Consider the following 57,671-nt stretch of genomic DNA (forward strand, 5'->3'; position numbering starts at 1 on the left):
GAAGGAAGTCCTGTACATCATCATCAGCAAACAAGAGGTATCCACGCTTAAAAAAATTGTCAGATCCATCGACAAAGCCGCGTTTCTCACCATCCACGACGTGAGGGATGTGTTTGGCGAGGGGTTTTTGGATATTTCGAAGTGAGCCAATATAGCATCCTGGGCTAATGCGCGGCTTGTTAAAGCTCCAGGCTCTCTGGACATATGATGATGTACACCGCGAGCTGAACGTGAAAGCCGCATAGATAGCAAGAGGTATCCCCCAAGCCATTTGTCGTTATATTCCATGGGTAGCCCGGGAGAAGCCGGCGCATCGCCCCTGGCTGGCGATGGGGCTGTCCATTCTGTTCACCGGATTAGGGCAGTTGTACAACCGCAGTTATATCAAAGGGATCATTCTGATTATTTTAGAGCTTGCGTTTATCATCACCTTCGCGGATTTTATCGGACTAGGTCTGATCTGTACCACTCCCCGCCGCGCCATCTGGTCGATTGGGTAGGGTTTTACAACTTTATCCAACTTGTAACGGTGCCGATCTGGAATCAGTCGTTCATGAACGTACTGTCCTGGACTCTGGTCTGGACAGTGGTAGCGACGACGCTGCAAATTGGCTTGGGGTTATTGCTGGCGGTGCTGGTGAACGACAAGCGCATTCGCTTCAAGCGGCTGATCCGCACGATCCTGATATTGCCGTGGGCAATTCCGAACTTTGTGACGATCATGATTTTTTCCGCGTTGTTCAACGATCGGTTCGGGGCGATCAACCGCATGCTGCGGGATTGGTTCCAGCTGGCGCCGATCCCGTGGCTGATCGATCCGCTGTTTACGAAGATCGCGCTGATCGGCATTCAGGTATGGCTGGGCTTTCCGTTTATGTTCGCCCTGTTCACCGGCGTACTGCAAAGCATCTCCCATGATGCCTATGAAGCGGCCGATGTGGACGGCGGGACGCGCTGGCAGAAATTCCGCTATATTACGCTGCCGCATGTGCTGTTTGCCACCGCGCCGTTGCTCATAATTCAATATACGGCCAACTTTAACAATTTTAATATCATTTATTTGTTCAATGGCGGCGACCATTTCCTTGATAATCGGAGTCATTGTGATCGCTTTCGCCTTTTTTCAATTCATACGGACCAAATCGTTCAAAGAGGAGCGTGATCATTAAATGGTCCTTGCCGTAAACCAGCTTATCATTAATAACGCTTATATAATATGCCCCTAATTTCACCCCCGCTTGTAATAAACATAGGAAAAGGGCTTGTTCAGGTCGGTTTTTATTGCGACATCGAGGATTTCAATGTGTTCTTTTTCACTTAGCTGTTTAATATGAAGATCGGAAATTTTACTATAAGAGTCTTTTTGAGAGAGGTGAATCAGGGCAGAAAGCGAGAAAAGCAGAAGGAGGGCCAATCCTTGAAGGAACCATTTATTTTTCAGCACCGGCGTCAAACAAATCCTCCCTATTCATTACAGTTCTAAGTACGGTTAAATTATACTATTAAAACTGGAGAAGTGTATAGCTAAGCGACTGGCTTGTTGGGATTGCTTTTTATTATAATGAAGCCGTATATTGGTGAATTATGACAAATCTTGCGGTAAAATAGAACTAGGTTGTATGCTGATCGTAATATTTCCATCCTCTTCTTGACACAAAGCGGGAGATTCTTGGCAAGAGTGATCGGTGAAAGCCGGGGGAAATGTCGTTTTGCGAAAGATGCAGCCGAATTTCTGATAATGAAGAGGAAGCAACGAAAATCTATAACCACAAATCTTATTACTGGCCCGTTTCTTGCGCGGCGATTTAGATGAGTACCCGCCATTTTTATGGCAGTAGGTGAGTCGGGATGCTTGTACTCATTACTTATGATGTTCAAACATCAGGCGTGGGAGGTGCCGCGCGGCTCCGGAAAGTGGCTAAGGCATGTCAGAACTACGGGCAGCGGGTGCAGAATTCCGTGTTTGAGTGCATTGTGGATGCAGCCCAGTTCACTGCTCTGAAATTGGAGTTAACCCAGTTAATTGATGAAGAAAAAGATAGCTTGCGATTTTATCGGTTGGGCAATAACTACAAAACCAAAGTAGAGCATATTGGGGCCAAGCCATCGATAGATTTAGAGGAGCCGCTTATCTTCTAGCGGTGCGAACCCCAAGCGCACATAAAATCCCTGGGAGGTTCGCACCCCGCGTCATTAAAGGGTTTGTAGAGATTTTGGTTAAAATTAATGGAAAAATTTCGTGCTCGCAAAATGGGTTCGCACTTTTGGGCTTACGAGGCCTTGTGCCACAAGGATTCGCATGGCTCGCTGTCGCACTCCAAGTGAGTGCGTGGATTGAAAGTTATGCGACGCTCACGGCGGAATACCCGGACATAGTCGCACCAGCAAAATGAGCTTTTTCTTGAACAAGCGGTCAAACGATTGAGAAATATTCAGTCCTTAAATAGCCGGGGATAGAGAGGAAAAGTACGGGCGGGGGAATGATGGAGGAAACGGAGGTCCTATACATCGTTATCAGCAAACAAGAGGTGTCCACGCTTAATAAGATTGTCAAATCCATCGACAAATCCGCCTTTATCACCATTCACGACGAGCGGGGTGTGTTTGGCGAGGGGTTTTTGGATATTTCGAAGTGAGTGACAAAAAACTGCAACCTTATTTGGTTGTGTTTTTTTGTTTTTCTCAATAAGTAAGTTGGCAAGACGCTGATAGCACTGTGTGCTTAAGTTCGACCTGGTATAATTTGTTTATGGAGTAACAAGGAGATGGTTACTATTAAGAGTTTTGTGAAAATCAATATAATGAGTTTTGGATACGCGGTAATGTTATCTTTTCCTATACAACTGCTAGCAAATATCTATCGAATGGGTAGAGTGTTTGGTTGGGACTTGTCTTTAGTTAACCAAGTTGTTTATTCTCTCATTTTAATCATGTTTATTTTATTTACGATTGTATTCGTTATTTGGACCAGAAAATACTTTGCTGAAAATACCACAAAACTAAGGTTTATTTCGATGATTCTGTGGTTTCCGTATTTTGTATTGATAAATTTCGCATTTAGTTCTCTGTTTCCTATAGTGGATCGCGGGGAGCTCCCAACTCCCGTTGTCGGGCTGTTGAGCCTTGGTGCTATGATCGTCCACCCGATTTATATATTTGTAATAAATTTACTTGCGCCGCTGAAATTAGATAATGAAAAATCAAGTTAAGGACTTGAAATAAAGTTGAATCGTTTCAATATTATAATCACTAATTATTTTGTACGAACCTAGCTCCCTTTTCTTAGCATCGTATATTTCCATATAATCTTCTTCATAAAGGTATATTTTAAATCTATTATCTTGATTTGTTCTTATTGATAATTGATATGTTCTGTAAGGATTTACATCAACTGAGCTAACTTTTCTTAATTTTATTGTAGAGAAATCACTAATTATTTTATCGATGTTATCATCTTCCACTTTAATTTCTTCCTCTACATTTGATGATTCTCTAGAAAATTTAAGAATATCAATTGAAGTTATCTCAGAAACTTTAATATGATTTAAAACAAGGTCGTTAAATGAAGTGTTTTGAGGAATGGAATTAAAGACCCACATAATGCCTACAGCAAAAAGCACTACAATAAGTAATAGGGTATACTTTGTATATTTTTTCTTCAACATAAATTATTAGTAGCCCCCCCTAATTATTAATATTTCCTCGAAGTTGAGAGCCTTTGCTTTATAGATCACCTCGTACTATACAGAAAAAATACCCTAATCGCAAGGAAAAATGGGTATTACCCCCTTTGTATCAAATTTATAGTTGAAAATCCGATTTTGGTTTTCTCATTTTGATATTAGTGACCTGAAATAAAAGAGTGGTAAGTGAATTATTATAATGAAGGTAAAGGTGAGGGTGTATAGGGTGAAGAAACTGTTAATTGCAGGTATCGGTATCTTTTTATTATTCGTTGTGTCCGGCTGCGCTCTGTCTGAGAAAAAAGCAAATGAAGAATCGGTTGCAAGAACGAATATGGATCAGGTGCAAATACTGCCTTATGGAGAAGAGTCTGAGGAGCCGTACATTATTTACGATGACGGAAGCAAAGAGATGTTGAATCAAGGATATATTGGACTGTTTATAAATGGTTCGATTATTAAAAATGCAAATGTTACAGCGGTCAATGATCATATATTTGTTCCATTGGCGATTATCGCCGAACATTTAGGGGCTCAACTGGAGTGGAACGACGTAGAGGGGACAGCTACTCTCGAAGATGAAGAGAACAAGGTGGAAGTCATTGTTGGCAATAAGAGCGTGAAATTAAACGGAAAAGAGATACAACTGGATGCAGCTCCCGAACGACTGCATGAGGATCTCTTTGTTCCTGTCAGTTTTGTTGCTCAAGTATTGAAGGGAAATGTTCATTATTATGACGGAACCGATGCCGATGCATTACGCATCGTGGAAAGAATGCCACATGTAATGATCAGCCGTTATCCCGAGAATAGGGCAAAGTTGTCGCAAGAAGAAGCAGTGAATAAAGCGAGAGAGCAATTGATTGCTGCATTTGAGAAAAAATACGGGGCCTATACTCCCCTTGAAGAAAATGTGCAAGTTGAACAATATGATGATGAAGCTATGCTTCGGAAGACCATTGCCAATTTGACGGTTAAAATGGAGAATGATCGCTACTATGTGCTGCCGGTCGTATATGATTTTTGGGTGGATAAATATACCGGGGATGTATACACCTATTACAATGGTTTAGTCATGGATATAAGTGAATTTGATCCGAAAGATAAAAGTGCACTGGCTTTTCCAGGATAAGCGTGAGACCGTATTTACAAAAAAAGAGGATTACAGATGAGCATCTTGCATCCTCCCTGCTATAGTGTCAACAGACCTAAGCAATCTCAGCGAGCGTTTGACTTGTTGGGATTGCTTTTTGGTATGGAGAGGGGCGGTTTCCAAAACAATCTCACTCTGCAGAGCATAAACTATTGGTTAAATCGTGTTAGTTATGTTAACATCATACCAATAAAAACGGATTATTCGCCGTTTCACGATAGGCCACCTAGTTCGGAAGGGGGGTTCGCATGTTTCAAGCGTCCGAGGCGGCATTTGCCCAACTGCTCATCTCCGGCACGATCGTTCATGAAGCTGAATATGAAGACATGCGCCGCAGACTGCACATCGAAGCCGACCCGAATGTGGCCGTCGTCGTATCGGTCGACCGTTACCCGGAACTGGCCGCAGGCCAACCCGTCGAGTGGAGAATCAAGATCGGGCAGCGGTTGATGGCGGCGATTCGGGAGGCGGTCACCGTGCCGTTTCTGTGGGTGTGGATCGAGGAAGGCATCGTTGCCTTGCTGCTGGACCTGCGCTCATCCCCACCGCTGAACGAAGGGCGTGGCCGCCTGCTGCGCTTGGTCCGGAGCATTCAGAAAAACGTGGAAGGCCACGGTTTTTCCGTTTCCGCAGGCATCGGTTCTTTGTACGAGGACCCCTATTCCATACAGCGCTCGTATGAAGAGGCGAAGGCGTCGATGGTGGACCGTTTTTTCCAGGGCAACCATGTTATTTACCAATATGAAAAAGAGAAAAAAGGCGCCGGTGGCATGAACACACCGCTGGCCGCCGAGCATAAAGCGGAGTTGTACGCCCGTGTGCGAATGGGGGACGAGGCGGGAGCGGTACACGTTCTGAACACGATTCTGGAAGCGTTGGCGGACGCCTACCGGATGCATGTGGACATGTTCAAGTCGGAAGCGATCGAGCTGGCGATGGGACTGACGCGCACGGCGCTGGACATGGGCGGCGACGCGGCCGGGCTATTGTCGGAAAACGCGGCGGTCGTACAGGCGCTGATCGGAACCGTCCGCTACAATAATTTTGTGAAACGGATCGGCGATTACTGCCGGAAAATTACGAACCTGGTCGAGCGGCAGCAGCCTATCGAAGCTTCCCCCATGGTTTTGACGGCGATCAAATATATGAAGGAACATCACCGCCAAAAGCTGACATTGCAATCCATAGCAAAATCTTGCCATGTCAGCCCCTATTATCTTTCGCATGTATTTACGAAGGAAACCGGGGCGAGCTGCATCGATTATTTGACCCAAATCCGTCTGCAAAAGGCGGCTTTTCTGCTGGAAACCACGGAAATGACGATTCAGCAAATCGCGTCGCAGGTCGGCTTCCAGGATCCGAATTATTTCGCGCGCAAATTCAAAAAGTATGCGGGCTGCAGCCCAACGGCCTACCGAAGCGCAAGATCGTGCTAAAAGAGCGCAATTTTGCCCCATTTTTTGAAATCGCTTACAATGATACGATGGACTCATGCAATTTATCAACACATTAGATGTTTAGAAAGCTCACATATCTCGTGAGTCATATGGCCGATTGTAACTATTATTTTTGGGAGGGCGACAAGATGAGTGCAACAAAACATTCCATGGTTAAAGCCCCGAGAGGCAGAGAATTGCGCGCCAAAGGCTGGGTTCAGGAGGCTGCGCTCCGCATGCTGATGAACAACCTCGATCCGGAGGTGGCGGAGCATCCGGAAAAGCTGGTCGTATACGGCGGAATCGGCAAGGCGGCACGCAACTGGGAGGCATTTGAGCAAATCGTGGCTTCACTGGAGCGGTTGGAGGAAAATGAAACATTGCTGATCCAATCGGGCAAGCCGGTAGCCGTATTTACAACGCACAAGGATTCGCCGCGGGTGCTGTTGGCCAACTCCAATCTCGTTCCGGCCTGGGCGAACTGGGAAACCTTCCACGAGTTGGATCGAAAAGGGCTGATGATGTACGGCCAAATGACGGCGGGCAGTTGGATTTATATCGGCAGCCAGGGCATTGTGCAGGGAACTTATGAAACATTCGCGGAATGCGCGAGACAGCATTTCGGCGGCACGCTGGCGAATACGATCACCGTTACCGCCGGCCTTGGCGGCATGGGCGGAGCACAGCCGCTGGCGGTTACGATGAACGGGGGCGTAGTGATCGGGATTGAGGTCGACCGCTCCCGCATCGAGAAGCGCATTCAGACCGGTTATTGCGACCGGCTGACAGAGTCGCTGGATGAGGCGATCGCCGCGGCGCTGGAGGCGAAACAAGCCGGCAAGCCGCTGTCCGTCGGGCTGCTCGGCAATGCGGCGGAGATTCTTGAGGAGATGCTGGAGCGCGATTTTATTCCGGACATCGTCACGGACCAAACGTCGGCCCACGATCCGCTGAACGGTTATTTGCCGGCCGGCATGACGCTTGCGGAAGGCGAAAAGCTGCGGACGGAAGCGCCCGACACGCTTGTCCGGCTGGCGAAAGCAAGCATGGCGCGGCATGTCAAAGCGATGCTGGCGATGCAAGACCGCGGCGCGGTCGCGTTCGATTACGGCAACAATATCAGGCAGCGAGCGTACGATGAAGGTGTCAAGGAAGCGTTCAGCTTCCCCGGATTTGTGCCGGCCTTTATCCGGCCGCAGTTCTGCGAAGGCAAGGGACCGTTCCGCTGGGTGGCGCTTTCCGGCGATCCGGAGGATATCTACAAGACGGATGAAGTGATCCTGCGGGAGTTCGCCTATAATGAACCGCTGTGCCACTGGATTCGGATGGCCCGTGAAAAAATCGCTTTCCAGGGACTGCCGGCCCGCATCTGCTGGCTGGGTTACGGCGAACGCGCGCGGTTTGGCGCCATCATTAACGAGATGGTAGCTTCCGGGGAGCTGAAAGCACCGATCGTGATCGGCAGGGATCATCTCGACGCCGGTTCGGTCGCGTCGCCAAACCGCGAAACGGAGGCGATGAAGGACGGCAGCGACGCGGTCGCCGACTGGCCGATTCTTAACGCGCTCATCAACACGGCGGCGGGCGCGAGCTGGGTATCCGTCCATCATGGTGGCGGCGTCGGCATGGGGTACTCGCTGCATGCGGGTATGGTTGTGGTCGCCGACGGCAGCGCGGATGCGGCCCGGCGTCTGGAACGCGTGCTGACGACGGACCCCGGCATGGGCGTTGCACGCCACGCTGACGCCGGATACGAGTTGGCGGTGCAAACGGCGAAGGAAAAGGGCATTCAGATTCCGGGATTGATGTAGGAGGGGGCGGCTATATGACACCAATCACCTATATTAAACGCGCGGAACAGGTTGTAACGATGGGCGGAGCAAACACGGCCCCGAAAACGGGAGCCGGGATGGCGGATATCGGCGTGATTGAACGGGGGAGCGTCATCCTCGAAGGCGACAAAATCGCGTTCGTCGGCGCCGACCGGGAAGCGGCGGAATACGCCGCGAGGGCCGGCGGCGGGGTAAGCGTGATCGACGGGACGGGGAAGATCGCCGTTCCCGGCCTGGTCGATCCCCATACCCATCTGGTGTACGCCGGCAGCCGCGAGCGGGAATTCGAGCTGCGGCTGCAAGGCAAAAAGTATATCGACATTTTGCGGGAAGGCGGAGGCATTCTAAGCACGACAGCCGCCACGCGGGCGGCATCGCCGGAAGAGCTGGCCGAGCAATCCGCAAGCCGACTGCGGCGGCTTCTGCTGCACGGAGTGACCACGGCCGAGGTCAAAAGCGGGTATGGCTTGACGGTCGCCGACGAGCTCAAGCAGCTGCGGGTGGTTTCGCTGCTTGGGGCGAAGCAGCCCGTCGAACTGGTGCCGACGTTTATGGGCGCCCACGCCGTTCCGGCCGAATACAAGCATGATCCCGAAGCGTACGTCACGCTGGTGACGGAAGAGATGATTCCGCGGGTGGCGGCGGAGCGGCTGGCCGAATACTGCGATGTGTTCTGCGAAGAGGGCGTGTTCACGCCGGAGCAATCCGAACGCATTCTCGAAGCGGGCAAGCGGTACGGCCTGAAGCCGAAAATTCACGCGGATGAAATCGTGCCGCTCGGCGGCGCCGAGCTGGCGGCAAAGGTGGGCGCCGTCTCGGCCGAACACCTGCTGCAGACGAGCGGCAGGGGGATCGAAGCGCTGGCCGAAAGCGGAACGATCGCGGTGCTTCTGCCGACCACGGCCCTGTTCCTGATGGAGCGGCCGGCGCGGGCGAGAGCGATGATTGACGCCGGAGTCGCGGTCGCGCTGGCGACGGACTGCAACCCCGGCTCGTCGCCGACCCAGTCGCTGCCGTTCGTGATGAACGCGGCGTGCCTGACGATGCGGATGACGCCGGCGGAGGCGTTGACGGCGGCGACGATTAACGCGGCGCACGCGATCGGGCGGGCGCAGCTCGTCGGCAGCCTGGAAAAAGGCAAGCAGGCGGACGTGGTTTTATTCGATGCGCCGAATTACCAGACGCTGCAGTATCATTTTGCCGTAAACCTGGTCCATACCGTGATCAAAAAAGGAAAAATCGCAGTGAAAGGCGGTGTTGTGCTTGAAGGGGCATGAGCTGAGAATCGACGCGGCGCGCTTGTCGCGCAAGCTGGGCGTTTTGGCCGAGTTCGGCCTGAACGCCGGCGGAGGCATTGACCGGACCACCTTTACTCCGGCCGAATTGGCCGCAAGGGAGTGGCTGGTGCGTGAGCTGAAGGCTTTGTCGCTGGCCGTGCGCGTCGACCCCGCGGCCAACATCTGGGCCCGGAGGGAAGGCGAGGAGCCATCGCTGCCCGCCATCGCGTTCGGATCGCATATCGACGCCGTTCCGAACGGCGGGAAATACGACGGGGCGCTTGGCGTGCTCATCGCCTGCGAGATCATGGCCGTGCTGCGGGAGCGTGGCGTGGCGACGCGGCATCCGCTGGAGCTGGTCTCGTTCAGCGCCGAGGAGCCGAATCCGTTCGGCTTGTCCACCTTCGGCAGCCGGGCCGCCACCGGCAAGCTGAAACAGCGGCAGCTCGCCGGAGTCGCGGATGCTGCCGGGCTGCTGCTGACGGACGCGCTGCGCCGGGCCGGAGGAGATCCCGGCCGTTTTGACGAAGCCGCCCGCCGGCCGGGCGAACTGAGCGCTTTTTTGGAGGTGCACATTGAGCAGGGCAAACGGCTAATTAGCCGGAATATTCCCGTCGGCATCGTGACGGCGATTACCGGGATTTACCGGGAAGAGGTTACCGTGACCGGCGAAGCGAACCATGCGGGAACGACTTTGATGGAGGACCGCAAGGACGCGCTGACGGCTGCGTCCGAGATCGTGCTGGCCCTGGAGGAAACGTGCCGGAGACATCCGGCTAAGGAAGTGGTCGGGACGGTCGGGAAGCTGTCCGTCCGTCCGAACGCGGCCAACATTATTCCCGCGGAAGTTTCGTTCATCGCGGAGTTCCGGGGCAAAACGCGGGAGGAAATCAGGGAAGCGGTGGCGGAGTGGCAGCAGTCAATCGGTAAGGTCGAACAAACCAGAAAAGTGACGGTCAGCCGCAACGTGCTGCTCGACCAGGACCCGGCGCCGATGGACGAGATTATCATTGCCAGCGGCAGGAAATGGTCGGCGGCGCTGGGGTATCCGTATGAGCTGCTCGGCAGTATGGCCGGGCACGACGCGACCCATATGGCGTCCATTACCCGGAGCGGCATGCTGTTCGTTCCGAGCATCGGCGGCAAAAGCCACTGCCCCGAAGAAGAAAGCCGGATCGAAGACATTGAGAAAACGGCAAACGTGCTGCTTCGGATGATTTTGGAGCTGGACGAATGTCTGGATACGTAAAGGAGGGCGTCGGTATGCCTCGGTTGTATCGCGCGGATCAAATTTATTACAAAGGCAGCTTTCATAAAGACCTGGCCATTGTTGTGGAGGACGGCCTTATCCGGGAAATCGGCCCCTTCAAGGCGCTGGCGGAAGCCTACGCCGGCGTGGAAGTGACGGACTGGAGCGGCAAAGCGATCGTTCCCGGCACGGTCAACGCCCATAACCATTCGTTTCAGAGCCTGCTGCGCGGCATCGCCGCCGACCGGCCTTTTCTGGAATGGCGCGATCAGGCGCTGTACAAATATACGCCGCTGCTGGACGAAGAGGCGATCTATACCGGCGCGCTGTTTGCTTTTGGCGAGATGGCAAAATACGGCGTGACGACAGTGAGCGACTTTTTTTATGTGCACAATGGCGGGACCGCGACCGACGAGGCCGTGATTCGGGCGGCCCGCGATATCGGCATCCGTCTCGTGTTCGCCCGCACGATGTACGATTGGGACGGCGCGCCGCGCCAGTATCAGGAGACGGTGGAGGAGGCGGTTCGCCGGACACGCGAGCTGGCCGTAAAATACCAGGGCCAGCACATGGTCAGCGTGCATCCCGCGCCGCACAGTCCGCACGGCGCTTCGCCCGCGATGATTCAAGCTGGCCACCGCCTCGCCTTGGAGCTGGATACGCCGTTCCATATTCATGTGGCGGAAGAAACGTTTGAAGTCGAGGAAACGCTGGAGAAATACAAGCTGCGCCCTGTGCACTATTTGAATGAGCTTGGCGTCGTGGACGAGCACATGCTGGCAATCCATCTCGTCTGGCTGGACGACTCCGAAATCGAATTGTTGGGGGCGCGCGGCGTTTCCCTGGCTTATTGCCCTTCCAGCAATATGTTTTTGTCGGATGGCGTCACGAGAATCCCCGATCTTGCCCGGGTCGGTGTCCGCATCGCGCTTGGCTCCGACGGCGCTTGCAGCAACAACCGGATTAGCGTCTATGAAGAGATGCGCATGTGTTCGCTGCTGCAAAAAGTAATGCGCCTGGACGGAACCTGCGTCAATGCCCGGCAGGTGTTCGACATGGGCACCAAAACGGGAGGGGAGCTCCTGCGTTTGCCGGTTGGGCTGCTGGAGGAAGGATACCGGGCCGATTTCGTGTCGCTTGATCTGGACGATTTGTCGCTGGCACCCAAAACGGAGCTGTTCGCGAATATGGTGTATGCGATGCAGCCCACGGCGATTCGCGATGTCGTCGTAGACGGACGGCTGATCGCCGCCGGCGGGAAGCTGCTTACGGTCGCGGAGCAAGACATCGTCGCCAAGGTCAATGCTCTGTTCGACAAATGGAGGTAGCGGGAAGAAAGGCGGGCAGGCTATGCCAAATGGCATGAAACTTATCAAGAAGCTGGATGCTCCCGTCTCGGTTTGGTCCGGGGGTACGACGGTGCAAATGGCAATCTATCCGGAACGGGCTTCGTATGCGCGGCGGGATTTCGCCTGGCGCATCAGTCTCGCTGAAATGACGGAGCCGCGCACCGTGTTTACGTCCCTGCCCGGGTACAAGCGCAAGCTGCTGGCAACGGACGGGAGCTTTCGGCTGGAGCATGAAGGGCGGCGCACGGCGGAACTTCGGCCATACGAACAAGATTGCTTTGAAGGGGAGTGGACGACCCGCTGTACCGGTATGGGCAAGGATGTAAATCTCATGTTGGCTGGCGGATGGGACGGTCGATTGGATGTCCTGCGGGTTGAAGCAGGGGGCGCGGTAAAGGCGGAAGCCCCCTGTTTGCCTGCCGCGAACAAGTTTGAGTGTTTCTATTGTGAGAAGGGGCGTTTGGCGATCCGGACCGGTGAGCGATTATCCCTGGAGCTGGCAGAGGGGGAAATGTTGATCTGGAAACCCGGCTCGGAACAAGCGCGGCAGGATCTGCGGCTCGTACATGACGGGGGAGTGCCGGAGCCATGCGTTTTGATCCGGATCGCCGTTTGGGAGCAAACTTAAGCCGGGAACCGGCAGAGAGCTGTTCTTTGTGCGCTCATCCCCATCCCGGCAGCTTGCCTTGGGGGACGGACAGGATTGAGCGAGGAAATTATAATATGTCATATAAACTATCATAAGTAATCGTTTATTAGGTTTTTTATCCATTATATGATAGGTTTTGTAACATACATTGATATTTATAGTTGATTTAAGCGATTTTTTCTTTTCGATCTTAATATTTTATAATTTAATGTTATATTTATTGACAATATAAGTTTTAAATGATACCATGTCGATAGTTAGAAGTTCATGTCGAATTTTGCAATCTGATGTATCTCCGGCATAGTTAATAGTTAATAGAGTGGAGCAAGCATAAAGGAATCATTCCGATTTCTCTTTGCAAGCTTCATTTTTTTTAAGTAAGTGTTAGGTTAGATATCGTTCCATCAGTAGCCGGAAGTTTCGGACTAAGAGGAGAGGAGGTAAGGGACCGTTCCGCCATTTAACATCCTAAACCTGAATGAAAAGCGAGGATTGAGAAAATGAGAAAAAGTAATCGATCGATGTTGCTGATAGGGTGTGTCATGTTGCTTTTACTTTTGGCTGCTTGCGGTGGCAATAATGCCGCGCAAACGCCTGCCGCGTCCCCGGGAGCGGAAAATTCCGCCTCGAATAACGAAGAGCCGTCGGCCACAACCGATTTCAGCGGCGAGACGCTGGTCGTTCAGGTTTGGGGCGGCAAATACGAAGAGACGCTGCGGAACCACGTCATTCCGGCGTTTGAGGAAGCTACCGGGGCGAAGGTGGAGCTTGTGCTGGGCGACTCCCCCGTGGCCAAGCTCAAGGCGGAGGGAGACAACCCGTCGGTTGACGTGCTTCATCTCGACGCGGGTTCGGCCGCTTCGGCGATCGATATGGGCGTGCTCGCTCCGCTCGATTTTGACAATATGCCCAATGCAAAAGATCTTTACCCGGCGGCGAAGGAAACGGACTACACGGTGGCAACGAACTGGGGCAGCTTCGGCATCACCTATCGTACCGATTTGGTCAAGACCCCTCCCGCCAAATGGGAAGATCTCTGGAATCCCGAATTCGCCGGCAAAGTCGCAATCTGGCAAATTGAAAATGCCAGCACGATCGAAATGATGGATATGATCGCCCGCGGCATGGGCACCACTATCACCGACAAAAATTCCTGGGACGATGTCTTTGCCAAGATGAAAGAATTGAAACCGAGCATCGTCTCCTTCGTCAGCTCCCATGCCGATCTGGAGAATCTGCTCACCAGCGGGCAGGCAATCGTGGCGGTGCAGCCCAACGGCCGTGCGATCAATCTGATCAGATCGGGCGCGCCGGTCGAGTTCGTGGCTCCTTCCGACGGTTCGCCGACGGTGACCTCCCTCGTTGGCATCGCCGCCGGCACCAAGAAAAAAGAACTGGCGGAGCTGTTCGTGAACCAACTGCTTGGCACGGAAGCCCAGGAGGCGTACGCCGAAAATAACTTCTATGCGCCAACCAACAAGCTGGCCAAAGTGCCGGAGGATCTTCAGCCTTTGATGCCGTACGGCGAAGACAAAGTGAAAGCGTTGGTGACGATCGACCAGTCCCTGCTCACCCCCCTGAAGGCTGAGTTAATCGACCGCTGGAACCGGGAAATGAAATAATCATTCCAATTGAAGTAAGGAGAGCCGCTATGGGAACCCAAAAAATCGAAATCATGATCGATGAAGAACGTATCGTTGTTGAACTATATGTGGACAAAGCCCCAAAAATTTGCAATATGATCATGGACAACCTTCCGGTCGAAGGTATCATCCAGCATGCCAAACTTAACGGACAGTTGATCTTCGCAACCATTCCATTTTCCTGCGAATTCGAGAACAAGGTGCCGGGCGGAGCGCTGACGACGGGCGATGTGGCCTTCTACAATCCCCGCAATCAGCTATGCTTCCTGTACGGTCAGGGAACCGACGAGCCGCTCCCGATCAGCCATATCGGCCGTATCGTGGAAGGTATGGACCGTCTGGAAATTGTCGGCATGAAGAACTGGCTGAAACAAGGCAGCTTCATGAGCATCAAGCGAGTAATCGAATAGGAGGGCATGATCATGGACTGGAAAATAACGAAGGAAAAAATCAAAGCGGCCCGCCAGGCGATCTGGTTTGAGATGCCGGATGAAGTCAAGCGGATTTCCGTCGGGGATATTCCGCGCGGGACAAGCGTGTACGGCCAATATTTTACCGTGCTGATGTTTGCCGAATCTGAAATGCGCTCCCTGAGCGACGAAATTTTGTGGGGGCTGCGCGAAAGCTCCAGAAAAGACACGGTTGATCTCCAGGGCATCCTGACCGTCGGTAAAGAGATGCTCACCTATAAAATGGAGTTTCTCGATTTTGTCGGCCTGACGGACAGCTCGAATCTGATGAAGGAATTTATTACCGGACTGGATTCGCTAGGAACGAAAGAAGAGTTCCGCGAGTATACGGATGAGATGCTGATGTATATCAACCGGGCGCATATGTGGGTGGACATGATTTTCCCGTGGGGCGTTTCGATGGGCTTCCAGAAGAAAGCGAAGTAATCCCCGGCCGCCCGCATCCGGATGGGATGGAGGAATAATCGATGGAAAATACGACAGTCGCTGCGAGAGCCTCCCTCAAACGGCGTTCCGAGAAAAAATGGACTTACGTAAATAAATGGTTTATCGCGGTTCCGCTGCTGTTTTTAACGCTGTTTTTCCTGATTCCGTTGGTTAAGCTGCTTTATATGAGCCTGTTCGAGTCCGATACCTCGGGCTCGGCAGGCGAGCTTTCCTTGGCAAGCTACGCGCGTTTTCTGACCGATCCCTTTTATCTGAAAATATTGGGGCAAACGCTTGGACTGGGGCTGGTCTCCACGTTGATTTGCATTGTGATGGGTTATCCCGTCGCCTACAAGATTGCGAGAATGACGGGCAAAGCAAGGAGCTTCGCGACCGCGTGTGTCGTCTTCCCGCTCTGGGTATCGATCACGATCCGCATCTTCGGCTGGCTGACGATTTTGCAGCCGCTGTCGCTCGTCGGCAATTACGCGGGCGTACTGATCGGATTGGTGCATGTCGGCCTTCCGTTTATGATTATGACTTTAATCAGTCCCATTGAAAATGTCGACCGCAGCCTGGAAGACGCGTCCTATGTGTTTGGCGCGGGTTTCCTTGGAACCTTCTTCAAGGTGGTTTTTCCGCTCACCCTGCCCGGCGTTGTCTCCGGCGCTTTGCTGGTGTTTTCGCTGAATACCGCGGCGTTTATCGTACCGATGATGCTGGGCAGTGGCAAAATCCTCGTCATGACGACATTGATCTATCAACAGGCGCTGTTTGTATACGATTGGTCATTTGCCGCGGCGATCGCGGTCATTCTGCTGGCGGCCTCTTTGCTGATTGTCGTCGGAGTACGGAAATACTCCAAAGATACCAAACTAACGCAGTAGAGGTAGTTCAAACACGAACTATTAGGGGGTGCGGGATATGAAATTTTACGCGGTGGTCGGTACCCTTTTTCGCTCGTTCGTCTACATTTTCCTGATGCTGCCGCTCGCCATCGTCGTGATGACGTCGTTCAGCGACACCAATTACGTCGTTTTTCCGCCGCAGGGTTTTACGCTCAAGTGGTTTCCGGAAGCGCTGGGCAACGCCGATTTTTTTAAATCGATCAAGGTCAGCCTGCTGATCGGGGCGGTCAGCACTTGCATTTCCACCGTCATCGGCACGATGGCTAGCCTGTACTTCTGGAAGACGAGCGGCAGGGCGAAGGAGTGGATCGAGACGATTTTTCTATCGCCGGTTGTCGTTCCGACCGTGGTAAGCGCGGTGGCCTTCCTGCAGTTTTATTCGGGCATCGGTTCGATCAATACGCTCGCGGCGCTAATTTTGTCCTACAGCATCATTCAGGTTTCCTATGTCATCCGGACGGTATCCGCGTCGCTGTACGGTATGGACGCCAGCATCGAGGAAGCGGCGCTGGTGCTTGGCGCGACCCCGCTCCGCACCTTGTTCAAGGTGACCCTGTCCATGGCCAAACGGGGAATTATCGCCGGCGCGGTGTTCGCGTTTGTCGTCGCGTTCGACGAGGCGGTTATCGTCATGTTCCTGTCGGACGCCCGGACCATCACCTACCCGCTGCGCCTGTATTCCTATATCTCTGAAAACTACACGCCCATGATTTCCGCCTTTTCGACCGTCTTTATTCTGATCTCGTTTCTGGTCATCTACTTCACGGAAAAGTTCATCGGTGTCGGAAAAATGTATTGATGAACCCATCAATTACAGAGTAGGGGAGGTTGCCCATTGAGCATCCAAGTAGAGTTGAAAAATATCGTGAAGGATTACGGGTCCTTCAGAGCCGTCGACGATGTCAGCCTGCGGATCGATAAAGGCGAGATCGTGACGCTGCTTGGGCCAAGCGGATGCGGAAAGACGACCACACTGCGCATGATTGCCGGATTGTTTACGCCATCCAGCGGCCAGATCCGCATTGCCGGAGAAGACGTGACGCAGGTGCCGCCTTATAAACGGGACATTGCCATGGTCTTTCAAAACTATGCCCTTTTTCCGCATTTGACGGTGTATGAAAATGTCGTGTTCGGTTTGAAAACGAGAAAAATCAAGGACAAAGCCGTGCTGAGAAAGAAAGCGCAGGAGGTTCTGAGCATCGTCCAGCTGGAAAACGCGGAGGAGCGCTATCCGAAGCAGTTGTCGGGCGGACAGCAGCAGCGCGTGTCGCTGGCCCGGGCGCTGATTGTCAACCCGCGCGTGATGCTGTTTGACGAGCCGCTGAGCAATCTCGACGAGAAGCTGCGCGAACAGACGCGCGTGGAAATCCGACATTTGTTGAAGAAGCTGGACATCACAGGAATTTATGTCACGCATGATCAGGAAGAGGCGCTGGTCATTTCGGATCGGATCGCGGTCATGAACAAAGGGCGAATCGAACAGATCACGGTGCCGAGGGAGCTTTATAGCCATCCGGAAACGCAATTTGCGGCGGAATTTGTCGGGCAAGCCAATCTGTTCGACGGATTGGTGGAGGCGGTAGAGGACGGCTATGTCGAGGTTTCCGTTTCCTCCAATATGAGGATCAAAAGCGAACCAAACGGAATACAATGGAAGAGGGGGGATAAAGCCACGGTCTTAATCCGGCCGGAAAATATCAAACCCGCTCCCTCCGGAGCTTCTTCCGCCGCACCCAACGTATGCGAGGGCATCGTTAGCGACAAGAGCTTCCTCGGGTCCGTCATCCGCTATACCTTGCGCCTGGCGAGCGGCGAAACGCTGGAGATGGACGTTCATCCCGATGACGACATTCACACACGGGAAGAGGATCAAATCACGGTCACCTGGAGATCGGACCGCATCGTACTGCTGCGAAAGGACGGAGGGAGCCTATGAAACCCGCGGAGGAGCCGGGAACGCAGTTCCCGATCGGCAAAATGGCGATCATGCTGGCCGTGCTGCAAAACCACCCCTGGAAGGAATCGATCGAACGGGACCTGAAGGACAATGGATACCGTTACACGGTCGGCAGAGTCGGCGCGATGGATCTGGTCAAAGTGATTACGGCCATCGAGACGGCGGCCAAGCAAAACAAGATCATTGACGAAGTCTATTACCGCGAAGTGCATGCGCTGTATCACGCGATTATCGAAGCGGTGCAAGGGTTGTGCCGCGGCACGCTGCAGTTTGGCGATATTTTGCGGACCGTCGGTTTGACGTTTTCGATCGTCCGCGGCAAGATGGCCGACAATATCGAGCTTAGCGGAGAATGGATTTCCGTGGCCGTATACGGAACGATCGGGGCGCCGAAAAAGGGATACGAGCATGAAGCGATCGGATTCGGATTTAACCATATTTAAAGAGGTTATTCGACTTTTTGAATTCGAATTTAAAGTAAAATAAAATGCGTCACCTCAGTTGAACTCGGGTGTTTAGCTAATTAGTCAATAGAAGCCTGTACCGTTTTTTTTGGTATGGGCTTTTTCTTTTTTCTATATAAATGGAGGTAGAAACGATGAACCAGATCACAATGTCCAATATTGAAATTACGGGCAGCGCCTTAACTTTGGAAGATGTGGTCCGGGTTGCCCGGTACAAGGTTCCCGTCAAATTAAGCGGCGAGAGCGTCTCGCGTATGGAGCAAAGCCGGAATTTTGTGGAAAAGCTGCTTCGGGAGAAGCGGGTCGTCTACGGATTAACGACGGGATTCGGCAAGTTCAGCGACAAATACATCTCCGCGGAGGACACGATCCGGCTGCAGACGAATCTGATCCGCAGCCACGCCTGCGGCATGGGGAATCCGTTTGCGGAGGAGATCGTGCGGGCGATTTTGCTCCTGCGCGTCAACGCCCTGGCGCTTGGCTATTCCGGCATCCGGGTGGCGCTCGTTGGTACGATGGTCGAGATGCTGAACAAAAACGTGGTGCCGGTGATCCCCGAGCAGGGGTCGCTGGGCGCGAGCGGCGACCTGGCTCCGTTGTCGCATCTGGCGCTGGTGATCATCGGAGAAGGCGAGGCTTTTTATCAGGGCAGGCGCATGTCCGGCCGGGACGCGATGGAGCTTGCCGGTATCCCGGTCATGACCCTGGAAGCGAAAGAAGGGCTGGCGCTGATCAACGGGACGCAGGTGATGACGGCTGTCGGCGCCCTGAGCTGCTGGGATGCGATTCAGCTGTCCAAATGGGCCGATGGCGCGGCCGCCTTGACCTGTGAAGCGCTGCTCGGCGTACGGGACGCGTTTGCGGCGGAAACGCACGACATCCGTCCCCATCAAGGCCAACAAGAGGTGGCCGCCAATATCCGGCGATTGATCGAAGGCAGCCGGCTTATAACGAACCAGGGCGAAATCCGGGTGCAGGACGCCTATTCGCTGCGCTGTGTTCCGCAGGTGCACGGAGCGAGCAGGGATACTTTGACCTATGCCGCCGCAAAGCTGGAAATCGAGCTGAACTCTGCGACGGATAATCCGTTGATCTTCCCGGAGACGGAACGGGTCATCTCCGGCGGCAATTTCCACGGCCAGCCGATCGCCCTGGCGATGGATTATCTGTCCATCTGTGTCTCCGAACTGGCCAACATTTCGGAACGCCGCACGGAACGTCTGGTCAATCCGCATTTGAATGAGGGCCTTCCGGCGTTTCTCGCCAAGGACGGCGGCGTAAATTCGGGCTTTATGATCGCCCAGTACGCGGCGGCGGCGATCGTGTCCGAAAACAAATCGCTCGCCCATCCGGCCAGCGTCGACTCCATTCCCTCCTCCGGCAACCAGGAGGATCATGTCAGCATGGGCACGATCGGAGCCCGTAAAGCGGCGCAGATTGTGAACAACGCTTATAAAGTCCTGGCGGTGGAGCTGGTCTGCGCCGCTCAAGCCGTCGATTTCCGCAACCCGTCGCTCCTGGGAACAGGGACGAAGCGAATCTATGACCGGCTTCGCGAGCAGGTGGCTTTCCTGGACCAGGACCGTGCGCTGTCCGCCGACTTCGAACGAATCTCCGCCTGGATGAAGCAGCCTGGCGTGGTGGCGGAATTGTTGGAGGACGGGGAGGTTTAGTGATCGAATTTGGAATGAGGGCCGCTCACAGCTGTTGCGGATTAACGCCGCAGGGGCTGCGAGGCGGTCTTTGTTCTGTTTTGGGTTTGATTAAATTTCGCGAAGGTTGCATTGCCACTAGTAAAAGAGGGGGTCATTGAAGAGCGATATATTAACGCCATGATCAAGTCTGTTGAAGAATTTGGGCACGAGGGGCTTTTTCTACGATGCTGGCTAGGCTTCCTGGATTGTCCGTAGCGATCGGGAACTGTCTATTTAAGGGGTCTCAATTTCGACTCCATCTACATACCAGGAATTAGAGTCATCGCTTATAGTTTTCAAATCCATCACGACGTAAGAACCATTGGCTTTTTCCCAATACACCAAAGCTTGTGATTTATCGGGATTTATAAGTAAGGCTGGCATATAATCGCCTACGTCAAGATTATTTTTTCTCTCCTCACTATAAAAAGCTTCGAGAAAAGAAGATCGTCCTTGTTTAGAAAAAGAGGATAGCTCATCATGAAGTTGAGTAACATTAAAAAATGTCCAATTTGACAAATCTTCGTCTTTACTGATGTCACTACTTGTTGCAAATGCCTTATCCGCTTCCCTTCCTAGTATTATTTCCCGTCCTTTAGTCCATGATTGAGTTAAACGATCTTGAACTGCGTTCACACAATCTTGGTGTTTGGACTTATAGTTGGAAAAAGAGAAGAAAGAGTATCACTCGCATATACATTTGTACCAGTTATCAAAACGAAAACAGCTAATATAAGGACTACCATTTTCTTATTCATCTTTCTCATAGTTAACACTCCTCGATCCAAGATAGGGTAATTAAAGGGTATTTGTAAAACTCGAATGCAGCTCATCTCCATAAAAAGATGTAGGATACGCCGACCTGCCAAATAACTACATACATTAAGGGGTTGTCCCAAACGGTCATAAACTTGACTCTAGGGACAACCCCTTTTCTTATACATCATTTGATAACAAGGTCTTGGACCAACACGATAAAGGCCACTTTGTCGTCCTTTATGGAAAACTGGAGCATATATTTGTTGTCCGTTGATTTTTGAATTAAAATTCCTTCATCTAATGGCGAGGGTTCAATAGCGGGGTAGGCTTTTTTTACTTCATCCACCGTGCTGCCTATACCAATGTTTCTGGGTGTGACCCCCGAGAAGGGACTTGTCGCGTGGATCCCCCAGACATATCCTCCTCCATCGATCTCAACGCCTTTATCTTTATAGATCCATTCGGGATCTCCGATGCCATGCGCTATCGTTTCCTCGGAAGGCTCACCCAACAATTCCCGGACCTTGTCCATCGTCTGCCCAATGGCCAGTTGGCCCAGCTTCATATCTTGCTCGGTCAATTCGTTTCCCGGTGCTTCGCTTTGGGGATTGTTCGCCGCGCTCCCGGTCGTTTCCTGACCGGCAGGGTTTGGATTGGAACACGCCGCCAACAGGATCAAGCAAAAAGCAAAAGACAAACCAATAAGCGATATCCGGCGCACTATAGCACCTCCCCTTTCAAAAGCGTACGATTCATTTCATTCTTCAACTCTATGTACCCCTTTCTCCTTGCACAATAAAAATTATATCTGAGAAACTGAAAAGAGTATTCACATAGTGATAACAAAGTTTGATAAGGAAGTTAAAATAATGTTACTCCGATTCAGATTGGGGGAACGCGCGAAAAAATTGCTCGTTTGCAATTTCTATCTCTGCAAGATATTCTGCATAATGTGGACTAAGTACTTTCATATTATTGACTAACCGTTCATAGTAGCCGCTCTGTTTTTGGAAGTCGCGCAGCTTTTTTTGCATGGTTGCTATGGGAGAATTTAAAAATTCGTCTGACTTCAGATAAGCATGATATTCTTCTATATCTTGATGGTGTTGGGCTAAATAATTTTCCGTATTATTTAGCATTTCAGCCATAGCTTTATTTGTTGTGTTCTCAAGTTGTACAACATCAAGTCTTTCGTTCAACGTAAAAATTTCTTCCAAGTACTCAGATAGCTCTGGAGGCAAATGCAATTCCACATCATCAAGATAATTGATGATTTCATTGTAGGCTTTGCGCTTTTCATCGGTATCAATAATTCCGTCCAAGAATCTGCCAAAATGCAAAGACAAGAATAGTCCATAGTTACCGGGAAAAGCCAATACAAGCCTTTCTTTTATAGTGAGCAAATTTTCATCATGAGCTCGCAAATAGTCAAACTCTCTTTCAACATCGTAACTACGAATCAGATTTTCCATACATTGCTGAATCGTTTGAAGCCGTTGCAACCTAATTTCCGTAACATACTTACACCTTGCCAATGCAGCGGATTTATTTTTGCTACACAATATATTTTAATATCCGTAACGCTTATTCCGCACTTTCTCAACACCGATATTTCTTTGAGAGTAAGTATGTCTGCTTCGCTATAATCCCGATAACCATTCTCAAGAATTTCAGGAGAAATTAGCCCCTTGGCCTCGTAATATTCCACTGCTTTTTTCGTAAGATTGCTTCTTTTACAGGCTTCATTGATAAGCATTTTATCACCTCAAAACAATAATGAGCTAACCCCTAAGGGGGTAGTCAAGTTTTTTTATAAGCAATTTGAAAAATTATATACGTTCCCTGGAATGCCATATCATTTCACTTTGTAATGACGATCCTGGGCATCCTTATGATTTACCCTTTAATTTGGTCCGTGGCCAGCTCATTCAAAGACAATAGCGAAATCTTCGTGAACTCGTATTCGCCTTTTCCCCGTGATTGGGGAGCCATTGAAAATTACTTTCAGGTTGGAAGGGGGGGCGACGTTTCCTTCGGCGAGTTTCCTTGGAACTCTACCGTCGTTGCCGTCATCGGCTCGCTTGGAGGGGTCATGTCTTCGCTAATGGCTGCGTACGCGTTCGCCAGAGTGCGATTTGCGCTTAGCTCCTTTTTGGTTTGTGTGATGTCATGACTACCCAGGATCCCGATTCAAGTGATGATTGTTCCGCAGTACATTTTGTTCAAAAGACTGCATTTGATCGACATGCTGACTTCTTTGATCATCCCTTGGTTTTTCGATGTGTTCCCTTTCCCTAAGTTGCTCAATATGGAAGTCAGAGACCTTACTATAAGATTTCTTTTGTGAAAGGTAAACGAGAGTAGAAAGTTGTAGGAGAAGGAGCAGTATGAATCCTTGGAGGTACCGATTATATTTGACCAAATTCAACAAAACCGGTAGCTCTCCATGATTTCTTTTCATTCATCAGGGCATAATTATATAAAGCAAGCTTAATTAAGCATTGGCAATCAACCGTATTCTCATAAGTGATGGTTTTTACCCTCTTTCCTTTTCAGCAGAAGCAAGTCATTGTTGAACTTAATTGATTTTGCTATATTATCAAAATCACCATATATACTTTCTAGGTTTATGCCTAAGAAATTTAGTTCCTTCAGTATGTTGCTATAATTTTCAACCTTAATAGTGATATCTGGAATAATGGACTGGTAATTCAAAACACCATATTTATATACATCTTCTACATCATACAAATAGGGTTGGTAAATAAACAGTCCTTTTTGGCTTGCTATCCTATCGAACAACTCTGGGGGTTGATAGGTAAAATATATATCCAGTCTTATATCAATCCTCTCTTTTATATTAATAAGGATTTGTAAGAGATTTATCAATAATGCCATATATATTTTTGCACCTACAGATTCATCACAATGGTAACTATATTCCCAATCTTCTAAATAATAATATTCATTGTGAGTGATAGTTTCATCTTCAATCTCATTTAAAACATAAATATATAGTTCGTTTAGGGCTTTTGTTCCATCATTTTTAATTTTATCTTTAAAATCAACAAGACTATAGTATTCTCCCGAGATTTCCTCTGAATCAAGCTCATCATCTTCATTTGTATTTAAGCTAGAGTCACCATAAATATCTAAACGATTCTTTTCATAACAATCGATCAGATTTTTGATCCAATGTATAAATTCTCCTTTGTTCTCAAGAAATAGTTGTTCAATTTTCATAAGTATTTCTTTTTGGACATCTACATTCTCAACAAGAATTTCAAAAAAGTTCTGATTGTTATATTTTACAAGTAAATCTGTAATATCAATTAACCTATTTTTATCAATTAAATATATTTCAGCATAAGCATTTGTTTCTTTTTTATCAGGTTGTTTTTTTTCGCTACATGCAAAAAATAAAGCGACTAACGGTGATCTTGTAAAATCAACTACATTAGTAGGTAATCCATGATGTTGGCAAAAAGCTAAAAAATGCTGTCGTTCGTCTAAAGAAAGTTTTCTTATGACTTTGTTGTAATACTCTTTCTTCATTCCCTCAATATCATAAAAAGTATCTGTATACCATCCTCCTTTGTACGGTCTAAAACCACTTGCTTGTATGCCTCCATAAGCTTCATTTTGCCCACGAAATATAAAATGATAATAGTCATTTTCTCTAATGAGTTCTAAGTATTGTGAAACAGTAGATATTGTGTGTTCTTCCATGGTTCGAGCCTCTCTATAAAAGAATAAATTTAATAAAATTATATCGTACAATCACCATTTTGTTCCTTATAAATTTTTAGACTTTTTGAACCGATGAACGAATTCGGCTGCGCGACGATGCTCTAGTGACATATTGAGGGAGGGTTAAACCCGATACGCAGTGTCCGAAGTTTATTTAACTTGTAATACTGCGGTTCCTCCGAGATTATTTGCATAAAAACGAATCGAGAGCGGCATTTAGCTGTTATTTCATTCATTTTCGGTATGGAGGTGAGGGGAGTCGAACCCCTGTCCGAAGGCAACGCCACATGGCTTCTACGGGTGTAGTGACAGTTTTGGTGTCACCCTAGGAACTCCCGGTCACCGGAATGGATCTCCACTGAGTGTTATTATTACTATGGAAGAGGAACATGGCCATCTATAAAATTGAAACCCAATATTTACAACTTCGTATATTTTAATTAAAGACGGGAGGATGCAGATGAATAATAGAAAAAATAATAAAAGAAATAATAGAAGAGGTTATAATAGAATAGACAGTTTGTCCTTCTCTGATAGAGTCAGCAGATTAGTTCTAATGACTGCTATTCTAGGAGGTCTATCTCTCTTTTACATAAAAGCATTAGGAGCGATATTAAATACTCTGACCACAAAGATATATTTACAATCTTTTTTTAATTCTGAGCATATCCTAGCTTCCGGTATGCTTTCTACTGGAGTATTAATTTTGGGTTATGCTGGATGGTATTGTTATTGTGAACTACTTGCTTTAAATCATATTTATAAAACAAACAATGAATCTAAAAAGATTATTCAAAATGCTGACAAATCTTATGCCTTTTTATTCAGATTGATTAGACTTTATATAACCTCTTCAATGCTAATAACTATTGCATCTATAATCGTGATAGGTTTTATAGTAAAAAATTATATTATATTTGGATTATTTTTCTTTACTTTATTAATCTTTTTAGTGATAATTATTGTCCCTAAATCCAGAAAATTAATTAACCACAAGAAAATAGCCAATTTTTTCAAAATTAATGGAGTAGCATTATCTGTATGGCTAATCGTGACTTTTTTTATGTTTTGCACTATTTTTGTAGCCATGGGAGCTCATCAAAAATCAGTATTTAAAATTGATTTTGCGAGTAGTTCTAATCTCCCAATTAAATTCCACTTCAGAAGCTCAGTTCCAGATAAAATCAGTGTATCTTTTTATTCATTAGACAAAAATAGTAATACAAATCTTACAAAACAAATAATTGTTAATGAATCAGATTTTAATCATTCTTTCGTTGAGGTAACTGAGAAGCCCGGATCAAATAGTAACTTCTCCTGGCTTAACGTAATAGATAAAGAAGTAAAGAAAAGCCAAGAAACCGCTCTAGTATCTAACATAAGTAAATATGATTACAAGTACGATTTAAATTCACTGAAGTATTTAAAAGAGGGGAGAAATTTTGTGATAATTGAATTCATTTCAAACTCCGGTTTAAATAATAAATTCTATAAAATAGTTAATCAAATTGATGTTGATAAACATGGAGTGAAAATAACAACTGAAAGTTTTGAGTAGTTTCGTTAATACCTTGTTTTAAACAATGATTACCTATGTTGTACTTAACGCAGAGAGACTAGACTAATTATCCTGCCTTTAAATAAGAACGAACAAAAAAGTGGCCTTTTATTTAAGGCCGCTTTTTTCTAATACTACATTTGGAGGCGAACTTACACTTTTGAAAACCCTGTTGGTTACATATACTCTTTAAAAGTTCCTCATAGCTCAAAACTACACATCCCCCCAATTATCTCACATTTGAAACGTTCTACAGTAGAGGATTATTTTTGAAAAAAAGGAATACTGGCTACTTATATCGAATTAAGCTAAAAATCTTATATTGTGAGGCGAATTATAATGAAGTTAACTAAATTCACAATAAGGAACTATAAAGGAATAAAGGAGCTAACAATAAATACAGAAAATATATCTGTAATTATTGGCCCTAACAACTGTTGCAAAAGTACTATATTACAAGCGCTACAACAGTTCGGATCAGCAAGTAAAAAATTGGAGTACCAATATTATTATAACCACGATACAAATGAACCGATTTCTTTTCACGCTACATTTACTGACATAACCGAACAAGAATCAGCTATGCATGGTTTGAGAGCCTCGCTACATGAAGCTACAAATAGCTTTATAGTACGAGCCATTTATAATTATGGAAAAGATGTGGAAAGAGCAGCCAAAATAACGGGAGAACCAACCCACGATCTCGAGAATGAGGGATGGGATGGTAAAATGGGTGGAGGAAATAACGCATCCCATTTCATTAATATTTTTCCGCAAATCCTATACATCCCAGCAGTAAAGGATGCTGGTGATGAACTTAAATCAAGTTCACAAAACATGAAAACATTAACCACTCTATATAAAAATATAATACATTCGTTAAAAGAATATACAGACGCAGAAGAAAAAACGAGGGTATTACAGGACAAAATTAATCAGCATAATGATGAGAAGGTTAAGTATTTTGAATCAGAGATCCAAAGCTTTCTTACTGATGTTACTTCAACCAAAGTTAATTTTAAGGTTAATGTCAGTCCAGTAGATGAAATCGTAAACACATCAATAAATCCGCTATTTAATTACAATGGAATTGAAACAGAACTGGAGTATCAAGGCAACGGTGTACAAAGAACCTTCATTGTTTCAATCTTAAAAGGGTTCCGCAAATTTAAGAGTAAATATCCTGAAGAAGACAAAGAAAAAGCGACTTATTCAAGACAACTAATTATTGCCATTGAAGAGCCTGAATTATATTTACATCCTCAAATTTCAAGAATTTTTAAAGACACACTCTATTCACTAGCAGATGAAAACTATTTTCAAATAATTGCCACTTCACATTCTCCTAACTTTATTGATTTTTCAAAACCAAATCGAACATTAGCAAAAATTTCCTTGGATAAAGATAAGAAAGTTTGTATTCATCAAGTCAATTCAGATATCTATGGATTACCTGAAGACGAAAAACTAAAGTTCCAAGCTTTATTGAAATTCAATCCATATGTGAATGAGGCGTTTTTTGCTGACCAAGTAATATTGGTGGAAGGTGATACTGAAGTAGTTACGCTTAAGTTAATCGGAGAAAAACTGGTTAATGAAGGCTATTTGGATATGGAGACTTATAACAGAACATCTGTTTTAAACTGCTCTGGTAAACCTACTATGTATGTCGTTATGAATGTTCTTAACAATTTCGGGGTCAATTATACAGTTATACATGATCTTGATATCATGGAGCTCAATTCTAAAGGGGAGAGAAGAACTCCCGCAGCTCTAAAGGCGGTATTAACAATCAATCATAAACTAGAGGTTTTAGCTAACATTAGAGAGAATTCCCGTTTTGTTTTTCAGCATACATTTGAAGCTGAGATGCCTCATGATTATGAGAAAGGCTCTTCTAAATCTTATTCTGCATATGAATATATAAATCCAAAAACAATCAGTCAGCTCCCTAGCGGATTAATTAATATTATTAAATCAGCTTTTGGAATAGTGTTGGAGCAGCCTCTAGATCATTCAAATGCAACCCTGCTTTCCCATTATAAACGCAATTCTTGGGTTGAACTTAACCAGGCTATCCAAGAGTGGGAGGAACCTCAAACTGACGAGTTTGTGAGACGTAACTGGGTCTGATAACGTTTTTTTAAATTGAGTAAAGTGAAACTAATTAAAAAAGGGGGGGGCTACGCCATGGGTATGCAGGGACCATTTGGAGCCTAGCGAAACGGATGTTTTGCTGTTTGGAACCATTGATCAGTTTCATGAATATCATTCCGCATGCTCAATCAATTGGGGATTCTGGAAAATATTGTTTATTCCGTGAAATTCAGCATATCGTTAACACATATGTGACAGTTCAAGAATTGGAATGCTCGATTAGAGAAAAGTATCCCGTAGGCATACAAAATGCGATCCATGAGCATACCGAAAACGTAGAGCAAGCAATGAAGGAACTGACCGAACTTAGAGACGTTGGATACTGAATGGAGAAAGTTCTTAAACAAAGGAGAAGAAAACAATGCTATCAAAACAGGATTTAGGCCGGTTCATCATTGATTGTTTAAAGCAGAAAAATGGTAAATCATCATTAATAGATGTAAGTAATAACTGTGAAATTAGACAAAGTCCGAAATCCTATGTGTAGGATTCGGACTTTGCCATTGATTATGAATACGTAATTAACTGATGGAAGGGATAGTTTTTTAACTCTCGATACAGAATAACTCTACCTAAAAGAACAGTAGCTTGCCATTTACCTACAGGTAATTGATTCAAAATTAATGTTAAAAGTTCTTTAACCGTTATATTTTCAATTGGTACGGTAATTGGAATTTCAAGCTCATCTTGGTAAGCCTTCCTTTCAAATCTAAAGGTATAGGGCAGGTTTGCAGATAATACTTTTAATAATTCAAGACATACATATGTTCCTGACGGTATAAAGCTTAAAGGAATATCGATATCAATGGGGTATTGTTTATCAAAATTTGCAGGTTCCTGTGTATCTCTTTGCTTGCCAGGATCGTTACTTCCGAAGCCTGAGTAATTCCAGGGAGCGTTATAATGCTGAATTAGCATATTTTCAAGATCAGCATTTTTAAAGACTGGGATAGCAATGGCTTTGAAAGAAATTGACTCAGGATCGAGGTTCTTACGATGCTGGATGTGTGTGGCATGACGTGTCAATCGATTTTGAAATCCTGCTTGTGAATCCGTTTTGCCTACGTACATAACTTTATTGTCTTGAATAAGTAAGTAGACCCCATTTTTCTTTACAGGTATTGCCGCAACATTATCGTATGTTAAGGGTGCTGCTTCAACTTTATCAATGAAAGGGGGTAAATCTCGTTTGAAAGCAAGTTCAAGATCAAGTTCAAATTCATCGAAGCCTGGAGTCAGCACCGTTCTAAACACACCTTTGCAAATGTTTTTTTTGTAGTTCAGCCTGCTTTAAAGCATCATATATTTGCTTAGCGACCTGGGCAGCTAGCTCCATGGGCACCGCATTTCCAATTTGTCTCATGGCTTCGCTCCAAGGGCCTTGGAAGATGTAATCATCAGGAAAAGTCTGCACTCTAGCGGATTCTCTCACTGTCAAGTAACGATAGGATCCATCAGGAAAAGCGATCATATTTTCCCCCCCAGGTACTCCATGTGCTCCAGCCTTAAGTGTCTTGGAGGGTTCATCCAAAACGCTTCCAGTATGCCCGGGATAAGGCTTTGCACCTGGTTGGAAAACATGATTCACAATATTTGTTTCTAAAAGTGGGTCCGGCAAATCACTGATTGCATCTCGTAGAGTTGCCCATGGATCCAGTAAGCTATCCAATGTCATTTGGAATAAGCCTGCTAACATTTTAGTAGAAGGTGGAGCTTGGGTAGGGGTAATTCCCCTTGCAGACCAATAATCACCTGTCACCCATTTAGCAACTTGTAGAGCGTATTGTGAATGAGTGGCATCAGGAAAGCTCCACTGGGCGTCAACATCAGCACGAAAGCCTATGAAAAAAATGCGTTCTCGACGTTGTGGAATTCCGTAATCAGCCGCATTCAGGACTCTAGGAGGGATTACTTTGTACTCTGGTTTATTCCCTCCGGTACCGGTATGGTGCTTTTCAAGCCGGCTCAAGTGATCTTGCCAAGACTCTTTGTTCTTTCGAGCTATAGAAGGATAAGTAAGTTGCAATACGATATATTCGATGTACGTGGAAAAAGATTGTCTGGCCAGTCCGCGTACATTTTCAAATAAAAATGCTCTTGGTCGGATCTCACGCACGGCTCTAATCGCTTCAGGAAACATGTCTCGCTCGTCATTCCAAGCTTGGTGTCTTCCACCTAAAGAAAAAGGTTGGCAAGGTGGTCCGCCAGCTACGAGGTCAAGGTCTTGGCCAAAATCAGCATAATTAAGATTCCGAACATCACCTTCAATAATATTCCACCAAGGTCTATTTAAGCGTAGTGTAGAACATGCATCTGAATTCCACTCAGCCACTGCCACGTGTTCAAAGCCAGCCTTTTCCGTGCCGAGAGCCAGTCCGCCTGCCCCGGCGAACAATTCAAGTGCTTTCATGAGCTCCTCCAATTTATGAGTGTTTGGTATTTTTTTATTATACCATTTGGATAAATTGGATGCAGTAATTGTATTTTTTTGTTGGAGAAAAGAGTGTGAAATAGAGTTTTGAAGAAACTGCGTCTTTCTTCAAATAATGCTACAACATTTTGGTTCGCATCCATTTACTCATCGATGTTGTAGTCCGCGAATTTTCAAAATTCCAGTGTCAGGTTCGATTCCACCCGTTTGGCGGCGTGGATTCTTTCAATAGCCCGGGCAACAATCCACTATGTGAGTGAAAAGGAGAAGAGATCTTGGAAGCGGAAATATATGCGGCTCAGATTCAAATGCTGGTAAGTATCCCACCGAGGCTAAGTGTGTAGGGGTTTATGGAGTATCTAAAAGGGAAAAGTTCACTGATGATCTTCGATAAGTTTGCCAATTTAAAGTATCGATATGGGGACCGCTAGTTCTGGTGCAGGGGATAATATGTGGATATGGTGGACAGAAACAAGAAAGTGATCGAGGAATAAATTCGCAATCAACTAACAGAGGACAAGAACTATAAACAACTCACCATGAAACAACTGTTTGACCCGTTTACGGGGCAAGCCCGAGACTGCCCGCAGTCCAGCAGGCTTTCAGTGAGCCTTTGAGGTGCTAACTTGTACCATGTGTCCTTAGGGTTATGGAAACCACCGGCTAAGCCGGTGGTTATGAATAGCATCCAAACTAAAGAATGTTCAAGTATGTGGGAAAAAGTATAAATATGCTAAATGATAGTTTTATCACTGATTTTTACTATCATTTAGTAATTGTTATAATAGATTCACTTGACATTCGTTTGTTTAACGAACCCAATTGATTTCGAGGTGGAGGTAAGTACCTTCTTGATGGGTTTAAAGGACGCTCAATATTTTCAACTAGCCTAAAATTATTCTCTTCCGATATTAGTTCTATTAAACGAGCGGTATTAAAGAAAGATCCTTTAACGTTGCAGTTACCTACAATAAACGTAGCAAGGCTATTATTATGTAGGACTCTTGCAGTTTCTGCAATTATACTTCTCATATCAAAAACGTATCTTCGCATAATGCCCTTCATTCGATTTGAAATGGCATCAAAATCTGTGACTTGTGTAAGTAACTCATCAATGTGTTTATATTCAGTTAATGATAATTTCTTTTCGGCACCTACTAATGAGGAGCGAATTGATCTAAGTTCTGAAATTTTATAACCTAACCAAACTAGTGCTAATTTATGCCCTCTCAAATAATCTATCGCATTCAAGTACGGTGGTGAGGTAAGGACATAGTCTACAGAATTATTTTCAAGAGGTAGTTGACGTGCATCCGTACGAGATACTACCACACTTTGTATTTGATTATTTGTTTCAGAAGATAGTATCGATTTTGATAGTTTTTTTACGGAATTTATAAATCCAGTAATTACATCATAGTCAGATTCGGTTTTAACTCTATGTGGGCGACTATGAGATACATCTCTTGCCAAGGTTGCACCATTTTCTTTTGTAATGATTATTCTACTTAGTGCTATTTTTAAAGCATCGCCAAGAGAGTCATTTCTTTTATGAAGCAAGTATGAAATTCTACGTAGATCATCTATCTGCTTGGAACCAAACCAAAAATTTATGAACTCAGATGTCTCTGTATCAGAGTCTATCCAATTAAGGTTTATATCGTCCATGGACAATAACTTCGCTTCTTTTACAACTTGTTCTGTTTCATTTAATAATTCCTCAATTTGAATAGGAGTAACCCAGACCTTTGACATCAGAACAGCCAAAGGATCCATGTCAAAACCTATTGTGTGATGCCCTAAAGAGTTTGCAATTCGTAGTACAGTACCTGATCCAACCATCGGATCAAGTACTGTACTAGGAGCTTTGAAGTTTGAAAGTGTATGGAAGGCTATTTCTGGAGCCATCCGAGCGGGAAATGGGTGAATAGATTTGTGAGTTTTCATGAGTAGTGACAACACCTTTTTAGAATAATGAACGATATTCAACGGGTACAAATTCTAGCTGACGTACAATTTCTTCTCTAAGTTTATTAACCGATGTATGAATAAATATGTCGTTTCCTGAAATTGTAATTAGATTAGAAAGAAGTATCTCTAGCCCTCTTACAACTTTCATTACATCTTGTCTCGAGGGTTCAACACCAGTTAACGTCCCTATGGTACTAGCTAGTATTTCTGGTGTTATTGGATTAGGACCATTAAAGTTGAATTTTGAAATAGCTTCAATTAATAAAGCAAAAGTTATTTTAGGTCTTTTCTTTTCGTGCTTTTCCTTTAATTTTTCAATTCCTACGGATAAATCTTCGAGAGTATTACAAGATAATAATAATCTAAATTCTTCTAAATCAATAGGTCCATTTGTTGCAGCAAGCATAAGTAAGCTACCTAGTTGGGATGCTGTCATCGGGGTTATCTTATGATGCTTACATTCTTCGTCAATTGCGCCACTTTGATATTCTGGTGCTACCAATAATGTATAGTCAGCCTGGTACTTTTCTCTGTGTCTAGTTAATCCAGCAGTGTTTAGGTTTCCTGTTTTTGCTTTTCCGTGGAAAGAAACTTTGGCGTCATAAGTTAATGTATATGATCTATGACCGTTGTCTTTTGCTGAAAGCACTGCTTTAGCAATACCTTCTGGTTCACCTGGTTGTCCTTTTCTCTCTACTACAAAGCCTAAATACTCTAATGCATCCCCAATTGCTTGTTCCATACCTTTAACATGGGTAGTAGCTACTTCATTCAATAAGTTTGAAATTTCAATACCTGTCTTTCTTCTTACCCTTGCCATTAAACGATATACATGATCCCTATAATTTTGAATTTCTTCAATTACTTTGTAATCAACACCATGTTCTGTGGCATAAGTATCGCCCATTATCTCAACAAAGGACGCATCAAGCAATAAATCTAAAGCCTCAGGAGTTGAATGTTCACGGGCAAATGGATGATTTCCATTTACAAAAAGTTTTCGACTTTTTAAGTGGTATCTAATTAATGGTGCCTCTGAGTCACTTTCATTATCTAACTTAATATCTTCAATTACTTTGAATTTATCTGGTTTATTTCCCCAGTCCTCTTTAATTTCATTAAGATCCGAGTCATCGACATCACTGGCATCGACAAACCTAGGCATCTCTTCCACATCTTCAATTGTGTCTATAACAACATTGTACAATGGCTTAACAAGTGGTGTACTCCAATTATTTGTTAAAATATCACCTGCGGAAGGGAAAGCTGGTTTAGCATATTTTTGTTTCCATACACTTCTTATTTCATTGAAAATTGCCATCAAAAAAGATTTGAATAGTGCTAGTGTTTCTGACTCAAGAATTCCTTCCCTACTTACTTTTAAATGTTGATCTAGCCCATCAGCTCTGATAGTTACACGCAAACGAGCCCAGATGGTAAAGTTTAAGTCCTTTAATCCAAAAAATGGATCATCAATATTTATAACTCTTCCAAGGACATTAATAAAGAAACCATTGGAAGGACCATTACCTTCGCTTTTTCCTTTATTTATTGAATCCTTGAATAGCTTAACTGAACCACTAACTCGCCCATCAATACCGTCGATAAATAAATAAGGTTGAAGATCATAACAGTTTGTTATATCAGCAAAGTCTCCGTTAGGTTTAGGGACTTTGTCAATGAGACTATCTTTTCCTAATGTCCACTGTTCAAGGATTTCAACATCTGACTTTGTCGGTAATAATTCTTCGTCATTTAGAACCAATCTCATGGTGGAACCTAGTGGTAAAGCAGACCGAAGCATTCTTCTCAACCGTCCAATTTGGATACCTGTACCTGATGGCTTTAGCTCAGAAAGAATTACCAGGGTCCATGTTGTACTATATATTTGAGTTGATGTTTCATCGGTCTCTTCGGTAAAAACAAATTCATCTACAAATTCACTATCACCAGTCTGTTGAATATCAAAATTTGTATCTAAAATATTTTTAATATCTTCTCCATTCTTTTCAAATGAACTTAATATAATATTTAAGTCATCTTCTTCCAATTGTCTAACATTTAGATTTAAAGCGGTTTCTGTTTCTAAACTTAACAAGTCGTCACTAAAATTATTTATATCGCGATAATCAAAAGTAACAGCTCGAACTATTCCATCATGTGACTTACAGATATAAGTTACCTGGCTTGCAAGGAGATAGGTAGCCAATTTTCCAATTCCAAACCTGCCGATAGGAGCTCTGCTATCAACTTGGCGTTTTTTTCTCTTGGTTGAAACTGCAATATTCCAAAGCATTTTTAATCCTGCAATATCCATCGAAATTCCATTGTCAAGAACCCAGATAACAGAATCATTCGTGATTTTTTCTTCCGGGATTCCTATAAAGGTCCTCGTAGCCCCTGCATCCCACGCATTAGAAACGAGTTCTTCAAAGGCTTTATTAGGGGAGGTATACAAATTTTCGCTGAAAAGTTCTAGAAAACGAGGACCTATTGATACTCTGACTGCATCTACATTTTTTCCTGCAGTTGCAATTGACTGTTTAATAGTTGTAGACATAGGGCTTACCCTCCACACTAAGAATTACATAATACGATGCTTGTTATTTAATATTCGACCATTTCCGGCATTTTCCTTTTTTCTCCTCAAAAGGTCATTTATTTTACCCAGTAAAAAATACCTAATTCATTACGTTTGTAATGTTGTCCATTTTAGAGATTCTTTATATTGCCGGAAATTAGTTGTCATTTTGGGGACCTAATGAAATTCAAGTTGTGGAGATAAGCCATTTGGAAATTGAGACGATATTCTGTATATTCCATATGCAACTTAGGGTGGCATTAGACTATGTTTGCTATTTTTTTGGTTACGCCTTCACGTACCACATCCCCACCCAACTTCTGTTACTCTAAAATAAAAAAGGAGGAATCCCCATGCCAACCCTACTAGAATCCCTATACTACGGCCACCTGGCTCCCGAGGGGCAGGTGGTGCCTAGAGATCCCGAATATCGCCAGATGTGCAGTGAAATGTCCGAGGCGATGGAAGCGTGGAAAGAGAAGCTGTCTGGTGAGGAGTTTACTAAACTGGAGGCGCTGATTGATTTGCAGCAGGAGATTCAGGGATTGGAGTTGACGGCGACGTTTACGTATGGGTTTAAGCTGGGGGCGGCGCTGATGATTGAGGTTCACTCCGGGTACGGGGCAAAGGGGCAGCTGCTAAGTCAACGGACGGATGAAGGATGAAGCGAATATATAAGTATAGCCTGTATAAGTAATCTGTATAAGTTTAGCCGGTCCCTATCATACATGGGCCGCTCCCTATCCTACACGGAATAGAGCAGACGGTCATCTGATGAACTCTAAAATACCCGGAAGGCATAATAGCCCGCCGGGTATTTTATAAGGTATTTTCCTGCTTACTCTGGCTTATCTGCGCGATGTTTGCTTCTTTTTCTTTCCATCCGATGTCTGCCCCTTTTTCCTTTCCATTCTTTCGCCTCCTTCACCCGATCCCCCATTCCTGCAATCAACAACACCGATACAATCACCATAATCAGCAATGTGATTACGCAAACAGCCACACTATAATCGGAGCCGCCCTCCGCTTGATAATGAATCAAGCCTAAGCCTGCGGTAATCGGGTAAAGATCGCCCAGGCCGTGGCCTCCGGCGAAGATTCCGATAAATCCGTAGAAAAAGGCGAAGCCGACGCCGGCCATGAAGCCGTTCGGGTTGCGGCTGGTTAACACGATGATGGGCAGGACGGCCAGGTAAATACATAAATTCATCACCATCATTTGGATCAAGGATTTGACCATCACCGCCGTGCCTCCTGCTTGGAAGCCGCTGATCAGCACGACGACGAGCGAAAGTACAAAGGTAACTACGGCCAAAAATAGGGCGAGCAGTCCGGCGGTGATGAGCTTTCCGACCAACAGACGCCGGAAGGAGAGCGGAATGGTGAGGATGTTTTTTAGCGTGTCTTCCGTGTATTCACGGCTGATCATATATCCGGCGATTAAGGTAATCGTAGCGGGGAACAGCAAGCTGAAATTGTTCCAGATCACGGTATTGGAGAAGTTCTCCAAGTTGCGTGCTGCGCCGTCTTCCGCCGTGGCCATGAATCGGGTTAAGAGGACAACCAGCAGCGCCGCGGCAAAGCCAACCCAAACGATCGAATACCGTTTTAATTTGATGATTTCGGTTTTTATGATTTTCACCATGGTCTCCACCTTAATCCTCTCGCTTTCTATAGATTCGCACAATGGCCATATAAGATATCAAAGCGATGACCGCAATAATGATCACGACCTGCGGCAATGGCAAAATTTTCGGTGCAATGATCGCGTAGAACGAATCGGCCGGCGACGTAAAAAGGCCCAATAACCAGCGGTATATGACCGGCGTCAGCAAAATACTCGTCAGCAATTTCATCATTGGCGTATCATATTGCAGGCCTACAAAGGCCATGGAAAAGTTAAGAATGGTGTAGAAAAAGGCCAGGATAATCGAAAAAATATAGCTGCGGTTAAAAAAGACAATCGCGATGACCACCGGCAAGGTTCTGGCCGTGAGCAGAATGCCGTCGGCCGCACTAATCCAGAGTTTCTCAAGCACGCCCTGAATATTCCCGGCAAAGGCTCCGCCAAGCATGGAAGCAGCCACAGAGGTTAGCGAGAAAATCAGCCCAAGGATAAACAACACAATGATCTTCGCCGTAACCATCCGTGTGGCCGAAACCGGAATCGTCCGCAGATTTTTCAGCGTATCGTTGTCACGCTCCATAAAAAACAGCATGGAAGCCACGATCCCTAAAATGCTGGGCAGCAGCAGCGCCTGTCCATAACTCACGATCATCCCAAACAGTTTATCGTAGACATTAAGGCCTCCAAAACCTCCATTCATCGCCAGCATCGTAAAAGGGATGGGAAAAAGAAACGCGGCAACAATCACCAATAGGATGAACTTTTTACGCTTCAGCTTGGTGAATTCGCATCTAACGAGTTTAAGCAATCCCCACGCCTCCTGTGATCTTTTTGAAATAATCCTCGAGCGTATCTTCACAGGTATGCGATTCCGAGACGTCAATCCCATTTTCGATAAACAGGCGGGTAATCGCCGAAACGGGCAATGCCATGTCATGCAAGCGCAGGCTTTGCTGATCTTCAACATAGAAGTTGAACATGTTCAAGTGCTTCTCCAGCAGACGTGCGGCCCTGGCCGTATCCGAAACGATAAAGTGAACATACTTGCTGTTTTTCTTTTCCAGTTCCTTGAGACTTAGCTCCTCCAAAAGAACGCCGTGGTCAATAATGCCGATGTCATCGGCCAGCAGAGCGATTTCGGATAAAATATGGCTGGAAATCAAAATGGTTTTTCCTCTTTCCGTACAAAGCGCGCGAATAAAACTTCTGACCTCGGCAATCCCGATCGGATCCAGCCCGTTAATCGGTTCGTCGAGTCGGGGGGAACGAAGTTGCGCTGGAAAGAGGTTCGTGAACAATTTCCTGATAAGTGGGTGGTCTGTGAGGCGTTGAAGTCATTTTCAAAGGAAGGTTACTGGTATATTGAAGAAGTGACTGTCATTGATCGCTTTGATGATTCTACGGTGGCCATAAAGCGCTATTATGAGTTGCACCGGGAACAGCCGCATCGGGAATATGGCTTTTTTCATACCTCCCGGGATCAACTGAAGCTTCGTGAAAAGTGGGCGGGAATACGAGGTCCCAGATGAAGATCAATGTGTACTATGGATATGGGATTCAAAATGAATACGGCCGCCCATTTCCCGACCGAGAAGCGGGGGACCGAAATTTTTTCATAAATCCGGGTGAAGTACTGCTCCTGCCAACGCCGGTCCCACCATAAGGCTCAGGCGTTTTTTGTTTCACCCGAATTGTTTTTTTTGAAGATATCAGAAAGTATAAACTTCGAGGGCAGGTTTAAGATATCGCAAGAAAAACTAGCCCTAAATGAGGTCTGTAATCTATCGAAGATCAACACACGCTGCCCGGACGCTTTGCATGATTATCCCCTTTGATCAGAACGCTGAGAAATGGACAAGAGCTCGCCTCACCCCGGGGCCCCTGGCCCCCCTGAACGAGAGGGATAATCGTACAAAGGTAACATGAGGGACACCAAGGTACGAACCCTATAAGGGGTAGTTCGGGCTGGATTGGCGAAAATAAACTACAGGATCGCAATCGCTTACTTTCAAGACATACTCGATAAATGCTCCTCAAGACGATCCATGGTCTGTTCAGCACCTGGGACGGCATAGGTTTTTACCTTATCGAATACTTCGGCACTTTCTTCAAAAACTGTGCTATACGTGAGTTTGGTTTTGCCAGCCAGATCCTCAAAGCTTGCCGTTGCTACAAAATGATGGAATACCGCATGTTCGAAGACGATTCGCTCGGGTTTAACGACTTCGACAAAGACGTTGGTGTTGGGAAAATTGGTGCCATCCGGACCGTGCATAATAAACTCCCATGTACCGCCCGGTTTGCTCTTTGGTTGCTTAACCCCTCCCTTGTGTGAGAAATAACATGGAAACACGTGGAAATGAAAGCGCATAATAATTGCTGTAAGCGAATTGTTCCGGCAATATTCGCTATTATTTTCACTCGTATTGTGAAAATATGCACAATTTCAGAAGAGGAGCAGATAACATGAGACATCCAAGTTGCAGGTATGTAAGAACGGGATTTTTGGCGGTACTGGTATTTATTTTGATCATGGGTGTGATCGGATGCAGCGGCAGTAATAAGGAAGCGGCGCCAGACGCAGCGGATACCCAAGGGCTTTACACACCGGGGACATATACGGGGGAAGCGCAAGGCCTACATAGCGTTATTAAAGTGGAGGTAACGGTGGATGCCAACACCATTCAGTCGGTGAAGGTTCTGGAGCAGAAGGATACGGAGGGGGTAAGTGATGCCGTTTTTGAGACCATTCCCCAGAAGGTAGTGGAGGGGCAGAGTCTGAAGGTAGATATCGTATCGGGGGCGTCCGTATCCAGCAACGGCTTGATTGAGGCGATCGCGGCCGCTTTGGCCAAGGCCGGGGCCGATATCGACGCATTGAAGAGCAAAGAACCGCTGAAGGCAGCCGCCAAAGAAGCGATCACCAAGGAAACTGAAGTCGTTATTGTCGGCGGGGGCGGGGCGGGTCTTGCCGCTGCGGTATCGGCCGCTGAGAACGGGGCAAAGGTGATTTTGATCGAAAAATCGCCTGCGCTTGGCGGGAACACGATTCGTTCGGGAGGCGAATTCAATTCCTATGACCCGGTCAGACAGCCGAAAGTAGCCATGACGAAAGCGCTGACCAATGAGTTGAAAGAGATTCTGACCTACGATGAAAAAGAATTCGGCGATTATGCCGATACGCTCAAGACGCTCAAGGGACAAATCAAGGAATACTTCGACAAAGGGGACACCACCAAGCTGTTTGATTCGCCTGAACTGCATATGATTCACACCTATATCGGCGGGAAGCGAACCGATCTTGACGGGAAAGAAATCTCCGGCAAGTTCGAGCTGGTCAAGACGCTGGCGACCAACAGCTATGGCACGATTCAATGGCTGGAGAGTCACGGAGCTAAGTTCCAGGATGGGATTGGTACCGTTCTTGGCGCCTTGTGGCCTAGAACCCATCATAATACCGAACCGCTGGGAACCGGGTATATTAACGCGATGGAAAAAAGCGCCAAAGAGCTTGGCGCAGAAATTATGATGAACACGAAAGCCACCAAGCTGATCGTCGAGAATGGCAGAATTGTCGGCGTGACCGCCGAGCAGTCGGACGGCACTCCGGTGACCTTGAAGGCTTCCAAGGGTGTGGTCATGGCCACCGGCGGTTTCGGGGCCAACCCTGAAATGGTCGTTGAATACAATAACTATTGGCCTGCTCTGGATGCAAACGTCAAGACAACCAATACCACAAATGCTACCGGCGACGGGATTGTGATGGGCAAGGAAGTCGGGGCGAATCTGTGGGGCATGGGCTTTATCCAACTGATGCCGAGCGGTCAGCCGGGAACGGGTGCTTTGTCCGGCGGCGTATGGGGAAGCGCGGAAACGCAAATTTTCGTCAACAAGGAAGGCAAGCGGTATGTGAACGAGTACGCCGAAAGAGACGTTTTGGCCGCCGCTGCCCTGGAGCAGACGGATCAAACCTTCTATATCATCAGTGATAAGACCTCGCTGGGCAATCCGGATCTGAACGGGAAAAATGTATGGGGCGACAATTATCAGGATCTGATTGCGAACAAAAATATTTTCATGGCGGATACCCTGGAGGAACTGGCCGAGCAAATGGGCGTACCTGCCGATGTTTTTGTGGCGGAAATGAAGAAATACAACACTTACGTAGAAAATCAGCTTGATCCTGAGTTCGGCAAGAAAAATTTTGGCGCAAAACTCGAAACAGCTCCTTTCTTTGCTACGCCAAGAACCCCATCCGTGCATCATACGATGGGCGGTCTGGAAATTAACGAAAAGGCCCAGGTGTTGAATACGGAAGGCAAACCGATTGACGGCTTGTTCGCGGCCGGCGAGGTTGCCGGCGGAGTACATGCCGGCAACCGGCTTGGCGGCAACGCTATCACGGACATTTTCACATTTGGACGGATTGCCGGAGCCAGCGCAGCCGGCAAATAATCGCTACTAATACAGCAAAGGCTCCCGCTTCTCTCTGCCGTCCAGGCGGTAGGGACGCAGGGGCCTTTGATTTTTCTTTTGGCCTGGTGAAGCGCCTGCTTATCGGGCTAGGGTTACCGGCAGGCCTGGTAGTAATGTTTTCCCTGAACGTGATTATTGCCGGTTGTTCTCATTTGGTGCATCTTTGCTTGATTCGTGTATGTTTTGCGTTAGCCTCGCATATACTACATAGTGTACATTATGTACAGTATGTAGTATATTATGGAGGTGAGGAGGGGTGAATATGCAAACACTTTTAAACGCAACGGATGTGCGAGCTAATTTTGGCGGGTTTATAGATACCATAGTGAGGGAGAAGCCGCAAGCGATTAAGCGCAACAGAGATGTTATTATGGCTTTTTCTAAACAGCAAATGAAGGAATTGTTATCGATTTATGAATTGACCTTCGAATATGAACAAGATGAAGATGGCAGGTATGCGGGGTCTTTAGAGCAGATTGAAGATATTGTTGCAGACGGTGAGACCTTCGATGAGCTCAGAATGGAGTTAGCTCGTCAATTAGTTGAATACGCGATCGATTACGAAAATAACTATTCCCGGTATTACAATACGCCTAACCGACATAAACATGCCCCCTATGTCTTGCGTGTTCTTTTGGAAGATGATCCCGAATCGGTTGCAGGAATGCTTCATGCCTAGTTGGAATGATTTGGAGAACTTTCTAAGGCATGACGGATGGGTTATGGTACGGCAGAACGGAAGAGATAAAATTTATGAGAAAACGCTGTCTAATGGAGAAGTATTACGAACGGCCGTATCCAAAGGTACCGGTGAAATTGGCAAGGGACTATTCAATCGGATTCTTAAACAGCAACTGCGCGTTGACAAGAAGTACTTCAATTCGAAAAAGTGATTGCAAGGTATCGAGATACCGTTTCAATTCCAGTCATGCTTAGCATGATTCCTTATGGATGAATGATAGAAATGTCATTTCACCCACTGCGAGGTTATAATTTACATGTTAAGGAGTACGTCACTGATAGGTTGGCGGGCTCCTTTTTTTTTGCGAAATAAAGCTTTTTCCGGTTGACTTTACCCTTGGGGCAAGGTGCATAGTAGAATTTAACAACTATCCGTTATTTCAAGCACGCAGTCCATATTAAAATAGGAAGAACGGAGGTGCCCTTTGCTATCCATCGGCGAATTCTCAAAAATTTGCGAAGTGTCTACCAAAACGCTGCGCTATTATGCGGAAATTGGATTGCTTATGCCGGAGGAGATCATTCCCGAAAACGGGTATCGGTATTATTCCATCGGGCAGCTTAAAACCATGCTGTTGATCAACCGGTTGAAGTCGTATCATTTTTCGTTGGAGGAAATCAAAGCCGTTCTGGAATCGGACGCGGATCGCTCCGAAGAGGTGCTTCGGTCAGCGCTTTACCGTAAGCGGAGGGAGGTTCAGGAGAAGCTGAAAGCTTTGGAGTATACCTTGAGCCAAATGAGCCAGGACATTGCGAATTTGGAGCAGGGTGTACCGATCATGTCGTACCTGGATCAGATCGAGGTGCAGCTTGTGGAGACCCGGCCGTTGAATATCCTTTCGCTGCGCCGGATGATGAGCCGTGACGATTATGCTCTGGGATATGGGGCATATTTTGGGCGGTTGTATGAAAAGATTGCCACGGAAAAACTCACCATGCTGGGCACGCCAATCACGATTTATCACAGCCCGGAATACGACCCGGCGGGCAATGATACGGAGTTTGCCATTCCGATTGCGGAGGCGGTCAAGGGAACACGGGATTTGCCCGGAGGCCTTTGCGTAAAGTCTGTACTGAAGGGTGCGTATTCGGAGTTGACCTCGGTTTATGCCAAGCTGCGGGAATGGATCGAACATGAAGGTTATGCCTTGGTGAACTCGCCCTATGAAATCTACGTAACCGACCCTAATCAAATCAGCGCTGATAAGGAATTGGTTACCGAGGTGTATTTTCCTATAAAGAAAATTCACACGGCTGCCCTAATTCCATACAATCCATAGTTCAACTTAAGAAAATAGGAGGGAGCAATCATGCCAAGAAACTACTGGCCAACTACGCAGTGGCAATCCGCAAACCCGGCCACCATGGGAATGGACGCGGCCAAGCTTGCGGAGCTTGAACCTGCAATAAAATCCGATTACAGCAATATCAACGGCGTCGTGGTTGTGAGAAACGGCTATATCGCTTATGAAAAATACTTTAACGGCTATGGCCCGGAGGATGCCCACCATGTGGCCTCGGTAACGAAAAGTATCCTATCCGCCCTCATTGGGATCGCCATAGATAGGGGATATATTCAAAGTGTGGATCACACGGTGCTGGACTTTTTCCCCGAATATAATGCGGGTGCGGCGGATGGGCAGAAATCGGAAATTACTTTACGCCATCTGCTTTCGATGACGGCTCCTTATCCGTTCGAAGATTGGCGCGAACCGCTGGACAAGTTGTGTATGCAGCCCGATTGGGTGAAGTATACGCTGGATATGCTGGGCCAGGGAGGAAGTATCGGAGCCTTCAAATATTCCACGGCAGGGGCGCACCTGCTTTCGGCCATCCTTACCCGCAGCACGGGGCAAAGCGCCCGTGAGTTTGCGAATGAACGCTTATTTAAACCGATCAGCATGAAGGAAATCCCGGACTATAAAATGAAGGCATTTGGGTTTGACGACTTGTTCGGGAAAAATGTGAAAGGATGGGTTCATGATCCCAACGGGAACTCCGCGGGAGGATGGGGGCTTACGCTGACTCCCCGGGATATGGCACGTTTTGGTCTCCTATATCTAAACCGTGGCAGGTGGGACCATCGCCAGGTTGTTCCAGCGGCGTGGGTTGACGCATCCACAGCGATGAACCCCAACCATTACGGTTATCTTTGGTGGTTGCGTGAAGAGGATGGGGTTTCCGCTTACATGGCGATGGGCGATGGCGGCAATATCATTTGCTGCATTCCGGAAAAAGACCTGGTCGTCGCCATAGCCTCGGAATTCGTCATGAACCCTCGCGATCGGTGGGAGCTGATTAAGGAGCATATTATATCGGCTATAGTAGACTAAACTTATTAACACCATGACTGCGGCACAGTTGGCGGCGCTTTCAGGAACGCTTCAGGATGTGCCGTTCTTTGGTGAAGTAGAACTTAGCCGGCAATTGGAACAACCAACAACCATCGGCCTTCAAAATAGCGGTATTTTATGTACTTATTATCCGGAGCCAGGCATGTTCACCCCCACTAGAGGCACTTTATGTCCTTATTTTCCTATGAATGGTCCAGAGTGCAGGAATTTCCTTCAGGTTCGAGAAAATAGCGACATAAAATGCCCCTATTTTTCTCAAATGGACAGAATCGCCGGAATAGCGACGTTTTATGTTCTTATTTTTCTCTGGAGTTTCTCAGACAGTCTGGTTTTTGCAGGTTTTCTCGGCGTAATCCCAAAGAGCTAAGAGATGTTGGGGTTATTGTATCTATTTTTTGAGGACACTAATGTTTGAAACACATTGGTGTCCTTTTTTATATTTAATTCCCTTTTTCAATTGTTATGTTACTCAATGTATGTTAACCTATAATTAAGTAACATATCCGGAGGGGTCCTTTGTGCAGTATGTGCATCCGATTCGAGACATGGAAACCATTCAAGCGATGAAAGAGGAGCTGAGAAAGCACTCCATAAGGGACTTATTGCTTTTTGTCCTGGGAATTAATACGGGAATTAGTCTTTTCGAATTGCTTAACCTTACTGTGCAGGATGTTTGGGACGGTCAGGGCGCGAAGGAATTTCTCTATATTGAGGATGAAAGAACCGGGGAAGAACAGGCCTACTACTTGAACAGCAAGATCGGGGAGATATTAAACGAATATTTGTCCAGCGGTGATTGGAAAGCGGAGGATTATTTATTCCGGTCCAAAAAAGACGGCCGTCCGATCACCCGCCAGCAGGCATACCGTATTATCAACCACTCGGCAAGGGAGGTAGGAATAGCGGAGAAAATTGGGACACATACGCTGCGCAAAACCTTTGGTTATCACGCGTATCATAAGGGAATTGCCATTTCCATCGTAAAGTCGATCTTGCATCATCAATCGACGGCGGAAACGCTGAAGTATTTAGGCATTGATAAGAACGAGAAGCAGCCGATTAAGGTGGATGTGAATTTATAATAAAATGCTTGTTCTGAAATGGAAAAAACTCTCCACATGAAACATGCGGAGAGTAGCGGAATTCAATTCACTTGATCACAGCCTGCGTCGGGCCATGTTATCCTTATTCGTCAGCGTCGTCCAAATCCAGCGCTGGATTCATATCCACGTTTTTAAATTCGGTGACAATCCCGTCATGGACCGGGACCTGCAGCGTTTCAGCGTCCTTCATAAAACGGAAAATGCCATTATCGAAATCCGTATCGATTTCTTTGAAGAAGATGCCTTCATATTCGGTATTTTTCTCGTGACAGAAGCTTAGTTTATACTGTTCCCCATCTTTAATTAAATAAGCGCGGATTCCATGCTGGTACATTCCTTCCCCGTCGCGGATATAACGGGAGACCGAAATGATATGCAGGTCAACAAAAGGGATCTCACGCACCAACGAATTAATAATCGATCCCTTCGTAATTTGTTCCCATCGGCTTTGCGCCGTCTGACCCAGAATAATCTGTGTGATATTTTTTGCTCTGGCCACTTCCGCTATGACCTTGGAGACAGGACGGCTTTCATTGTCCTTCATAATGAATTGAGCCGACGGATTGGAGTTGGCCCATTCTTTCCATTGTTCAATGTAAAAAGTCTTCTCGGCATCCAATTCATCAAACGGCTTGGAGTCAATGGTCAATATATACAGCGGGGCTTGCATCATACTGGCGATCTTACAACCGCGTTTGATTAGTCTTTCGCCGTTCGGTCCATAATAAACGCAGACTAGAATGCATTCATTATTCATGTTATCCATGTTAAGCATTTCACCTCAAGGTTAAATAGTAGAGCCGGGCTAAACTATGTAAGACTATAATGGATGTCGCGGAAAGAGTCAAATCGTTGAAGACCGCAAGATTCGTATATGAGGAGGGGTGCGTTTGGCTACATTTTTTACCTTCATGTTTCTTCCGTTGATCAGTGCACTTGCGGTTCCCTTTCTGTATAAGTATTTGAATCGTCAAGTACATACGGGCTGGTTCGTTCTGCTCGTGCCTTTAGCTATCTTTATCTATTTATTACAATATATACCCCATGTTGCCGCCGGGGAAACCTACAAATACACACTGTCCTGGATCCCGTCCTTAAACATCAATATTACCTCGTACGTGGATGGGCTTGGTTTATTGTTTGGCCTGCTCATTTCCGGTGTCGGTACCTTAGTGATTATCTATTCTATTTTTTATATGTCCAAAATCCGTGAGGCGCTCCATAACTTCTACGTTTACTTGCTTATGTTTATGGGGGCCATGCTGGGAGTGGTATTCTCTGATCACCTATTAGTCCTGTATGGATTTTGGGAATTGACCAGTGTCTCTTCCTTCTTATTGATTTCCTATTGGTACGAGCGCCAGAGCTCCCGTCAAGGCGCCTTAAAGTCGTTATTGATTACCGTCCTTGGCGGCTTCGGTATGCTGGCCGGATTTATTATGCTGATTATCATCGGAGATACCTACAGCATTCGGGAGCTCATGGCGAATGTGGACATGATCCAAGGCCATGCCTTGTTTATTCCCGCCATGTTATGTATTTTGCTGGGAGCCTTTACGAAATCGGCGCAATTCCCGTTTGGCATTTGGCTCCCGGATGCGATGGAGGCGCCAACTCCGGTGAGCAGTTACCTCCACTCCGCCACGATGGTCAAAGCCGGCATTTATTTGGTGGCCCGGATGACTCCGATTTTTGGCGGCAGTGCCGTGTGGTTCTGGCTTGTGGCCGGAATCGGCATCATTACGCTGCTTTACGGTTCTTTGACGGCGCTGAAACAGACCGATCTGAAGGCGTTGTTGGCTTACTCGACCATCAGCCAGTTGGGAATGATCATGAGCCTGCTTGGGGTTGGTTCTTTAGCGGTCTATTTTGGACCCGGCGAGAGCGGCACCGTCTTTACGGTGGCCACATTTGCCGCCTTATTCCATCTGTTTAATCACTCCACCTTTAAAGGAAGCTTGTTTATGGTCGTTGGCATTATTGACCACGAGACAGGCAAACGGGATATCCGCTATTTGGGCGGGTTGATGCAGGTGATGCCGATTACGTTTACGATCGCTTTGATCGGCGCCTTTTCGATGGCGGGGTTGCCGCCGTTTAACGGTTTTTTAAGCAAAGAAATGTTCTTTGGGGCTGTAACGGAAGTATCCCATGCCGGTATTTTCGGTCTGGGCAACATCGGCATGGCGTTCCCGATCATCGCCTGGGTGGCCAGCATATTTACGTTCGTCTACTGCATGATTTTCGTATTCAAAACCTTTGGCGGAAGATTCCGCTCGGAAAAGCTGACGCGAGAAGTGCATGAGGCGCCTTATGGGATGCTGTTTTCTCCCCTCGTATTAGGCTTGCTTGTGATCCTCATTTTCTTCTTCCCGAATGTTTTGGGCAAATATATTCTTGCCCCCGCACTAACCGCGGTTTTGCCGATGATGTCCGTTTCCGCCTACGATCTGAAAATCAGCGCGTGGCATGGACTGAGCATGGAACTGCTCATGACGATCGGGGTCGTGGCTGTCGGCATCTTGCTGTTCAAAACCGCAAAGCGGTGGATCAAGGCCGTGCGAAATTATCCGCAGCGGCTCACGCTGAATCATTTATACAATCAAACCTTACGAGGTACGGAAAAGCTCTCGGCCGCGCTGACAAACCGCTATATGACAGGTTCGCTGCGGCATTATCTGATCTACATTTTTGCGTTTTTCTCCATTTTGCTCATGGGTTCGCTGCTGCTGTTCTACGGGATCCGGTTCGATTTCTCCAATAACGCTAGTATTAGTGTTTTTGATGCCGGGCTTGTGATCGGGATGATCATCGCCGCGTTAACCGTGTTATTAACCAGCCATCGGATCGTGGCTATCGTTGCCTTGGGGGCGTTAGGTTATATGGTTTCCATGTTTTTTGTCATCTTCCGGGCGCCCGATCTGGCCTTGACCCAAATGGTGGTGGAGACCGTGACCACGGTGCTGTTCTTGCTGTGCTTCTATCATTTGCCAAAGCTTGCGAAGGACATCGAACGGATTCCTTTCAAAGTAACGAATCTGCTCATCTCGGTGGCTGTGGGGCTGACGGTGACGGTTTTGGCGTTATCCGCAAACGGTCATAAATTGTTCGAGTCTATTTCCTCGTTTTTTGAAAATGCCTATGAACTGGCAGGGGCCAAAAATATCGTCAACGCGATCTTGGTGGATTTCCGCGGCTTCGATACGATGCTGGAAATATCCGTATTAACCATTGCCGGATTGGGGGTATATATCCTGATCCATCAGCGCCACAAAGCTTTGAGGAGGGAGCAAGATGAAGCCGAATAATGTGATTCTGAAAAGTGTAACCCGGGTAGCGGTTGTCATCATTTTTACCTTTTCGATCTATCTGTTTCTGAATGGTCATCATCAGCCGGGCGGCGGATTCATCGGGGGGCTGAGCACGGCGGCGGCGATTGTTCTGCTGTATCTTTCTTTCGGCATCGAGAAGGTGCGGGAAAATATCCGCGTCGATTTCAAGAAGCTCGCGGCCATCGGCGTGTTGATTGCTGTCGGAACGGGGATGGCCGGGGCCGTGTTCGGCAAACCGTTTCTATTCCAGATCTTCGGGCATGTCGACCTGCCGATTTTCGGGGATACCGAACTGGCTTCCGCGATGATTTTCGATACGGGAGTCGCTTTGGCTGTGATAGGTACCGCGGTCGTTATTATTTTGGGGATAAGCGAGGACCGCTAATATGGAGACATTAATCGTTATCCTCGTCGGCATTTTGGTATCGGTCGGAACCTATTTGATTTTATCGCGGCGGCTGCTGCGGATTGTGTTGGGGTCATCGATTATTGGCCATGCCGTGAATTTATTGCTGATTACTTCCGGCGGTCTAAAAACCGGAGCGCCTCCCCTTCTGCATGAGAAAACAACAGCAGGTTTCACGGATGCGATTCCCCAAGCCTTGATTTTAACGGCGATCGTCATTAATTTTGCGGTCACCGCGCTAGTATTAGTTTTATGTTACCGTGCCTATCAAAGCCACGGGACGGATGATATGGACCAATTAAGGGGAAATGAGGATGAATAACTTATTAATTACTCCAGTCGTCATCCCACTGCTCACGGGAATGGTGCTCATTATTTTTCAGAAAAAGATTCAGCTTCAAAAGGTTCTTAGTCTGGCTGCATTGCTGGTTACGGGGGTCATCTCCGTCCTATTGATGAATCAGATCAGAAATGACGGGATTCAAACCCTGCAGTTGGGCGGTTGGGAAGCGCCGTATGGCATCAGCTTCGTTGGCGACATGTTCAGCGCTTTGCTGCTGCTCGCCACCTCGGTGGTCTCGGCAGGCTGTCTGCTCTATGCCTTTCCGTCGATCGGCCGAAGACAGGAGAAACTTTACTTTTATCCGCTGTTTTTGTTTCTGGTCACGGGGGTCAACGGCTCGTTTTTAACGGGGGACTTGTTTAATTTATATGTCTTTTTTGAAGTGTTTCTGTTTGCTTCTTATGTCATGATCAGCTTGGGCGGCACCAAAAGGCAGCTGCGCGAGTCGCTCAAATATATTTTTACGAACATCATTTCATCCGCCTTTTTCCTGATGGGCGTAGCTTATTTATACTCGATCACGGGCACATTGAATCTCGCGCACTTATCGGTCCGGATCGCTGAGGTCGGCCAGGATGGACTCATTACAACGGTTGCGTTTCTGTTCCTCATTGTCTTCGCTTTAAAGGCGGGGCTGCTGCTTTATTTCTGGCTGCCGGGCTCCTACAGTGTGCCGCCGACGGCGATCGCGGCTATCTTTGCGGCTCTGCTCACCAAGGTGGGGATTTATGCGATTTTTCGGATGTTCACGCTGATCTTTTATCATGAGCCGCAGATCACCCATCTGTTTATAGGGATACTCGCTGCCGCCACGATGGTTCTGGGCGGACTCGGAGCGATCGGTTATTGGGATTTGCGCAAAATATTAACCTACAATGTGGTCCTCAGTGTCGGCTTTATTATGCTTGGGCTTGTCTCGTTCACACCTACCGGCATGATGGGTTCCATCTATTATTTGATTCACGATATGGTGATCAAGGCACTTGTCTTTTTGATCGGCGGCACGATTATTCATCTGACCGGAACAAGTAATCTAAAGGATTCCGGTGGGGTGATCCGTGTTCATCCCCAGCTCGGCTGGATGTTCTTCATCGCCGCGCTGTCCATGGTGGGAATTCCGCCGTTAAGCGGCTTTCTTGGTAAAGTATTTATTACGCAAGGCGCCTTTGCGTCCGGTTATTTCTGGCTGGGGGCGGTCGGTCTGCTGGCCAGCTTGTGCATTTTATATTCCATGATCAAAATGTTCATGAATGCTTTTTGGGGCGATCGGCTCTTAAGTGAAGAGGAGGAAAAGGGGACGGCGAAGGGCTTGCTGTTGCCGATTGCTCTTTTGACTATTGCCAGTCTTGCCTTGGGGATCGGCGCCGAAGGGCTTGCAGGTTATGTGGCCCAAGCTGCCGAGGAATTGCTGAATCCAAATCTGTATATTGACGCCGTGTTTGAATAAAGGGGGAGACAGCCATGCCCGTTCAGGTGCTTCTCAACATATTTATCGCTTGCTTATGGATGTTTCTGCAGGATGAAGTGAGCGTATTGAACTTTATCAGCGGTTACTTTGTCGGAATGTTTATTTTACTGTGCATGCGCCGGTTCTTTAAAAGCCCGTTTTATGTGTTTACGCTGGCTGCGATCGGCAAGCTGTTTGTGCTGTTTATCAATGAGTTGATTATTTCTTCGATGATGGTCGTGAAGCATGTTCTTCGTCCCAAACTTGATGTAAAGCCGGGAATTTTCAAGGTAGAGACGGATTTGGAGGGGGATTTGGAAATTACGCTCCTCTCCTTGCTGATTTGCCTGACGCCAGGCTCGGTCGTGATGGAGCTGAGCTCCGATTCCAAGGTGCTGTACATTCACGGGCTGAATATGCCGGAGTCCAAAGAGGCCGTCTTAAAGTCAAAATCCGTGTTTGAAAAAGCGATAAAGGATGTGACAAGAAAATGATCTTCGAGACAATGATGGTCGTAGCCTTATGTATCTTAATGCTGGCGATTCTGGCCAATTTATATCGGGTGGTAAAGGGCCCGTCCGGTGCGGATCGCGTTCAAGCCTTGGATTCCATCGGGATTAATCTCATTGCCAGTATCGGCGTGTTCTCCGTATTAATGCACACCCATGCCTTTTTTGATCTTATTTTGCTGATCGGGATCTTGTCGTTTATAGGCACTGTCGCTTTCGCCCGATTTATAGAAAGAGGTGTTGTCATTGAGCGGAAGCGGTGAAGTCGTCGGAGCGGTCCTTATTCTATTCGGGGCAGTGGTCAGCTTGATCAGCGCGATTGGCATTGTCCGCTTGCCCGATGTGTATACCAGGTCTCATGCTGCATCTAAAAGTTCTACCCTTGGCGTGCTTTGCGCGCTCGTCGGCACCTTGCTGTATTTCATTATTACCGACGGCTATTTCAGCATCCGCCTCATCTTGGGAATCTTCTTTGTATTCTTGACCGCCCCGGTGGCCGCCCATGTGCTCTGCCGGTCAGCCTACCGTAACCAGGTACCGTTGGCGGAGGGGACAACCGAAGATGAATTGCAGGACTATTATATGGAGAATGAGAAGCATGATGCGGGAAATAAACTCGACCTCAGCGTCGAGATGGATAAAGGGCCTAATCCTTAGGATTGGGCTCTTTTCATTTTTCGGACATGGTAGAGGGCGCTGCGCAGGTAGAGAGGGGTGAGAAGAGGGGGACTTGGGGGCTAAGGGACACCAGAGCCGTTATTTGCGGAAAAACGGAGGATTGCAAAATGTAACGGACACGGACGACCTTATTTACCTCGAATCGGCCTGGATGAACTGGTTTGGAGCGAAATAGGGTCCTGTGTGTCCGTTAGGCTGGGAAATACCCGGGAAATGGGCGGATAAGGTCGCTGGTGTCCGTTAGAGCAACGTCTGCTGGATGTAGACTACAGATTGGAAAGGGCCGAGGTACTCAAATTTTTTTAAATATTCCTTTACAGGAATATTCCTAATAGTGTATATTTAAACCACCGAAAGAAAACTTTGACGATAAAGGGGTGAGGCGATATCAAGTAAGTATCCCTTGATGAGGTGAACGGCATGTCAAGGAAAAACAATCCGGGCATGGACAAGTCGATGATGATGGGCATTTTAGCCGAACCAAACCGTTTGGCTATTGTCGAACTTTTGCGCGCAGGTCCCCTGACTGTGGGTGAAATCGCCGGCCGGCTGGGACTTCGTCAGCCCCAAACCTCGAAGCATTTGAAGATACTTAGCGAAGGCGGAATATTGGAAATGAAGGCTGAAGGCAATCGCCGGATCTACAAGCTCCGGCCCGAGCCCTTCCAAGCGCTGGATGCTTGGGTGCAATCCTTCCAGCGCGTTATGGAAGACAGGTTCGACAATCTGGATAGCTATTTGAGGGAACGGCAAAATAAGGAAAAATCATAAAAAATCAAATTAGGAGGATGTTACAATGGCAAATCAGGCAATGGTGTCGAGAGTAGAGAATGATAAGGTATTGGTGCTGGAGCGCGTTTTCAACGCACCGCGCGAGCTGGTGTTCGAGATGTTTAAAGAGGCGGAGCATTTGAAGCACTGGTGGGGACCGAGGGGCTGGGAGGTTACGGTCTGCAACATCGATTTCCGGCCGGGCGGCGTTTGGCATTACTGCATGAAGTGTATGGATCGGAATCAAGGCGATTTTTACGGCATGGAATCCTGGGGTAAAGGCGTATATAAAGAAATCAACGAGCCGGAAAGTTTCGTCTACACCGATTACTTCTCGGATGCCGAAGGCAATGTGAACGAGGAGCTGCCGGCAACCGTGGTCGCGATGGAATTCATCGATCTTGGCGGCCAGACGAAACTGGTCAACCGCAGTGAATACGTATCGGCGGAAGCCCTCAAGACCGTCATCGACATGGGGATGCTGCAGGGCGTCACCGAAACCTGGGACCGTCTGGAAGAGCGCTTGAACGAGGTGAAATAAGAAGCAGAGGAACAAACAGCCGCCAGGCCCAAAAAGCCGGCGGTTGTTTGCTCATACCATTAATTGCAAATCATACAATTAACTTTATATTTATCCACCCAACCACGCGTTTAATTGCATTTCGTACAACTATTCTTCCGTCTTTTTGCCTTTCTTTCAAAAGATAGCGGAGTAATTGCAGGTTTTATAGTTTTGCAGGAAAGCGCCTAACTTTGTCGAATTCAATTCCTGACAAAAAGGGGGTTATGGCATGAGATTGGACAACAGGAAGGGCCCGTTTGCCGCTCGTAAACGCGGGAGGAGTGTGATTGCGGGCGCGGGGGCTCTTTTGTTATTGCTGACGGGATGGTTTGGAGGGGGAGCTTTTGGCGCGGCGCCGCACGCGTATGCGGCGGATCGCGGGGAATCGGGATATACGAGGGACCAATTGGAGGCCTTGGATTTTCTCAATGAGGTGCGCGCCAAGATAGGGGTTCAGCCGGTAACGCTCAATCCGGTAATTACGCAAGCGGCGGAAGCCCACGCCAAATACTATAATGCGAATAAGGAGGATCATCCCGGCATAGACGCTCACTCGGAGAAAGAAGGGAACGAGGGTTTTACCGGAGCCTCCGTGACGGAAAGAATTCGGGCCGCAGGGTGGAGTTCTGGGGGCAGCGCTTTTGGCGAGGTCATGCATTTTAAGCAAAACAGCAGCACCTCCGCGGTCCAGGGCTGGCTCAATTCGGCTTACCATCGGGATATTATTTTAAGTCCGCAATTTAGTGAAATCGGCATCGGTTTGGTGGATGGGACGGCCGTGGGTGACGTGGGGGGATCGATCTTCGCTTCCACCAATCCCGGCGGCATATCCGTTTACCCCTATGACGGGCAGACCGGAGTCCCGGCGGGATTCTATGGTAATGAAATTCCGAACCCGCTTGATCAGTTTGGCGTGGAGTACTCAGGTTACATCATATCCGCGACCACGGAAACGAAGATAACTTCTTACGAAGCCGAGATCAAGGATGAGGACGGAGAAAAAGTTGCTTATTTTGATGAACTGTACGCGAGAACTTTGTTTTTGTTCCCCAAGAAGGTTTTAAAAGGGAATCATACATATACGGTAACTTTGAACTACCGGACCGAGGCATCCTCGGGGAATCAAACCAAAACCTGGTCTTTTACGACCGGAAAAGGGCCTGCCTTGGTTGCCCTTGACCCGGTGTTCGGCGAAATCACGCTGAATGAAGGCGGTCCGCACCGGTTAAGTTTCCATGCTATATTCAGTGACGGGAGATCGGAGGGGGTAGAGAGCGGTATCACTTTCGTGAGCAGCAATCCCAAGGGGCTGCAAATTTCCGCGGATGGCGTTTTGACCGGGCTAAAAGCCGGCGATTATACGGTAAAAGCAACCTTGGATGGAACAAACACAGGGATCAGCGTAAAAGTTTACCCGAAATGGAAGACCAAAACGTACAGCGCAGCCGCGGCGAATTTGCCTTCCGACATCTCCGGCCACTCTCTGCAGGCCAGCCTGGAATGGGGGCTAAAGGGTGGCATTATTTCCCCGGCGAAAGACGGGCTGCTTCATCCCGATGAGACGGTCAGCGAAGCGGAATTTTGGACGATGCTGCTTAAAACGTACAGCGTGAATATTGACGCGTACCGGCCGGCCAAAGCCACCCATTGGTCAGATGCCGCTTATGCGATCGCAAAAAGCCGCAATTACCCGCTCGCTGGCATCGCGAACGCGGCCGCCCGCAGCAATCCGGTGACCCGCAAGCAGGTTGCGGAGATCGTCGCGGCGGCGGATGGCGTAAACACGAAAGGTTCCAATGCGATCAAGTATGTTTTGGCCAAAGACTACATGCAAGGCGTTACGGAATTGTCCATACCGGGGTTTGAAGGCGCAAGGCAACTGACGCGGGGCCAAACCCTGCAAATTTTGCAGCATTTACGGCAAACGCTGGGCGAGCTTCGCGGCCGTCCGGTGAATGAGACCCCGGCGGCTTCTCTGCCCAAGCTGCCGCTGAGAAAATTGTACGTGAAGCCTGCCGAACTGGAAGACCGGAGCTTGTTCACGGAGTATCGCGAAGACCGCAAGCTGGTTTTAGAAGGCAAATTCAAGGAATTTGCCGGGCAAAGTATGATGCTGAAGGTTCAGGAGAAAAGAGACATCAAATCCATGCATATTGAAGATGTGAATGTCACCTTTGACAGTGAAGGCAAGTTTCATGTCGAGGCCGGCCCCTATGCGCCGGAAGCGTTGAATCTGTATTTATATGCGCCTGAAATCACCTATTTTATATCGGTGCAGTATAACACATTCGTCGACAACCATTACAGTGAGTAACTGGCTCTGAATATTAGCTGCAAATCATACAACTAACTTTCTATCCATGTACCCAATCATTCGATTTAAGTGCATTTCATGCAATTATACCCCCGTCTCTTTACTTTACTCTCAAAAGAAAGCGAAATAATTGCATGTTTTGCACTTAATCAAGCACCGTGGCAGCATTCCCGGATCAATAAATGTATTTTTTGCAACTATCGCTCCGATTTAGCGCCAATTCCAGCCATGGATCTGCGAAAGTTGAGGTTTAGACGATTTCCAAAATAACCGCCGACTTGTCGTCTGACACTTTATGCCGGGGGTGACGCTCGCAGGAGGAGTCCAGTGCTTCCTGGACGCAGAGATCGTCCATGTACGGTCCGATGCCCAGCTCATCCAACCGATCGGCCCATTTCCGCCATTTCTCCGGGTCCGGGACGTTCTCGATGAAATGATACATGCCGTCGGACAGCAGGTAAATTTTCAGGACCCCTGCCAGCGAAATACGACCGGATTCCATAAAAGACTCCAGCGCGGGATCACCGTTCATGACCGAATACCCTTCCAGGGTGTTGGCTTTTTGGCGGTTGGTCTCGGCATGCGGACGCAGCATTTGGCTGATTTCCGCCTTGGTCCAGGTCCCCGCTTCCTCAAGCTCCAGCTTTGCGTGTAAAGTCTCCAGATCCAAGCCGGCGACTTGATTCCGGGTGACGGTGCGGACACTTCCATCCCGGTAGCGGACGAGAAGCATGCAGTCGCCGCTTTGCACAAATTCAAAATAGGCGCTATGGACCTTCACCACGGCAAAGACGGCTCCCCATCTCGCCGCGGCGTTTGCAGTCTCAACCCCGGCCTCCCGCATCCGTTCAAGCAGCAGGGAATTGGCCCGCAGCACCGTTTCTCTGAGATCCGCACGCGGATCGGCGGCAAGCAGCTCCGATGCGAGCAGCCTGGAGGCGATGTAACCGCCGCTTTGCTCCGATTCGCCGCGATAGGCGTCGATGGCGGATACGCCGTCAATGACGCCGTAAACACGACTGCGAGGATGAATCACCAACGCGTCTTCATTCGGAATCGCCGGATTTCCCGGGCGCGTTTCGGCCTGCACAAACGGATATTTCAAGGTTTGACAAACTTGTTTCCATCTTTGCTTCAACGCTTCCTCCCGGACTTCCGGCAGGAAGCCCAGCTTAAAATAAGTGACGATCGCCGGCAGGCGGAAATCGTCCGTTTCCAGGACCGCTTGCCGCCGTCCGTCCGCGTTCATCTGCCGCAGCGCCGCCAGGCTTGCCGCATAGCCCAGCCCCATCCCGGCATAACCGGGGTCCACGGCAACCATGTGCAGATAACCGCTGTCCGCTCCCCACTCGGGCTCGTACCAGGCACAGGCGGTAGCGACCGGCGCGGACCCGTCGCAAATAAACAGCACCCGCTCGGGCTTAAAGCAATCATGTCCGGCAATCTCCCGCTGAAAGCTTCTTTCCCAGCCGAAGGCCCGGCGGATGAGCGACTCCCAAGCCGCGTCATCGCCCGCCTCGTAGCTTCTTAAATGGAAACCGGGCGGCAGCGGGTTGTCCGTCAGGTCCGGCAGATCGGACAAAACGCTCCTGCGCATCACCAACTGCGGAA

General features: G+C 47.4%; 56 protein-coding genes and 5 pseudogenes (2 of these 61 cut by a window edge). 44 read left to right on the plus strand and 17 right to left on the minus strand.

All coding sequences use genetic code 11. From position 1 onward, the window contains the following. Nucleotides 1-145 carry the final stretch of a YitT family protein gene (locus ACLD72_RS26170; protein WP_411001475.1) on the plus strand. Its footprint begins 692 nt before the window's first position, so only the last 145 of its 837 coding nucleotides appear in the window; its start codon lies beyond the left edge, outside the window; it ends in the stop codon at nucleotides 143-145. A gap of 184 nt (nucleotides 146-329) precedes the next feature. Continuing rightward, nucleotides 330-1,169, plus strand: a pseudogene (locus tag ACLD72_RS26175) (carbohydrate ABC transporter permease). Between the two features lie 59 nt (nucleotides 1,170-1,228). On the opposite strand, the gene ACLD72_RS26180 reads toward ACLD72_RS26175, so the two are convergent. Beyond that, nucleotides 1,229-1,453, minus strand: a complete 225-nt coding sequence (locus ACLD72_RS26180; RefSeq protein WP_411001474.1) for a hypothetical protein — start codon at nucleotides 1,451-1,453, stop codon at nucleotides 1,229-1,231. 168 nt (nucleotides 1,454-1,621) lie between these two features. On the opposite strand from ACLD72_RS26180, the pseudogene ACLD72_RS26185 reads away from it, so the two are divergent. The 4 genes and pseudogenes from ACLD72_RS26185 to ACLD72_RS26200 form a co-directional block, all read left to right on the plus strand. Further along, nucleotides 1,622-1,773: pseudogene (locus ACLD72_RS26185) on the plus strand (CRISPR-associated endonuclease Cas1); the annotation flags it as partial. A 75-nt stretch (nucleotides 1,774-1,848) separates the two neighbouring features. Continuing rightward, nucleotides 1,849-2,139, plus strand: coding sequence for a CRISPR-associated endonuclease Cas2 (gene cas2 / locus ACLD72_RS26190; RefSeq protein WP_411001473.1), 291 nt, complete (start codon nucleotides 1,849-1,851; stop codon nucleotides 2,137-2,139). A 347-nt stretch (nucleotides 2,140-2,486) separates the two neighbouring features. Continuing rightward, a pseudogene (locus ACLD72_RS26195) lies at nucleotides 2,487-2,636 on the plus strand (DUF2179 domain-containing protein); the annotation flags it as partial. A gap of 150 nt (nucleotides 2,637-2,786) precedes the next feature. Further along, entirely contained in the window at nucleotides 2,787-3,209 is a 423-nt protein-coding gene (locus ACLD72_RS26200) for a hypothetical protein (protein ID WP_458476226.1), read from the plus strand. On the opposite strand, the gene ACLD72_RS26205 is transcribed toward ACLD72_RS26200, so the two are convergent. After that, complete coding sequence (locus tag ACLD72_RS26205) at nucleotides 3,201-3,665, minus strand: hypothetical protein (protein ID WP_411001471.1); 465 nt, start codon at nucleotides 3,663-3,665, stop codon at nucleotides 3,201-3,203. The two genes, ACLD72_RS26200 and ACLD72_RS26205, sit on opposite strands and share 9 nt — an antisense overlap. Nucleotides 3,666-3,909: 244 nt before the next feature. Here ACLD72_RS26205 and ACLD72_RS26210 point away from each other — a divergent pair, with 244 nt between their 5' ends. The 15 genes from ACLD72_RS26210 to hutH all read left to right on the plus strand — a co-directional run bounded on the left by ACLD72_RS26210 (nucleotide 3,910) and on the right by hutH (nucleotide 20,169). Continuing rightward, on the plus strand, nucleotides 3,910-4,815 hold the full coding sequence (locus tag ACLD72_RS26210; RefSeq protein ID WP_411001470.1) for a copper amine oxidase N-terminal domain-containing protein: 906 nt from the start codon (nucleotides 3,910-3,912) through the stop codon (nucleotides 4,813-4,815). Nucleotides 4,816-5,084: 269 nt separating this feature from the next. Further along, entirely contained in the window at nucleotides 5,085-6,272 is a 1,188-nt protein-coding gene (locus ACLD72_RS26215; protein ID WP_411001469.1) for a helix-turn-helix domain-containing protein, read from the plus strand. Nucleotides 6,273-6,421: 149 nt separating this feature from the next. Beyond that, a complete protein-coding gene (hutU, locus tag ACLD72_RS26220) occupies nucleotides 6,422-8,083 on the plus strand; it encodes a urocanate hydratase (protein ID WP_411001468.1) in 1,662 nt (553 codons plus the stop codon). 14 nt (nucleotides 8,084-8,097) lie between these two features. Beyond that, nucleotides 8,098-9,381: an imidazolonepropionase gene (gene hutI, locus ACLD72_RS26225; RefSeq protein ID WP_411001467.1), complete on the plus strand. Its 1,284-nt coding sequence runs from the start codon at nucleotides 8,098-8,100 to the stop codon at nucleotides 9,379-9,381. Next, entirely contained in the window at nucleotides 9,368-10,630 is a 1,263-nt protein-coding gene (locus tag ACLD72_RS26230) for a Zn-dependent hydrolase (protein WP_411001466.1), read from the plus strand. The genes hutI and ACLD72_RS26230 overlap by 14 nt, the downstream gene beginning before the upstream one ends. 14 nt (nucleotides 10,631-10,644) lie before the next feature. Then, the gene (locus ACLD72_RS26235; RefSeq protein WP_411001465.1) at nucleotides 10,645-11,958 is read left to right on the plus strand and encodes an amidohydrolase family protein; all 1,314 of its coding nucleotides are present in this window, start codon (nucleotides 10,645-10,647) and stop codon (nucleotides 11,956-11,958) included. Nucleotides 11,959-11,992: 34 nt separating this feature from the next. Then, entirely contained in the window at nucleotides 11,993-12,607 is a 615-nt protein-coding gene (locus ACLD72_RS26240; RefSeq protein WP_458476227.1) for a HutD/Ves family protein, read from the plus strand. 563 nt (nucleotides 12,608-13,170) lie between these two features. After that, complete coding sequence (locus ACLD72_RS26245) at nucleotides 13,171-14,250, plus strand: ABC transporter substrate-binding protein (protein WP_458476228.1); 1,080 nt, start codon at nucleotides 13,171-13,173, stop codon at nucleotides 14,248-14,250. Between the two features lie 29 nt (nucleotides 14,251-14,279). Beyond that, complete coding sequence (locus tag ACLD72_RS26250; protein ID WP_411001462.1) at nucleotides 14,280-14,681, plus strand: cyclophilin-like fold protein; 402 nt, start codon at nucleotides 14,280-14,282, stop codon at nucleotides 14,679-14,681. A 12-nt stretch (nucleotides 14,682-14,693) separates the two neighbouring features. Next, nucleotides 14,694-15,167, plus strand: a complete 474-nt coding sequence (locus tag ACLD72_RS26255) for a cucumopine synthase-related protein (RefSeq protein ID WP_251593432.1) — start codon at nucleotides 14,694-14,696, stop codon at nucleotides 15,165-15,167. Nucleotides 15,168-15,208: 41 nt separating this feature from the next. Then, entirely contained in the window at nucleotides 15,209-16,054 is an 846-nt protein-coding gene (locus ACLD72_RS26260) for an ABC transporter permease (protein WP_411001461.1), read from the plus strand. Nucleotides 16,055-16,091: 37 nt separating this feature from the next. Beyond that, the gene (locus ACLD72_RS26265; protein ID WP_251593430.1) at nucleotides 16,092-16,874 is read left to right on the plus strand and encodes an ABC transporter permease; all 783 of its coding nucleotides are present in this window, start codon (nucleotides 16,092-16,094) and stop codon (nucleotides 16,872-16,874) included. A 36-nt stretch (nucleotides 16,875-16,910) separates the two neighbouring features. After that, a complete protein-coding gene (locus tag ACLD72_RS26270; RefSeq protein WP_251593429.1) occupies nucleotides 16,911-18,011 on the plus strand; it encodes an ABC transporter ATP-binding protein in 1,101 nt (366 codons plus the stop codon). Further along, nucleotides 18,008-18,475: a hut operon transcriptional regulator HutP gene (gene hutP, locus ACLD72_RS26275; RefSeq protein ID WP_251593428.1), complete on the plus strand. Its 468-nt coding sequence runs from the start codon at nucleotides 18,008-18,010 to the stop codon at nucleotides 18,473-18,475. Before ACLD72_RS26270 ends, hutP begins: the two co-directional genes overlap by 4 nt. 155 nt (nucleotides 18,476-18,630) lie before the next feature. Then, nucleotides 18,631-20,169 (plus strand): histidine ammonia-lyase, encoded by a 1,539-nt coding sequence (hutH, locus tag ACLD72_RS26280; RefSeq protein ID WP_411001460.1) that lies wholly within the window; start codon nucleotides 18,631-18,633, stop codon nucleotides 20,167-20,169. Nucleotides 20,170-20,424: 255 nt separating this feature from the next. Here the strand turns inward: hutH and ACLD72_RS26285 are convergent, their stop codons facing one another. The 5 genes from ACLD72_RS26285 to ACLD72_RS26305 form a co-directional block, all read right to left on the minus strand. Then, on the minus strand, nucleotides 20,425-20,826 hold the full coding sequence (locus tag ACLD72_RS26285) for a hypothetical protein (RefSeq protein WP_411001459.1): 402 nt from the start codon (nucleotides 20,824-20,826) through the stop codon (nucleotides 20,425-20,427). 307 nt (nucleotides 20,827-21,133) lie between these two features. Further along, on the minus strand, nucleotides 21,134-21,628 hold the full coding sequence (locus ACLD72_RS26290; RefSeq protein ID WP_458476229.1) for a hypothetical protein: 495 nt from the start codon (nucleotides 21,626-21,628) through the stop codon (nucleotides 21,134-21,136). Nucleotides 21,629-21,821: 193 nt separating this feature from the next. Then, nucleotides 21,822-22,421: a hypothetical protein gene (locus ACLD72_RS26295; RefSeq protein ID WP_411001457.1), complete on the minus strand. Its 600-nt coding sequence runs from the start codon at nucleotides 22,419-22,421 to the stop codon at nucleotides 21,822-21,824. Then, nucleotides 22,409-22,705, minus strand: a complete 297-nt coding sequence (locus ACLD72_RS26300; protein ID WP_411001456.1) for a MerR family transcriptional regulator — start codon at nucleotides 22,703-22,705, stop codon at nucleotides 22,409-22,411. The genes ACLD72_RS26295 and ACLD72_RS26300 overlap by 13 nt, the downstream gene beginning before the upstream one ends. A gap of 764 nt (nucleotides 22,706-23,469) precedes the next feature. Beyond that, entirely contained in the window at nucleotides 23,470-24,678 is a 1,209-nt protein-coding gene (locus ACLD72_RS26305; protein ID WP_411001455.1) for an FRG domain-containing protein, read from the minus strand. Between the two features lie 481 nt (nucleotides 24,679-25,159). Between ACLD72_RS26305 and ACLD72_RS26310 the strand changes: the two genes are divergently transcribed. The 3 genes from ACLD72_RS26310 (at nucleotide 25,160) to ACLD72_RS26320 (ending at nucleotide 28,740) form a co-directional block, all read left to right on the plus strand. Further along, nucleotides 25,160-26,257, plus strand: coding sequence for a hypothetical protein (locus tag ACLD72_RS26310; protein WP_411001454.1), 1,098 nt, complete (start codon nucleotides 25,160-25,162; stop codon nucleotides 26,255-26,257). A 339-nt stretch (nucleotides 26,258-26,596) separates the two neighbouring features. Then, the gene (locus ACLD72_RS26315) at nucleotides 26,597-28,390 is read left to right on the plus strand and encodes an ATP-dependent nuclease (RefSeq protein WP_411001453.1); all 1,794 of its coding nucleotides are present in this window, start codon (nucleotides 26,597-26,599) and stop codon (nucleotides 28,388-28,390) included. 128 nt (nucleotides 28,391-28,518) lie between these two features. After that, on the plus strand, nucleotides 28,519-28,740 hold the full coding sequence (locus ACLD72_RS26320; RefSeq protein WP_458476230.1) for a hypothetical protein: 222 nt from the start codon (nucleotides 28,519-28,521) through the stop codon (nucleotides 28,738-28,740). Nucleotides 28,741-28,921: 181 nt separating this feature from the next. Here the strand turns inward: ACLD72_RS26320 and ACLD72_RS26325 are convergent, their stop codons facing one another. Continuing rightward, on the minus strand, nucleotides 28,922-29,656 hold the full coding sequence (locus ACLD72_RS26325) for a GIY-YIG nuclease family protein (protein WP_411001451.1): 735 nt from the start codon (nucleotides 29,654-29,656) through the stop codon (nucleotides 28,922-28,924). A 4-nt stretch (nucleotides 29,657-29,660) separates the two neighbouring features. After that, entirely contained in the window at nucleotides 29,661-30,824 is a 1,164-nt protein-coding gene (locus ACLD72_RS26330; RefSeq protein ID WP_411001450.1) for a DNA cytosine methyltransferase, read from the minus strand. Between the two features lie 281 nt (nucleotides 30,825-31,105). Here ACLD72_RS26330 and tnpA point away from each other — a divergent pair. Further along, a pseudogene (gene tnpA / locus ACLD72_RS26335) lies at nucleotides 31,106-31,462 on the plus strand (IS200/IS605 family transposase); the annotation flags it as partial. A gap of 148 nt (nucleotides 31,463-31,610) precedes the next feature. Here tnpA and ACLD72_RS26340 read toward each other — a convergent pair. Both ACLD72_RS26340 and ACLD72_RS26345 read right to left on the minus strand, forming a co-directional pair. Further along, on the minus strand, nucleotides 31,611-32,792 hold the full coding sequence (locus tag ACLD72_RS26340; protein ID WP_411001449.1) for a hypothetical protein: 1,182 nt from the start codon (nucleotides 32,790-32,792) through the stop codon (nucleotides 31,611-31,613). Between the two features lie 19 nt (nucleotides 32,793-32,811). Then, nucleotides 32,812-35,376: an ATP-binding protein gene (locus ACLD72_RS26345; protein ID WP_411001448.1), complete on the minus strand. Its 2,565-nt coding sequence runs from the start codon at nucleotides 35,374-35,376 to the stop codon at nucleotides 32,812-32,814. A 374-nt stretch (nucleotides 35,377-35,750) separates the two neighbouring features. Here ACLD72_RS26345 and ACLD72_RS26350 point away from each other — a divergent pair, with 374 nt between their 5' ends. Next, nucleotides 35,751-36,062 carry a DUF6809 family protein gene (locus ACLD72_RS26350; RefSeq protein ID WP_411001447.1) on the plus strand — a complete coding sequence of 104 codons (312 nt, stop codon included), beginning with the start codon at nucleotides 35,751-35,753 and terminating at the stop codon, nucleotides 36,060-36,062. Between the two features lie 173 nt (nucleotides 36,063-36,235). Here ACLD72_RS26350 and ACLD72_RS26355 read toward each other — a convergent pair whose 3' ends face one another. Genes ACLD72_RS26355 through ACLD72_RS26365 form a run of 3 tightly spaced genes read right to left on the minus strand, consistent with a single transcriptional unit; the run spans nucleotide 36,236 to nucleotide 38,187 of the window. Then, complete coding sequence (locus tag ACLD72_RS26355; RefSeq protein WP_458476231.1) at nucleotides 36,236-37,039, minus strand: ABC transporter permease; 804 nt, start codon at nucleotides 37,037-37,039, stop codon at nucleotides 36,236-36,238. A gap of 13 nt (nucleotides 37,040-37,052) precedes the next feature. Then, entirely contained in the window at nucleotides 37,053-37,832 is a 780-nt protein-coding gene (locus ACLD72_RS26360) for an ABC transporter permease (RefSeq protein ID WP_411001445.1), read from the minus strand. Continuing rightward, on the minus strand, nucleotides 37,825-38,187 hold the full coding sequence (locus ACLD72_RS26365) for a hypothetical protein (protein WP_458476232.1): 363 nt from the start codon (nucleotides 38,185-38,187) through the stop codon (nucleotides 37,825-37,827). Before ACLD72_RS26365 ends, ACLD72_RS26360 begins: the two co-directional genes overlap by 8 nt. Between ACLD72_RS26365 and ACLD72_RS26370 the strand changes: the two genes are divergently transcribed. Next, nucleotides 38,173-38,553, plus strand: a complete 381-nt coding sequence (locus tag ACLD72_RS26370; RefSeq protein WP_458476233.1) for a hypothetical protein — start codon at nucleotides 38,173-38,175, stop codon at nucleotides 38,551-38,553. The genes ACLD72_RS26365 and ACLD72_RS26370 overlap by 15 nt on opposite strands. A 479-nt stretch (nucleotides 38,554-39,032) precedes the next feature. Here ACLD72_RS26370 and ACLD72_RS26375 read toward each other — a convergent pair. Continuing rightward, nucleotides 39,033-39,326 (minus strand): annotated as a pseudogene (locus tag ACLD72_RS26375) (SRPBCC domain-containing protein); the annotation flags it as partial. Nucleotides 39,327-39,490: 164 nt separating this feature from the next. Here ACLD72_RS26375 and ACLD72_RS26380 point away from each other — a divergent pair. From ACLD72_RS26380 to ACLD72_RS26410, 7 genes are all read left to right on the plus strand, one after another. Then, on the plus strand, nucleotides 39,491-41,479 hold the full coding sequence (locus ACLD72_RS26380) for a flavocytochrome c (RefSeq protein WP_411001443.1): 1,989 nt from the start codon (nucleotides 39,491-39,493) through the stop codon (nucleotides 41,477-41,479). A 283-nt stretch (nucleotides 41,480-41,762) separates the two neighbouring features. Next, complete coding sequence (locus ACLD72_RS26385; protein WP_411001442.1) at nucleotides 41,763-42,179, plus strand: hypothetical protein; 417 nt, start codon at nucleotides 41,763-41,765, stop codon at nucleotides 42,177-42,179. Further along, on the plus strand, nucleotides 42,172-42,393 hold the full coding sequence (locus tag ACLD72_RS26390; protein WP_328270028.1) for a type II toxin-antitoxin system HicA family toxin: 222 nt from the start codon (nucleotides 42,172-42,174) through the stop codon (nucleotides 42,391-42,393). Before ACLD72_RS26385 ends, ACLD72_RS26390 begins: the two co-directional genes overlap by 8 nt. A 273-nt stretch (nucleotides 42,394-42,666) precedes the next feature. Then, nucleotides 42,667-43,521, plus strand: a complete 855-nt coding sequence (locus tag ACLD72_RS26395) for a MerR family transcriptional regulator (protein WP_411001441.1) — start codon at nucleotides 42,667-42,669, stop codon at nucleotides 43,519-43,521. 30 nt (nucleotides 43,522-43,551) lie between these two features. Next, complete coding sequence (locus ACLD72_RS26400) at nucleotides 43,552-44,574, plus strand: serine hydrolase domain-containing protein (RefSeq protein ID WP_411001440.1); 1,023 nt, start codon at nucleotides 43,552-43,554, stop codon at nucleotides 44,572-44,574. Nucleotides 44,575-44,587: 13 nt separating this feature from the next. Then, nucleotides 44,588-44,962 (plus strand): hypothetical protein, encoded by a 375-nt coding sequence (locus tag ACLD72_RS26405; RefSeq protein WP_411001439.1) that lies wholly within the window; start codon nucleotides 44,588-44,590, stop codon nucleotides 44,960-44,962. A gap of 151 nt (nucleotides 44,963-45,113) precedes the next feature. Continuing rightward, nucleotides 45,114-45,677 carry a tyrosine-type recombinase/integrase gene (locus tag ACLD72_RS26410; RefSeq protein WP_411001438.1) on the plus strand — a complete coding sequence of 188 codons (564 nt, stop codon included), beginning with the start codon at nucleotides 45,114-45,116 and terminating at the stop codon, nucleotides 45,675-45,677. A 103-nt stretch (nucleotides 45,678-45,780) separates the two neighbouring features. Here ACLD72_RS26410 and ACLD72_RS26415 read toward each other — a convergent pair whose 3' ends face one another. Continuing rightward, nucleotides 45,781-46,464, minus strand: a complete 684-nt coding sequence (locus tag ACLD72_RS26415; RefSeq protein WP_251593364.1) for a universal stress protein — start codon at nucleotides 46,462-46,464, stop codon at nucleotides 45,781-45,783. A gap of 124 nt (nucleotides 46,465-46,588) precedes the next feature. Here ACLD72_RS26415 and ACLD72_RS26420 point away from each other — a divergent pair, with 124 nt between their 5' ends. The 10 genes from ACLD72_RS26420 (at nucleotide 46,589) to ACLD72_RS26465 (ending at nucleotide 56,060) form a co-directional block, all read left to right on the plus strand. Beyond that, on the plus strand, nucleotides 46,589-49,006 hold the full coding sequence (locus tag ACLD72_RS26420; RefSeq protein WP_458476234.1) for a Na+/H+ antiporter subunit A: 2,418 nt from the start codon (nucleotides 46,589-46,591) through the stop codon (nucleotides 49,004-49,006). Beyond that, on the plus strand, nucleotides 48,993-49,415 hold the full coding sequence (locus ACLD72_RS26425; protein WP_411001437.1) for a Na(+)/H(+) antiporter subunit B: 423 nt from the start codon (nucleotides 48,993-48,995) through the stop codon (nucleotides 49,413-49,415). Before ACLD72_RS26420 ends, ACLD72_RS26425 begins: the two co-directional genes overlap by 14 nt. Before the next feature lies 1 nt (nucleotide 49,416). Then, nucleotides 49,417-49,758 carry a Na(+)/H(+) antiporter subunit C gene (locus ACLD72_RS26430; RefSeq protein ID WP_251593354.1) on the plus strand — a complete coding sequence of 114 codons (342 nt, stop codon included), beginning with the start codon at nucleotides 49,417-49,419 and terminating at the stop codon, nucleotides 49,756-49,758. After that, entirely contained in the window at nucleotides 49,751-51,226 is a 1,476-nt protein-coding gene (locus tag ACLD72_RS26435) for a Na+/H+ antiporter subunit D (protein ID WP_411001436.1), read from the plus strand. Before ACLD72_RS26430 ends, ACLD72_RS26435 begins: the two co-directional genes overlap by 8 nt. Nucleotides 51,227-51,240: 14 nt before the next feature. Further along, nucleotides 51,241-51,720: a Na+/H+ antiporter subunit E gene (locus tag ACLD72_RS26440; protein WP_036626890.1), complete on the plus strand. Its 480-nt coding sequence runs from the start codon at nucleotides 51,241-51,243 to the stop codon at nucleotides 51,718-51,720. Next, entirely contained in the window at nucleotides 51,717-51,998 is a 282-nt protein-coding gene (locus ACLD72_RS26445) for a Na(+)/H(+) antiporter subunit F1 (RefSeq protein ID WP_411001435.1), read from the plus strand. The genes ACLD72_RS26440 and ACLD72_RS26445 overlap by 4 nt, the downstream gene beginning before the upstream one ends. Beyond that, nucleotides 51,973-52,392: a Na+/H+ antiporter subunit G gene (locus ACLD72_RS26450; RefSeq protein ID WP_458476235.1), complete on the plus strand. Its 420-nt coding sequence runs from the start codon at nucleotides 51,973-51,975 to the stop codon at nucleotides 52,390-52,392. The genes ACLD72_RS26445 and ACLD72_RS26450 overlap by 26 nt, the downstream gene beginning before the upstream one ends. Before the next feature lie 441 nt (nucleotides 52,393-52,833). Then, complete coding sequence (locus ACLD72_RS26455; RefSeq protein ID WP_411001432.1) at nucleotides 52,834-53,184, plus strand: ArsR/SmtB family transcription factor; 351 nt, start codon at nucleotides 52,834-52,836, stop codon at nucleotides 53,182-53,184. 25 nt (nucleotides 53,185-53,209) lie between these two features. After that, a complete protein-coding gene (locus ACLD72_RS26460) occupies nucleotides 53,210-53,725 on the plus strand; it encodes an SRPBCC domain-containing protein (RefSeq protein WP_411001431.1) in 516 nt (171 codons plus the stop codon). Nucleotides 53,726-53,975: 250 nt separating this feature from the next. Then, nucleotides 53,976-56,060 (plus strand): CAP domain-containing protein, encoded by a 2,085-nt coding sequence (locus ACLD72_RS26465; RefSeq protein ID WP_411001430.1) that lies wholly within the window; start codon nucleotides 53,976-53,978, stop codon nucleotides 56,058-56,060. Between the two features lie 250 nt (nucleotides 56,061-56,310). Here the strand turns inward: ACLD72_RS26465 and ACLD72_RS26470 are convergent, their stop codons facing one another. Then, on the minus strand, nucleotides 56,311-57,671 hold the 3' portion of the coding sequence (locus ACLD72_RS26470) for a GNAT family N-acetyltransferase (protein ID WP_411001429.1). The gene runs 25 nt beyond the window's last position; the window shows 1,361 of its 1,386 coding nt (coding positions 26-1,386); its start codon lies beyond the right edge, outside the window; the stop codon is at nucleotides 56,311-56,313.

Source organism: Paenibacillus lacisediminis, assembly GCF_046567315.2.

What these genes read in the sequence shown, in the direction of transcription:
- cas2 (WP_411001473.1), top strand. Translation starts at nt 1,849, where the DNA reads ATGCTTGTACTCATTACTTATGATGTTCAAACATCAGGCGTGGGAGGT.
- ACLD72_RS26205 (WP_411001471.1), bottom strand. Translation starts at nt 3,665, where the DNA reads ATGTTGAAGAAAAAATATACAAAGTATACCCTATTACTTATTGTAGTG.
- ACLD72_RS26215 (WP_411001469.1), top strand. Translation starts at nt 5,085, where the DNA reads ATGTTTCAAGCGTCCGAGGCGGCATTTGCCCAACTGCTCATCTCCGGC.
- hutU (WP_411001468.1), top strand. Translation starts at nt 6,422, where the DNA reads ATGAGTGCAACAAAACATTCCATGGTTAAAGCCCCGAGAGGCAGAGAA.
- hutI (WP_411001467.1), top strand. Translation starts at nt 8,098, where the DNA reads ATGACACCAATCACCTATATTAAACGCGCGGAACAGGTTGTAACGATG.
- ACLD72_RS26235 (WP_411001465.1), top strand. Translation starts at nt 10,645, where the DNA reads ATGCCTCGGTTGTATCGCGCGGATCAAATTTATTACAAAGGCAGCTTT.
- ACLD72_RS26240 (WP_458476227.1), top strand. Translation starts at nt 11,993, where the DNA reads ATGAAACTTATCAAGAAGCTGGATGCTCCCGTCTCGGTTTGGTCCGGG.
- ACLD72_RS26245 (WP_458476228.1), top strand. Translation starts at nt 13,171, where the DNA reads ATGTTGCTTTTACTTTTGGCTGCTTGCGGTGGCAATAATGCCGCGCAA.
- ACLD72_RS26250 (WP_411001462.1), top strand. Translation starts at nt 14,280, where the DNA reads ATGGGAACCCAAAAAATCGAAATCATGATCGATGAAGAACGTATCGTT.
- ACLD72_RS26255 (WP_251593432.1), top strand. Translation starts at nt 14,694, where the DNA reads ATGGACTGGAAAATAACGAAGGAAAAAATCAAAGCGGCCCGCCAGGCG.
- ACLD72_RS26260 (WP_411001461.1), top strand. Translation starts at nt 15,209, where the DNA reads ATGGAAAATACGACAGTCGCTGCGAGAGCCTCCCTCAAACGGCGTTCC.
- ACLD72_RS26265 (WP_251593430.1), top strand. Translation starts at nt 16,092, where the DNA reads ATGAAATTTTACGCGGTGGTCGGTACCCTTTTTCGCTCGTTCGTCTAC.
- hutP (WP_251593428.1), top strand. Translation starts at nt 18,008, where the DNA reads ATGAAACCCGCGGAGGAGCCGGGAACGCAGTTCCCGATCGGCAAAATG.
- hutH (WP_411001460.1), top strand. Translation starts at nt 18,631, where the DNA reads ATGAACCAGATCACAATGTCCAATATTGAAATTACGGGCAGCGCCTTA.
- ACLD72_RS26295 (WP_411001457.1), bottom strand. Translation starts at nt 22,421, where the DNA reads ATGGAAAATCTGATTCGTAGTTACGATGTTGAAAGAGAGTTTGACTAT.
- ACLD72_RS26300 (WP_411001456.1), bottom strand. Translation starts at nt 22,705, where the DNA reads ATGCTTATCAATGAAGCCTGTAAAAGAAGCAATCTTACGAAAAAAGCA.
- ACLD72_RS26305 (WP_411001455.1), bottom strand. Translation starts at nt 24,678, where the DNA reads ATGGAAGAACACACAATATCTACTGTTTCACAATACTTAGAACTCATT.
- ACLD72_RS26310 (WP_411001454.1), top strand. Translation starts at nt 25,160, where the DNA reads ATGAATAATAGAAAAAATAATAAAAGAAATAATAGAAGAGGTTATAAT.
- ACLD72_RS26315 (WP_411001453.1), top strand. Translation starts at nt 26,597, where the DNA reads ATGAAGTTAACTAAATTCACAATAAGGAACTATAAAGGAATAAAGGAG.
- ACLD72_RS26320 (WP_458476230.1), top strand. Translation starts at nt 28,519, where the DNA reads ATGAATATCATTCCGCATGCTCAATCAATTGGGGATTCTGGAAAATAT.
- ACLD72_RS26330 (WP_411001450.1), bottom strand. Translation starts at nt 30,824, where the DNA reads ATGAAAGCACTTGAATTGTTCGCCGGGGCAGGCGGACTGGCTCTCGGC.
- ACLD72_RS26340 (WP_411001449.1), bottom strand. Translation starts at nt 32,792, where the DNA reads ATGAAAACTCACAAATCTATTCACCCATTTCCCGCTCGGATGGCTCCA.
- ACLD72_RS26345 (WP_411001448.1), bottom strand. Translation starts at nt 35,376, where the DNA reads ATGTCTACAACTATTAAACAGTCAATTGCAACTGCAGGAAAAAATGTA.
- ACLD72_RS26350 (WP_411001447.1), top strand. Translation starts at nt 35,751, where the DNA reads ATGCCAACCCTACTAGAATCCCTATACTACGGCCACCTGGCTCCCGAG.
- ACLD72_RS26370 (WP_458476233.1), top strand. Translation starts at nt 38,173, where the DNA reads ATGGCTGGAAATCAAAATGGTTTTTCCTCTTTCCGTACAAAGCGCGCG.
- ACLD72_RS26380 (WP_411001443.1), top strand. Translation starts at nt 39,491, where the DNA reads ATGAGACATCCAAGTTGCAGGTATGTAAGAACGGGATTTTTGGCGGTA.
- ACLD72_RS26385 (WP_411001442.1), top strand. Translation starts at nt 41,763, where the DNA reads ATGCAAACACTTTTAAACGCAACGGATGTGCGAGCTAATTTTGGCGGG.
- ACLD72_RS26390 (WP_328270028.1), top strand. Translation starts at nt 42,172, where the DNA reads ATGCCTAGTTGGAATGATTTGGAGAACTTTCTAAGGCATGACGGATGG.
- ACLD72_RS26400 (WP_411001440.1), top strand. Translation starts at nt 43,552, where the DNA reads ATGCCAAGAAACTACTGGCCAACTACGCAGTGGCAATCCGCAAACCCG.
- ACLD72_RS26405 (WP_411001439.1), top strand. Translation starts at nt 44,588, where the DNA reads ATGACTGCGGCACAGTTGGCGGCGCTTTCAGGAACGCTTCAGGATGTG.
- ACLD72_RS26415 (WP_251593364.1), bottom strand. Translation starts at nt 46,464, where the DNA reads ATGGATAACATGAATAATGAATGCATTCTAGTCTGCGTTTATTATGGA.
- ACLD72_RS26425 (WP_411001437.1), top strand. Translation starts at nt 48,993, where the DNA reads ATGAAGCCGAATAATGTGATTCTGAAAAGTGTAACCCGGGTAGCGGTT.
- ACLD72_RS26430 (WP_251593354.1), top strand. Translation starts at nt 49,417, where the DNA reads ATGGAGACATTAATCGTTATCCTCGTCGGCATTTTGGTATCGGTCGGA.
- ACLD72_RS26435 (WP_411001436.1), top strand. Translation starts at nt 49,751, where the DNA reads ATGAATAACTTATTAATTACTCCAGTCGTCATCCCACTGCTCACGGGA.
- ACLD72_RS26440 (WP_036626890.1), top strand. Translation starts at nt 51,241, where the DNA reads ATGCCCGTTCAGGTGCTTCTCAACATATTTATCGCTTGCTTATGGATG.
- ACLD72_RS26445 (WP_411001435.1), top strand. Translation starts at nt 51,717, where the DNA reads ATGATCTTCGAGACAATGATGGTCGTAGCCTTATGTATCTTAATGCTG.
- ACLD72_RS26455 (WP_411001432.1), top strand. Translation starts at nt 52,834, where the DNA reads ATGTCAAGGAAAAACAATCCGGGCATGGACAAGTCGATGATGATGGGC.
- ACLD72_RS26460 (WP_411001431.1), top strand. Translation starts at nt 53,210, where the DNA reads ATGGCAAATCAGGCAATGGTGTCGAGAGTAGAGAATGATAAGGTATTG.
- ACLD72_RS26465 (WP_411001430.1), top strand. Translation starts at nt 53,976, where the DNA reads ATGAGATTGGACAACAGGAAGGGCCCGTTTGCCGCTCGTAAACGCGGG.